The organism is Thalassoglobus sp., from assembly GCF_048270125.1.
Lineage (GTDB): Bacteria > Planctomycetota > Planctomycetia > Planctomycetales > Planctomycetaceae > Thalassoglobus.
This window is the reverse complement of record NZ_JBLWTN010000005.1, coordinates 115,344-173,014: the sequence shown is the minus strand read 5'-3', so window position 1 is coordinate 173,014 and position 57,671 is coordinate 115,344. Positions and strand designations below refer to the sequence as shown.

39 protein-coding genes and 1 tRNA gene (1 of these 40 only partly in view) are annotated in these 57,671 nt (G+C 50.9%); 27 read left to right on the top strand and 13 right to left on the bottom strand.

Going from position 1 to position 57,671, the window contains the following annotated elements; genetic code table 11:
- The 4 genes from ACN0YR_RS08415 to ACN0YR_RS08400 form a co-directional block, all read left to right on the top strand.
- Window positions 1-1,546 carry the 3' portion of a hypothetical protein gene (locus ACN0YR_RS08415; RefSeq protein WP_417848758.1) on the top strand. Its footprint begins 77 nt before the window's first position, so 1,546 of the gene's 1,623 nt are visible here — the last part of the coding sequence; its start codon lies beyond the left edge, outside the window; its stop codon occupies window positions 1,544-1,546.
- 287 nt (window positions 1,547-1,833) lie between these two features.
- Window positions 1,834-2,919 carry a DUF1559 domain-containing protein gene (locus ACN0YR_RS08410; protein WP_417848757.1) on the top strand — a complete coding sequence of 362 codons (1,086 nt, stop codon included), beginning with the start codon at window positions 1,834-1,836 and terminating at the stop codon, window positions 2,917-2,919.
- On the top strand, window positions 2,906-3,259 hold the full coding sequence (locus ACN0YR_RS08405) for a hypothetical protein (protein WP_417848756.1): 354 nt from the start codon (window positions 2,906-2,908) through the stop codon (window positions 3,257-3,259). The genes ACN0YR_RS08410 and ACN0YR_RS08405 overlap by 14 nt, the downstream gene beginning before the upstream one ends.
- A 374-nt stretch (window positions 3,260-3,633) precedes the next feature.
- Entirely contained in the window at window positions 3,634-4,302 is a 669-nt protein-coding gene (locus ACN0YR_RS08400; protein WP_417848755.1) for an MIP/aquaporin family protein, read from the top strand.
- A gap of 105 nt (window positions 4,303-4,407) precedes the next feature.
- On the opposite strand, the gene ACN0YR_RS08395 is transcribed toward ACN0YR_RS08400, so the two are convergent.
- Window positions 4,408-5,733, bottom strand: coding sequence for a DUF1501 domain-containing protein (locus tag ACN0YR_RS08395; protein WP_417848754.1), 1,326 nt, complete (start codon window positions 5,731-5,733; stop codon window positions 4,408-4,410).
- Between the two features lie 107 nt (window positions 5,734-5,840).
- The gene (locus tag ACN0YR_RS08390; protein ID WP_417848753.1) at window positions 5,841-7,529 is read right to left on the bottom strand and encodes a DUF1549 domain-containing protein; all 1,689 of its coding nucleotides are present in this window, start codon (window positions 7,527-7,529) and stop codon (window positions 5,841-5,843) included.
- Window positions 7,530-7,636: 107 nt separating this feature from the next.
- Between ACN0YR_RS08390 and ACN0YR_RS08385 the strand changes: the two genes are divergently transcribed.
- Complete coding sequence (locus ACN0YR_RS08385; protein ID WP_417848752.1) at window positions 7,637-8,938, top strand: DUF4013 domain-containing protein; 1,302 nt, start codon at window positions 7,637-7,639, stop codon at window positions 8,936-8,938.
- 271 nt (window positions 8,939-9,209) lie between these two features.
- Here ACN0YR_RS08385 and ACN0YR_RS08380 read toward each other — a convergent pair whose 3' ends face one another.
- Window positions 9,210-10,580 (bottom strand): sigma-54-dependent transcriptional regulator, encoded by a 1,371-nt coding sequence (locus ACN0YR_RS08380; protein ID WP_417848751.1) that lies wholly within the window; start codon window positions 10,578-10,580, stop codon window positions 9,210-9,212.
- A 503-nt stretch (window positions 10,581-11,083) separates the two neighbouring features.
- On the opposite strand from ACN0YR_RS08380, the gene ACN0YR_RS08375 reads away from it, so the two are divergent.
- From ACN0YR_RS08375 to ACN0YR_RS08345, 7 genes are all read left to right on the top strand, one after another.
- Window positions 11,084-11,719 carry a ComF family protein gene (locus ACN0YR_RS08375; protein ID WP_417848895.1) on the top strand — a complete coding sequence of 212 codons (636 nt, stop codon included), beginning with the start codon at window positions 11,084-11,086 and terminating at the stop codon, window positions 11,717-11,719.
- A 215-nt stretch (window positions 11,720-11,934) separates the two neighbouring features.
- Window positions 11,935-13,170, top strand: a complete 1,236-nt coding sequence (locus ACN0YR_RS08370) for a DUF502 domain-containing protein (RefSeq protein WP_417848750.1) — start codon at window positions 11,935-11,937, stop codon at window positions 13,168-13,170.
- A complete protein-coding gene (hemC, locus tag ACN0YR_RS08365; protein WP_417848749.1) occupies window positions 13,170-14,096 on the top strand; it encodes a hydroxymethylbilane synthase in 927 nt (308 codons plus the stop codon). Before ACN0YR_RS08370 ends, hemC begins: the two co-directional genes overlap by 1 nt.
- Before the next feature lie 360 nt (window positions 14,097-14,456).
- Window positions 14,457-15,428 (top strand): aspartate carbamoyltransferase catalytic subunit, encoded by a 972-nt coding sequence (locus tag ACN0YR_RS08360; RefSeq protein WP_417848748.1) that lies wholly within the window; start codon window positions 14,457-14,459, stop codon window positions 15,426-15,428.
- Complete coding sequence (locus ACN0YR_RS08355; RefSeq protein ID WP_417848747.1) at window positions 15,425-16,738, top strand: dihydroorotase; 1,314 nt, start codon at window positions 15,425-15,427, stop codon at window positions 16,736-16,738. Before ACN0YR_RS08360 ends, ACN0YR_RS08355 begins: the two co-directional genes overlap by 4 nt.
- Window positions 16,739-16,854: 116 nt before the next feature.
- Window positions 16,855-18,990 carry a sulfatase-like hydrolase/transferase gene (locus ACN0YR_RS08350; RefSeq protein WP_417848746.1) on the top strand — a complete coding sequence of 712 codons (2,136 nt, stop codon included), beginning with the start codon at window positions 16,855-16,857 and terminating at the stop codon, window positions 18,988-18,990.
- 333 nt (window positions 18,991-19,323) lie between these two features.
- Window positions 19,324-20,262: a hypothetical protein gene (locus ACN0YR_RS08345; protein WP_417848745.1), complete on the top strand. Its 939-nt coding sequence runs from the start codon at window positions 19,324-19,326 to the stop codon at window positions 20,260-20,262.
- Between the two features lie 244 nt (window positions 20,263-20,506).
- Here ACN0YR_RS08345 and polX read toward each other — a convergent pair whose 3' ends face one another.
- A complete protein-coding gene (polX, locus tag ACN0YR_RS08340; protein WP_417848744.1) occupies window positions 20,507-22,228 on the bottom strand; it encodes a DNA polymerase/3'-5' exonuclease PolX in 1,722 nt (573 codons plus the stop codon).
- Between the two features lie 394 nt (window positions 22,229-22,622).
- Here polX and ACN0YR_RS08335 point away from each other — a divergent pair, with 394 nt between their 5' ends.
- On the top strand, window positions 22,623-23,753 hold the full coding sequence (locus tag ACN0YR_RS08335; protein WP_417848743.1) for a M20 family metallopeptidase: 1,131 nt from the start codon (window positions 22,623-22,625) through the stop codon (window positions 23,751-23,753).
- A gap of 546 nt (window positions 23,754-24,299) precedes the next feature.
- Here the strand turns inward: ACN0YR_RS08335 and ACN0YR_RS08330 are convergent.
- From ACN0YR_RS08330 to ACN0YR_RS08320, 3 genes are all read right to left on the bottom strand, one after another.
- A complete protein-coding gene (locus ACN0YR_RS08330) occupies window positions 24,300-25,889 on the bottom strand; it encodes a DUF1254 domain-containing protein (RefSeq protein WP_417848894.1) in 1,590 nt (529 codons plus the stop codon).
- A 948-nt stretch (window positions 25,890-26,837) separates the two neighbouring features.
- A tRNA-Leu gene (locus ACN0YR_RS08325) sits at window positions 26,838-26,920 on the bottom strand.
- Between the two features lie 388 nt (window positions 26,921-27,308).
- Complete coding sequence (locus ACN0YR_RS08320) at window positions 27,309-27,947, bottom strand: hypothetical protein (protein WP_417848742.1); 639 nt, start codon at window positions 27,945-27,947, stop codon at window positions 27,309-27,311.
- Between the two features lie 110 nt (window positions 27,948-28,057).
- Between ACN0YR_RS08320 and carA the strand changes: the two genes are divergently transcribed.
- Window positions 28,058-29,224 carry a glutamine-hydrolyzing carbamoyl-phosphate synthase small subunit gene (gene carA, locus ACN0YR_RS08315; RefSeq protein ID WP_417848741.1) on the top strand — a complete coding sequence of 389 codons (1,167 nt, stop codon included), beginning with the start codon at window positions 28,058-28,060 and terminating at the stop codon, window positions 29,222-29,224.
- A 272-nt stretch (window positions 29,225-29,496) separates the two neighbouring features.
- Window positions 29,497-29,964 carry a nucleoside-diphosphate kinase gene (ndk, locus tag ACN0YR_RS08310; RefSeq protein ID WP_417848740.1) on the top strand — a complete coding sequence of 156 codons (468 nt, stop codon included), beginning with the start codon at window positions 29,497-29,499 and terminating at the stop codon, window positions 29,962-29,964.
- Between the two features lie 479 nt (window positions 29,965-30,443).
- Here the strand turns inward: ndk and ACN0YR_RS08305 are convergent, their stop codons facing one another.
- From ACN0YR_RS08305 to ACN0YR_RS08290, 4 genes are all read right to left on the bottom strand, one after another.
- Window positions 30,444-31,298 (bottom strand): NADP-dependent methylenetetrahydromethanopterin/methylenetetrahydrofolate dehydrogenase, encoded by an 855-nt coding sequence (locus ACN0YR_RS08305; protein WP_417848739.1) that lies wholly within the window; start codon window positions 31,296-31,298, stop codon window positions 30,444-30,446.
- Window positions 31,299-31,516: 218 nt separating this feature from the next.
- Window positions 31,517-32,017 carry a formaldehyde-activating enzyme gene (gene fae, locus ACN0YR_RS08300; protein ID WP_417848738.1) on the bottom strand — a complete coding sequence of 167 codons (501 nt, stop codon included), beginning with the start codon at window positions 32,015-32,017 and terminating at the stop codon, window positions 31,517-31,519.
- 241 nt (window positions 32,018-32,258) lie between these two features.
- Entirely contained in the window at window positions 32,259-33,152 is an 894-nt protein-coding gene (locus tag ACN0YR_RS08295) for a hypothetical protein (RefSeq protein ID WP_417848737.1), read from the bottom strand.
- Between the two features lie 136 nt (window positions 33,153-33,288).
- Window positions 33,289-35,598 carry a DNA translocase FtsK gene (locus ACN0YR_RS08290; protein WP_417848736.1) on the bottom strand — a complete coding sequence of 770 codons (2,310 nt, stop codon included), beginning with the start codon at window positions 35,596-35,598 and terminating at the stop codon, window positions 33,289-33,291.
- A 440-nt stretch (window positions 35,599-36,038) separates the two neighbouring features.
- On the opposite strand from ACN0YR_RS08290, the gene ACN0YR_RS08285 reads away from it, so the two are divergent.
- Window positions 36,039-36,485 carry a hypothetical protein gene (locus ACN0YR_RS08285; protein ID WP_417848735.1) on the top strand — a complete coding sequence of 149 codons (447 nt, stop codon included), beginning with the start codon at window positions 36,039-36,041 and terminating at the stop codon, window positions 36,483-36,485.
- A 65-nt stretch (window positions 36,486-36,550) separates the two neighbouring features.
- Here ACN0YR_RS08285 and ACN0YR_RS08280 read toward each other — a convergent pair whose 3' ends face one another.
- Entirely contained in the window at window positions 36,551-36,841 is a 291-nt protein-coding gene (locus ACN0YR_RS08280) for a hypothetical protein (protein ID WP_417848734.1), read from the bottom strand.
- 68 nt (window positions 36,842-36,909) lie between these two features.
- On the opposite strand from ACN0YR_RS08280, the gene ACN0YR_RS08275 reads away from it, so the two are divergent.
- The 7 genes from ACN0YR_RS08275 (at window position 36,910) to ACN0YR_RS08245 (ending at window position 47,715) form a co-directional block, all read left to right on the top strand.
- Complete coding sequence (locus ACN0YR_RS08275) at window positions 36,910-37,824, top strand: hypothetical protein (protein WP_417848733.1); 915 nt, start codon at window positions 36,910-36,912, stop codon at window positions 37,822-37,824.
- A 42-nt stretch (window positions 37,825-37,866) separates the two neighbouring features.
- A complete protein-coding gene (locus tag ACN0YR_RS08270; RefSeq protein WP_417848732.1) occupies window positions 37,867-38,514 on the top strand; it encodes a MotA/TolQ/ExbB proton channel family protein in 648 nt (215 codons plus the stop codon).
- Window positions 38,515-38,576: 62 nt separating this feature from the next.
- Window positions 38,577-39,017 (top strand): ExbD/TolR family protein, encoded by a 441-nt coding sequence (locus ACN0YR_RS08265; RefSeq protein WP_417848731.1) that lies wholly within the window; start codon window positions 38,577-38,579, stop codon window positions 39,015-39,017.
- A 30-nt stretch (window positions 39,018-39,047) separates the two neighbouring features.
- Window positions 39,048-39,764, top strand: a complete 717-nt coding sequence (locus ACN0YR_RS08260; RefSeq protein WP_417848730.1) for a biopolymer transporter ExbD — start codon at window positions 39,048-39,050, stop codon at window positions 39,762-39,764.
- Between the two features lie 192 nt (window positions 39,765-39,956).
- On the top strand, window positions 39,957-43,625 hold the full coding sequence (locus ACN0YR_RS08255) for a PQQ-binding-like beta-propeller repeat protein (RefSeq protein ID WP_417848729.1): 3,669 nt from the start codon (window positions 39,957-39,959) through the stop codon (window positions 43,623-43,625).
- Window positions 43,626-43,735: 110 nt separating this feature from the next.
- A complete protein-coding gene (locus ACN0YR_RS08250; RefSeq protein ID WP_417848728.1) occupies window positions 43,736-46,132 on the top strand; it encodes an ABC transporter substrate-binding protein in 2,397 nt (798 codons plus the stop codon).
- Window positions 46,129-47,715, top strand: coding sequence for a hypothetical protein (locus tag ACN0YR_RS08245; protein WP_417848727.1), 1,587 nt, complete (start codon window positions 46,129-46,131; stop codon window positions 47,713-47,715). The genes ACN0YR_RS08250 and ACN0YR_RS08245 overlap by 4 nt, the downstream gene beginning before the upstream one ends.
- Window positions 47,716-47,830: 115 nt before the next feature.
- Here ACN0YR_RS08245 and ACN0YR_RS08240 read toward each other — a convergent pair whose 3' ends face one another.
- Window positions 47,831-49,405: a serine/threonine protein kinase gene (locus ACN0YR_RS08240; RefSeq protein WP_417848726.1), complete on the bottom strand. Its 1,575-nt coding sequence runs from the start codon at window positions 49,403-49,405 to the stop codon at window positions 47,831-47,833.
- Window positions 49,406-50,453: 1,048 nt separating this feature from the next.
- On the opposite strand from ACN0YR_RS08240, the gene fusA reads away from it, so the two are divergent.
- From fusA to rpoD, 4 genes are all read left to right on the top strand, one after another.
- On the top strand, window positions 50,454-52,589 hold the full coding sequence (gene fusA, locus ACN0YR_RS08235) for an elongation factor G (RefSeq protein WP_417848725.1): 2,136 nt from the start codon (window positions 50,454-50,456) through the stop codon (window positions 52,587-52,589).
- A gap of 412 nt (window positions 52,590-53,001) precedes the next feature.
- The gene (locus ACN0YR_RS08230; RefSeq protein WP_417848724.1) at window positions 53,002-53,328 is read left to right on the top strand and encodes a hypothetical protein; all 327 of its coding nucleotides are present in this window, start codon (window positions 53,002-53,004) and stop codon (window positions 53,326-53,328) included.
- Between the two features lie 415 nt (window positions 53,329-53,743).
- Window positions 53,744-55,648: a DNA primase gene (gene dnaG, locus ACN0YR_RS08225; RefSeq protein ID WP_417848723.1), complete on the top strand. Its 1,905-nt coding sequence runs from the start codon at window positions 53,744-53,746 to the stop codon at window positions 55,646-55,648.
- A 36-nt stretch (window positions 55,649-55,684) separates the two neighbouring features.
- A complete protein-coding gene (gene rpoD / locus ACN0YR_RS08220) occupies window positions 55,685-57,406 on the top strand; it encodes an RNA polymerase sigma factor RpoD (protein ID WP_417848893.1) in 1,722 nt (573 codons plus the stop codon).
- Window positions 57,407-57,671: the final 265 nt, after the last annotated feature.

The window sequence follows — 57,671 nt, the reverse complement described above, 5'->3', positions numbered from 1 at the left end:
CGTGAATCCGGATGGAGCGTCAGGATTTATTCAATACGACATGCCCTACTACGTCGCAAACGGACGGGATATCTTCGAACGAGGAAACGGATTCGCTGGGCCAAATCCATACGATGAAAACCCCAATGCACCGACGATCTACTTCCACTGGTTCACCTGGATTCTCGGTTTCAGTGTTGTTGTACTCGGACTTGATCCGGGTTTCGTCTTTGTCAGCCTGGGACTTGTAGCAGGAATCAGCGGAAGTTGGCTTACGCTGCAAATCATTCGGCAGTTGATTCCCGACAATCGGGCAGTGACACCGGTCTTTCTGCTGTCGATGTGGGGAGGAGGCCTTTTTGTCCTCTTCAAATGCTTCCTGAACCTCGCGCAGGGTGAACCACTTTTGTCGGACGTCTTGATGTTCGATTTAGGTCGCGGTTGGTGGTTTATGAGTTGGGGAAGAAACTTCATTTTGCCAACAGAAGCTGTCTATCATGCGTTTGCTGCTGGCATCTGGCTGTGCGTTTTACGACGTCGTGAATGGTCGGCAGTGACGCTGGTCCTGGTTCTGGCTGCGACTCATCCGTTTACTGGGATTCAACAACTCCTCATTCTGGGAGCGTGGAATCTCGCGCAATTGATTGTCAATCTCTACTCCGGGAGACCTTCCTCGAGTGAACAGCCGAACGAGATGTCGACTCCAAAAGTTGACCTGAGCCCCTTATGGCGCGGATTGGTTCTCACCGCCGGACTGGCTGCTTTCCTGGGTTATTACTTCATCTTCCTGGAACAGTTCGCATCGCATCGAAACTTAAGGTCAACGTGGGCCCTTGAATGGGTGGTCCCGCCGATTGTTGTTGCACTGGCGTATGGCGTGGTCATGCTGCTGGCCTTTCAACGAATGCATGGAAACTGGAGAAATTTTGTGCCAGAGACATGGTTCTTTCTGGTCGCATTTGCGGTTTCGTTTTTGCTCATTCAACATGACTACTTCGTCAAGCCGCATCAACCGCTGCACTTCGCACGAGGGTACGTTTGGCTTCCGTTGTTTCTGATCGCTGCCCCAAGAATTTCGAGTTGGGTCATCTCAGTGAGAGACCAATCGAGTCGTGCTAGACAAACTTTGATACTCGCTCTTGTGATCCTTCTCGCTTCGCTGGACAACATTGCATTTCTGACGATAACGACGCGAGAGAACTCGAACAACATACCACTCAGTCACGACGCGAGAGACGCATTTCGCTGGATGGACGAACAGCAACTCGAAGGAGTTCTTCTGATCCCAGACGACATCCTCAGCTACCTCAGCGCAACATTCACTTCCGCGCAACCGTATCACGGGCACAAGTTCAACACGCCAGACTACCCGACCCGCAAAGAAAACGTCGACGCTTGGAAGGCTGACGGAACGCAAGGCGACTGGATGGAAACGATTGATTACGTTTTGCTCCCGGCTGAGAATAATTCACTTCAGCAAAACGTCGATCATTGGAAGAGGCTCTACGAGAACAATGGATTTATTCTCTTTGAACGCAGTCCACTCAAGTCGTCTCAGAAGAATTAACAAACTGCACGCTCTATCTCAAATTCAATGCTGCTTTTGAGATCCTGCCTCGTGGCGAACAGTTCACGAGGCGCTGGAAGTGAACTGTTCGCCACGATAAGCATTGGAAATGCGCCGAGCAGTCTCAACTTGCCGTGAAAGAACATCGGCCAGCCAGCAGTTTCGGTTCTTCGCCTCTCTCCCGACACGCAACAAGCCTCGTGCAAAGAGACTCTTGACACATCCGTAGCCACAGTTACAATCACGCCCTAATTGTAACAACAGCTACTCTGTATCAAGAGGGACGGATGAATAGACGATTTCACCAACTTCGCCACCGACACGGTTTCACGTTGATTGAACTGCTTGTGGTGATTGCAATCATTGCGATTCTCGTGTCGCTCCTTTTACCTGCCGTTCAGCAGGCGAGAGAAGCAGCCCGGCGCTCGCAATGCAGAAACAATCTCAAGCAAATTGGCATCGCTCTCCATAACTACCATGATGTCCACTCTACGTTTCCTGCTGGGTACTACTCGTATGGGACAAGCGATGGAAGCGGGCCCGGCTGGGCGAATATCGATCCGCAAACATGGGATGCCGCACCCGGATGGGGCTGGGGGACGATGCTGCTTCCGTTTCTCGATCAAGCTCCACTCTACAATAATCTGGACTTGAATCAGGCTTGCTTCTCTCCCACAAATTCGGCTCCAGTCCGGACTCGACTCTCTGTCCTTTTATGTCCGTCAGTTTCTGGATCACATGAAGAGTTCACTGTCCGGGATGCAGCGGGTAGTCCTCTGGTCATTGGAGGAAATCAAATCAATTTTGGTCGCAGCCACTACGTAGCCAGCCATGGACAGGAGTCGTGCTGGGGAGAATGTGGAGCGAGTCGAACCGGCATAATTTTCACGAACATTTATACTTCAGAAACTGCGACTGTAACGATCAACGGAAACGCCGCTGCCGTTGCGGATGGTCCTTTCTATCGCAACTCCGCAACCCGCTTTCGAGACGTCACCGATGGGACGTCGAACTCAATTTTCATGGGTGAACACTCTTCAAAATTGAGCGAGAAAACATGGGTCGGAGTCGTCCCGGGCGCGTACACTCATCCGAATTTATCCTCACCAGAGAATGGAGAAGATGCTGCTGCTACGCTCACCATCGTCCATGCAGGACCATCGGGTGGAGAACTCGACATCACCGGATTTCCGATCATTCATCCTGTGAATTTCCCAACACTTCATGTCGGGCAAATGTTCTCCGAGCATCCAGGCGGGGGACAAATCATGATGGGAGATGGCGCTGTACGATTCGTCTCCGAAAACATCGACCTCATTACTTGGGCAGAACTTTCAAGCATCAACGAAGGTGAGATCATTGGGGAATTTTAAAAATCTGCTTCATCAGCAATATGACCATATAAGAAAACTGTCAATCACGATTCCTGTCCTCCTGCTGCTCTGTGGCCTCACTGGCTGCGGATACCCGGATGTCAGCCCGAAGACCTACGAAATCTCGAAGGCGCTCTACTCAGCCTGTAATCGCAAGAGCGCAGAGCATGTCTCGAAAGTTTCTGAATTGATCGAATCCCATCTCGAAAGCGGTGACCTCTCTGAGCGGGAAGCGAATTGGCTGCGAGCCATCGTTCGCGATGCAGAAAATGGAAAATGGGAGGCTGCCACGCTTGAAGCTCGCCAACTGATGGAAGATCAAGTCCATCGGTCATCGTAGCTCAACTCACTGCTGACAAGACTCTTTTCGCTTTTGTGAAGATGGAACTTGTTTTTTTCTCACAGAGTTGCTGAACTCTGTGCACATTAGAGCATTTTTCGAATTGGTGGACAGGTTCTGCCTCGTGGCGAACAGTATTTTACTGGAGAAATGCGTTCTCCTGGGGCACACGGCAGAGCTGATTCGAATATGGAGTACGCGTTCGACTCGGGCAGACGCGTAGAGCAAATAGCTCTAGAGCATCTTTCGAATTGGTTTGCAGGATCTGCCTCGTGGCGAACAGCATTTTTATTAGAGAAATGCGTTCTTCACGGGCACACGGTAGAGCAAACTGCTCTAGAAGTGGACTTACCTCTATGGCTTGAAGTTGATTGATGAAAAAATACATTGCAGAGGTGATCGCAACATTCGCGCTGGTGTTTGCAGGAACAGGTGCCGTTGTGGTCAATCAGGTTTCAAATGGTGATGTGACTCATGTTGGTGTTGCACTCACCTTTGGGTTGGTCGTCATGGCGATGATCTATGCGGTTGGTGACGTTTCCGGAGCCCACATGAATCCGGCGGTGACCATCGCATTCTGGTTCGGGAAACGGTTCTCAGGCCGCGAAGTCGTTCCTTACATTATCGCTCAACTCCTTGGTGCCTGCGTGGCGAGTGGGTTGCTGCGGGTCCTCTTTCTGGACCAGAGCAATCTGGGGATGACGCTTCCGCGCGACACATGGTGGCAGTCGTTCATCTTCGAGTTCATCCTGACGTTTCTGCTGATGTACGTGATCCTGCACGTTTCGACAGGAGCCAAAGAAAAAGGAATTATGGCGGGGGCGGCGATTGGAGCGACCGTCGGCCTGGAAGCGATGTTCGCTGGCCCGATTTGCGGAGCCTCTATGAATCCCGCACGCTCAATCGCGCCGGCGATCTTCAGCGGAAACGTGGAGCACTTATGGCTTTATATCGTCGCGACTATCCTTGGAGCATGCCTCGCGGTTCCAGCGTTTCATTTTTCACGCGATGAAAATCGAACAGGCGAAAACCTGGCGAATTAAGAACCGCTTACAATACATCTGAGGCCGCTTTCACGACTTCAGAGACTGTGTGTCACACGGCAGATCACGGATGCAATTTCGAAGATCGCCCCACACAACTCTCACTTAAATGAGATGCTCAGGAAGCAGTTGTTCGACCGCACTTCCTTCACTCAGCATGAAGGGACGACCGATCGGGGATTGAATCTCTTCATACGGATCGAGTCCCATAACCGTCAGGATCGTGGCATACAAGTCCGGGATGCTCACCGGGTTTTTCGGCGGAGTCCGCTCGGTCACTCGTTTGTCTTCTTCTTTGGCAGCTTCGGGGTCTGTTTCGCCGATGACAACTCCCGACCGAAGCCCGCCGCCGCCAAGGACGCATGAAAAACCCATCGGCCAGTGGTCCCGGCCTTCCAGTGGATTGAGACGAGGAGTCCGTCCAAATTCGCCCATGCAAAGCACGATTGTCGAGTCGAGCAGATCACGATCTTTCAAGTCTGAAATCAAGGCTGCAAATGCGGGATCAAGGATTTGAAACTGCTTTGTCTGGCCTTTCAGATTGTTGATATGTGTATCAAATCCCTGCAGAACAACCTGCGTTGCTCGCACTCCTTGCTCCACAAGTCGACGAGCGACCAGACAACCGCGGCCGAAGCGTGAGTCTCCGTACTTTTGAATTGTTGCATTCGGTTCATCATCAAGGGAAAACGCCTCAAGCTGCTTCGATGTCATCATCGTCAAGGCTTTATTGACGAGCTCTTGATGCAGCGTCTCACTTGTCTGATAAGGGCGTTGCTGTCTGAAAGCGTTTGATACAACGTCGAGCCCTTCCAGTCGTCGCTGTTGACGTTTCTCATCAACGTTCGGCTTCATGTTGCGGACATTTCGCCCCGGGTCAAATATCCGGAAGGCATCATACTCTGCCCCAAGAAAACCTCCACGTGGGACGACGAAGCCATCTCCGCTGGCAAGCGAGATATGTTGAGGGATTTCAATGTTTGGATCAGCGAGATGCTTTGAGATAATTGCTGTCATTGCCGGATGTACGACACTCGGATCAGGCAGGTATCCGGTTTGTGCATAGTACGTTCCCCGTTCGTGATCCCCCTCTTTTGAAACCATCGAGCGGATCAGGGAGACATTCTGCATTTTCTCCGCCATCATTGGGAGCAACTCAGAGATTTCCAATCCAGGTAACTTTGTCTTGATCTTCCCGACTGTCTCACCGACCGCAGAAGCGGGATGCGGGTCCCATGAGTCGACCTGACTTGGCCCACCTGCCATCCAGAGGACAATCAATGATTTGGGACGCTCCTGCCCTCGTTTTTGTGTCGCCTGCGCACTCAACGCCGGAAGCAAGAACGAAACACCTGCCCCCAAACCCGCCTGCATGACCTGCCGACGCGTGAGTCTCTGAAACAGATTTCGAAATGAATGATGATGGATCATAATTACAGTCCGCTTGCGGCTTGAGCGCCAGAAAACACCTCTGAATCGAGCTGTGAAAATCAATCAGCTCAAAGTCATTTCAGGGCACCCATTACTGCCTGCTCACCTCAATGATTCCAGGAGAACTCTGGAGAATTAAAAAGTGTCCAGTACAAGTCTTCAACAGCATGATCGGGCTTGTCATTTTCGAATCGTTGGATGAAGTATTGTTTCTCTGCTGCCGTGGGAAGTCGCGTCAGACAGACCAGATAGATGGTTTCGATTTTTTTCTCGGGAGTGGAACCAGCAGTTGCGACTCGACCGGGTGAGCCCATTGGATTGAGAGACGTCAATTCGCGTGAGAACTCGCCGTTCATTCGGAGGAGAGCTTGCGAAATGGTTCCGGACCAGTCCTGAAGTTCGTCAACTCCCGGATCGCCAAACTCATCAACAAAGTCATTCTCTCGGAAGAATCTTAATGCTCGAACAAACAGGTGCGAGTTCTGATCAATGGTCCGGACGTTGTTGGCTTGCAGCATCGAACCGATCACTTGTTCCGGTCGCAGTCGAACTAACGGGAAGACAGCCCAGCGTTCTTTCGCCTGTTGAATCGTCGCAGCCGTTTGCAAGATGGTTCCGTCGTTCTCCTGCTCGCTGTTCGGCAAAGGGTAGATTGATGACATCCGAAAGGCGTCCGTTGCAGCGATCACTCGAATGAGACGTCGCAGGTCGTAGCCATGTTTGCGAAAATCCTCCCCAAGGAGATCGAGGGTTGCCGTCTCTGGATTGGTACCCGGATCGGGAAGATCGTCGACAGGTCGATGCGAGAGGAATGGAACACCAAACATCAGTGCCCAGACCCGATTGGCTGCTGCCCGTTCGAAACGCTGGTTCTCTGGATGCGTAATCCAGCGGGCAAGTTGCTCGCGTCTCGAACCATTCTCGCCGAGCCACTCAGGATGAAATGGAACACTGGGCGACACCGTCCGTTTTTCCAGAGTTAAACGATCTTCAACGACATAGTCCTTGCCATGCTTATCAGCGACTCCAGCAAGGCTGTTCACGACCTGACCATAATATGCCGTCAAGCCTTCAAACTCTCCCTGCTTCCAATGATCGAATGGATGGTCGTGACATTGAGCGCAATCCATCCGCTGCCCCAGAAAGGCCCGCACAGATCGAGCGGACAACTTGTTCGGATCGAATTCACCATTCGCGAACCCTGAGGTAATAAAGTTGACTTCACCCTCGCCAGTCCAGACACCGGTTCCGGAAATCATGTCCCGAACAATTTCATCGTAGGGACGTCGCGCGTGGAGTTGAGTCGCAAGCCAGTCGAGAAAACGATCACGCCGAAAGATGAGGAATTCCCCGGCTTCAACTCCCACGTAACTGCGAGCAAGCCGCTCGGCAAAGTAGTCATCAAACCGACTGTCGTTGAGCAGGTATTCAAGCCAGCGCTCGAGACGCTCAGGTTTCTGGTCAGCTTCGAACCTGCGAATTTCCTCTAACGATGGAATTGTGCCATGCAACGCCAGTGAGAGCCTTCGCCAAACTGTCAGTTCTTCTGCGGGGTTCGCCATTTCAAGGTTGGCTTCGCTGCGGAGCCGAGCCAGTTCCTGATTGACAAGAACAACGGTCTCCTTTGCGGTCGAATCAGATTTCGGCGTCGGAATTGTGATCGATGTCGGATCCACTGCAGCTGACCGAACACTGTTCGTCGTGAGCCAAACGACTCCAACGACGACAAGCACCGGCCAGATGAAGGATTTCAACACAACAACCACTTTCGCCTCCAGTTTTTCGAAAATCGCCACTCAGAGTTCACACCGACCTCTATTGGATACCTCGTTCTTTGTCACAAAGTTTCAGTCTTTCTTCGCTTCGCTGAAACATTCCTTTGGGCAATTGGGTAGTTTTGAGTATGAAACGGGAAATTCCACCGGTGATTTCAATGCAAACATCAACATTTGATCAGATGGGCGATTCGTCATTCGATTCCGAGGATGCGGCTGAAATGTCGTCCACCCAAGAACACGTTGCTTCTGAAGTCAACGAGCAAATGTGCAGGACTCATCAACCCGAAGAAGTGATTGATTCGAGACAAACTGCGTTTCCGGTCCCTTGGCGGCATCCAATCAACTTCCTTGTCCTAACAACTTACTATCTGTTTGCTTTTGTCAGCTTGATGCTGGTTCTCGCGGTACTGGCTGCAATTCCACTTGTGAACTTCTTTGTGCTGGGCTATTTCCTGAACGTTGAAGGTCGAGTCGCGAAGAGTGGACGAATTCGCGATGGATTCCCTCTCCTTGATGCCGCTCCACAATTAGTGGTGCTGGCTGGGGGAATTTGGGTGTTTCTTCTGCCGCTTCGTTTTCTCGCGAGCTTTGCCGCCGATTCACGCTTGATTGACCCCGGTTCGCAAGCTGATCTCGGATTCCACCTCGCTCTAAATGTCGCCTGGTGCGTCATCACTCTCCACTTGATTCTGGCGATTGCACGGGGCGGAACGTTTTGGTGTTTTATGCGACCATTCAAGAATTTTTTCTGGCTGACAGGTCGACTTCGCGAAGGGAATTACTTTGCACATGCGGACCGAAAGATTCAAGAGTTCGTCCAGAGATTAGAGATCCGCAGGCACTTTTGGCTGGGACTGAGAGGTTTCGGAGTTGCCTTCTTGTGGCTGTTTCTCCCCACTCTCATGTACGCCGCCATTCAGGAACCGAAGGGGGGGCAAATCCTTCTGACTGTCACCGGAGGAATTCTGCTCGCCATTGTGTTCAGCTGGGTTCCGTTTTTACAGGCCCGCTTCGCTTCTGAAAACCGCTTTCGCTCTGGTTTAGAACTTCGCGAAATTCGCTCGCTCTATTCTCATGCCCCCATTGTCTGGTCACTTTCGTTGGTCGTGCTGTATTTACTGTCGTTACCACTTTACCTGTTCAAGGCATTCCTGTTGCCTCCCGATGCAATGTGGCCGGTGACTTTAATTTTCGTTGTCAGTATTTATCCCACACGAATTTTGCTGGGATGGGCTTATCACCATGCTGTCAAAAAGCGAGAGCTCGGAAATCGCCCACACTGGACGGTCCGCTGGCTGGTTGGCGGCACGATCATCCCGGTTCTTGGCCTCTACGTGTTCATTCTTTTTTTTACGCAATTTCTGGGTGAACAAGGAAAACAGGTCCTGTTTCAACACCACTCACTGTTGCTGCCTGTCCCATTTTAAGATGAACTGAGGACAAGCCCCTCGTAGCTCGAGAGCAGAGAACGATCTCCTCGTAGCTCGGGACCATTGTCCCGAGCAAGCCATAAGGAGAATTAGAGCAGTTTGCCCTACCGTGTGCCCGTGAAATCTACTTTCATGACTTCATAGACTTCTCGCCACGAGGCAGATTCTGGACACCACTTCAAGAAATGCTATTCGTCAACTGGGCATTAAAAAAGACCGTCCAACATTTCTATTAGACGGCCTTGGGGGGGGATTTGTCGTACTGCGATCAGGCAGCACGTTGTTGTTTGCGGTTTGAACCTGGGCCGCCTCGTGGTGGGTACCCGTATTCTCTGAGTTTTCCGGAGAGCGTCCGAATTCCAATTTGCAATGCCTTGGCAGTCAGTTCACGATTTCCACCAAAGCGATTGAACGTCGCTTCGATGAGTTTGCGTTCCATTTCTTTGAGCGTCAAACCTGGAGACTCGGTCGATTCTTCGCTCTGCTCAAGCCAGGGCTGAATTTCTTCAGCAGTGATGACCGTATCGCCAGCGAGTGAGCAACAGCGGTTGATCACGTTTTCGAGTTCACGAACATTCCCCGGCCAGTTGTGGCTTTCGAGTTGTGAAAGTGCTTCATCAGAAAGGCGTCGCAAGTGTTGACCTTCACGAACGCAACATTGTTGAACAAAGTGTTCAGCAAGGGCTGGAAGATCTTCAACTCGTGAACGAAGAGACGCAACCTGAATGGTATTTCGTTCGATGAGATTCAGAAGTCGAGAATCGAATTTGGCTTCTGTGCAAAGCTGACGCAAGTTCGCGGTCGTTGTCGCGATGATTCGTGCTCGAAGTGGAATGTACGTTTCTCCACGTCGGTAAGCACTGTTTCGAATCACTTCTGCAATTTGCACTTGAAGCGGGATGGTGAGTGCTTCGATATCTTCGAAGACAAGCGTCCCATCCGCAGCTGAGGCGAAACGGCCATCTGATTCTTCGTCACCGAAAAGCTCTTTCTCAATCGCTGCTGAAGTCAACAAGCTGCAACGAATAGTGAGAAGAGGCTGTGTGGGTCCAGAGCGAGTCAGGTGAATGGCTCGGGCAGCTTCCGATTTTCCACAGCCCGCTTCACCAGTCACTAATACGGGTTGATCGTGTTCTGCAGCTGTGTGAATTTGACCACGAAGTTCACGTGTTTGCTGGCTGTTGCCAACAAGTCCATCGAACATGCGGCCTTCAAGTTTCTGCTTGAGCTCCAGGTTTTCAGAGATCAGCTGAGCACGCCCAACTGCCGAAAAGAGTGAGCGACCAATTCGTTCTGGTGTCAGTGGTGGCTCAACAACATCGCACGAAACCGAGCGAGGGACGTTGATCCGATGACCGATTGAAGGGAGCAGAATGAACTGTGTTGGTCGATCGGCTCTTCGCATTTCAGTGTCGAGCCGTTCGATATCTTCAATCGATTCCGGCTCGTCAATCACCGCGGCGGCGATATTTTCGCTCATCAAAAGAGCACGCAGCTCTTCCAGTGAGGAGACGGCAATCGATTCATAACCGTTTCGTCGAATTGCGAGCTCCAGATGCTGCTGAGCGGCAACATCTTTCGCACACGCAGCGACTCTTCCGGTCGGACGTATGGTAGCGGGGGGGATGGAAACAGACATGAGATTCCTGCCTGCGCATCTCAAAACGCTTTCCGCAGAGTGGGATGGTGTGTGAGAAGTACACCTTCTGCGTTCCGCTAATAATGAGTGCGTGGGTGAATGAGTGGGGGAAATGAAAGTGAAGTGAAGTGAGAGAGGAGAAGCGAGTAATAATTCTTTCGGCAGATTTAGGTCAATATGTGTCAAATGATTTTTCGGCAGTTTTTGCGATGATGCAATTTTTGCATTTTTCCGCCCATCACGAAGGACGACCTGAAGAAACACAAGGAGTCGCGATTCTCCCGTAATTCGACGATTCGCCCTGGTTACAATATAGTTGTCTGTATAGTTGTCTGCTCGCTTTCTGTGAGACATTTCATTTGTGGCTTGATTACAGGGATCACCAATTCGTGAGTTTGATCACGGCACCATTGAATCGCTTCTTGGAAACAGGTGCGGAATTTCTATTCCCTTCTGCCTGTTCGTTGTGTCATTCCGCAATCCCCCCAAGCTGCCCGAATAGAATGTGTGCAGAGTGTCTCGATGGGTTGGATGTGACACAAAAAAATTCGTGTGAACTCTGCTCAGCCGTCGTCGGCCCAAACTTAGCCACCGACAACGGATGCATTCATTGTCGGCACGAGGGTTACGAGTTTCGCTCGGTCGCAAGTTTGGGGAACTACACAGGCCTCCTCAAAAAAGCGGTTCTACAGGGAAAGTGCCAGTATGACGAACTCGCCTTGAGGAGTTTGGCTCAATTGCTGTCTCAAGTTGTTTGCGATAGGGCCTCGAACAGATCAATGGATCTAATTGTACCGATTCCACAGCATTGGTCAGATCGCTTTCTCTCCTTGAATCAAGCTTCAATGACAATTGCAAATCAACTGAGCCGATTGTTGAAGCTCCCGAATGACAGACATATACTCCGCAAAAGAGAACGAACTCCGAAACAACATTTATTGAGCCCAGCTGCCCGGAGAAAAAATTTACGATCAGCCTTTAAAGTGAATCGGGGAATTGATTTGACAGGTTTGTCGATCCTCCTTGTCGATGACGTCCTCACGACAGGGACGACGTGTCAACGAGCGACCAGAGTGCTGTTGCAAGCTGGCGCAGAAGAAGTCAGAGTTGCCGTCTTAGCTCGCGGCATCGGAGCATAGTGCCCGAAGAACACAGAGCGTAAATGTTCACGTCACTCAAATCACGCCACCCAGAGTATTGTGCAAGCCCATCGGCCTGCTCAGCAAACGCTGCAGAATGTCTGTGCGGCTGCAATGAACAAAAAAATTAAACTCAAATGTTGTTGAACCGAACAACATTTCATTTCCTGCGATCACATGCAACACAATTGTGATGCCCTTCACTGAAAGAATTCATGTCCGAAGACATTGAGAACAATGTGAATAGCGAGGAGCCGAACAGTGAGGCGCATTCGCCGAAGCGAGCCCTCACGCCCACGCGAATTTTCATTCGCGGGCTGGCAGTGAGCTTACCCACGATTCTCACGATCGTGATTCTCATCTGGGTCCTGAACTTCGTGAATAAGTACATCATCGTCCCTGCGACCTGGACGGTGAAGTACACAATGTCGCAGTTTGTCGATCAATCCGTCTTGAGTGAGTCGCTGATTCAACTGGAAACGGCTCCCCCACTGAAATATTGTGGGACGGGCTATCTGGTCACGAAAGAGTTACGGGAGCAGTATCGGAAATACGTGGCTCGGCAACAGGCCGCCATCGATCGCCGTATTACGGAAGATACAAATCCGAATGAGATGGACGATTACGCTGCCCGACAACAAAAGCGAATTGCCTGGCTGCAGGATGAAGCCGATAAAATCGGGACGGAAATTTACGTCCAGCTTGGGCCGAATGCCGTTCCGTACGACGTTTACGCAGAGGTCGCCCGAAATCTCCCTCCTGGGCAAGTTCCGGTTTCTGCGAGGGCGGTCTACCTGGAGTATGTGGCTCACAAGTATTTCCGAAGCCTGTTTCATCTCAGTTTATTGACAGTCGTCCTGATTATTTTTGTCCTCTACTTCACGGGGCAATTCGTCTCCGCGAGATTGGGCAGCTGGTTTGTTCGAGTTACGGAACAACAGATCCTCGGCCGGCTCCCTTTGGTGCGAAACATTTATGGATCAGCCAAGCAGGTTACCGACTTCTTTTTCACAGAAAATCAACCTGTCGAATATGGTCGCGTCGCAGCGATTCAATATCCTCGAAAGGGTGTGTGGTCCATCGGGTTCGTGACTGGAGAAAGTATGATGCAAATTTCGATTGGAGCAGGAGAACCGTGTGTGACGTTTCTTGTTCCATCGTCACCTGCACCAATGACTGGCTACACCGTCAACGTCCCTCGACGTGAAGTCCTTGACCTGGACATCACCGTGGAACAGGCAATGCAGTTCTGCATTTCATGTGGAGTTCTCTCACCTGGCCATCAAAAAATGACACCAGAGAAATTCAAAGAACTTGTCGAACAAGGGCTGATTCGAGCGAGTATTTCTCCACAACAATCGATGCAGGGAGTACCAATGCCGACGGGGCAAAAATGGATCGCTCCTGCTCATCCGCTTGAAATCAACATCGAAGACGGAGACGACGACTAATGGCAACTGAGCAGCGAATTATTCGTATTGCCACACGCGAAAGCCAACTTGCCATGTGGCAGGCGAACTACATTGCCGATCGCCTGCGAGAAACAACCTCTCTCTTCGATGTAGCACTCGTTCCAGTCTCGACCATTGGTGACCGTGACCGGACGGAACCGTTGCGCGAAATGGGAGGCCAGGGAGTTTTCACACGTGAAGTTCAGCGGGTCGTCATCGAGAACCACGCGGACATTGCCGTTCATTCACTCAAGGATTTACCGACCGGTCCAATCCCCGGTTTGTCGCTCGCTGGAATCCCGGAACGTGCCCCGCGGTTCGATGCAATGATCCTGCCAAAGGATTCACAAGTTCAATCGTTCGATGACCTGCCTGCTGGTTCCAGAATCGGAACCGGAAGTCCGCGACGGCAATCACAATTGCTCTCCTCTCGTAGGGATCTCGAGTTACTCGAAATTCGTGGAAACCTTGATACACGACTCAAGAAACTCGATGACGGCGAGTACGACGCCATCATTCTGGCTGAAGCAGGTCTTCGCCGTCTTGGACTGGAACAGAGAATCAGCTTTTTGCTCACACCACCTTTGATGCTCCCCGCTGTCGGTCAGGCTGCTCTCGGAATTGAGTGCCGGGAAGACGATCAAGAAGTGATCGAACTCTTGCATCAAATCTCGCACGCGCAAACTAAAATTGAAGTTACAGCTGAGAGATCCTGCATGTTCACTCTCCAGGCAGGCTGCCACGCTCCTGTCGGCGTGCTGTGTCAACAGGATCAGGAAGTCCTCAAACTGGATGCGGTCGCCCTCAGCCCGGATGGAGAAGTTCGCTTCGACGTTTCCGTTTCAGGTGATCCTGCATCCCCGGCAGAACTGGGAGCAGAAGTCGCTAAGCGACTGATGGAGCAGGGGGCTTCAAAGTACCTTTAGGACTGATTCTGAATACTGAATATGCTCTCTACAGGAATTCCGAACAGGCGTTCGCGACCTGCCTCGTGGTGATCAGCCTCTTGTGATCAGCAATTACGCTGGTGAAATGCGTTCTTCACGGGCACGCGTTAGAGCAAACTGTTCTTATGAGAAAAGTTCTCTCGTAATGGAATCACCAAGGGACAGCGTCGATTTCAGGGGATTCAGCTTGATAGATCAGCCCTGTCACGCAGCTCATCTCTTTCCACTGCCAGAAATGAAATTATCGAATTCTCACTTGAGTGACTCGTTTGCCGATTCGAATCGAGATGAGTAAGATGAAGCGAAATCATGCCTCTTACATGAATAACACTCTCTATAATGGCTGCCTCCCCTACAAGTTCTGTCCCGATTGGAAACTGGAAGCGACGTCATTTATTGGGCTTGGAGAAACTTGATCGAGAAGAAATCGAACTCATTCTTGATCATGCAGCTGAGTTCAAAACTCTTCAAGTCACCAGATCAAAGCTGCCCCATCTCAATGGGATTGTCGTCGCGAATCTCTTTTTCGAACCGTCGACCCGAACAAAAACCAGTTTCAGCCTGGCAGCCAAGCGTCTCAGTGCAGATACGGTCGACTTCACCGCCAGTGGCAGTAGCCTCTCTAAGGGTGAAACCTTCATCGATACCGCGTTAACGATTGAGTCAATGGGTGTTGACTTGATGGTCGTCAGGCACAGCTCTCCCGGCGCACCGGAACTCCTCTCTCGACACTTGAAATCAGGTGTCCTGAACGCGGGTGATGGAACGCACGAACACCCCACGCAGGGGCTTCTCGATATTTTCACAATGCGGGAGAAGCTCGGCACCCTTGAAGGAAAAACCGTCACACTTGTCGGCGATATCAAACACTCACGTGTTGCCCGTTCGAATATTTGGGGACTCCAGAAACTCGGCGCGAAGGTGATCGTTTGCGGTCCACCAACTTTGATCCCAGCTGAAATTGAACAATTGGGAGTGACCGTCGCACATCGATTCGATGATGTCCTGGCTGAATCGGATGTCATTAACTTGCTGAGAGTCCAGTTCGAACGTCAGCGAGGAGCATTCTTTCCATCGATCGCTGAGTATGCCCACCTGTTTGGAATGAACAAGAAACGTCTTCAAAAATCAAAAGAAGACGTTCTAATTTTAGCACCGGGGCCGATCAATCGTGGTGTGGAAATCACCCCCGATGTGGCGGACGGAAAACACTCGCAAATTCTGCATCAGGTGACAAACGGACTGTTTGTACGAATGGCCTGTTTGCATTTACTCGCTCAAACCCAAGAGCGAAAATCGGTGATTCAATGAGTAGTTTGCGGATCAAGAACGGCAGAGTGATCGATCCCTCGAATAAACTCGATGCCCAGCAAGACTTACTGATCATCGATGGCCTCGTTGTCGACGAAAAAGAGTTCGGGGCAGACTTCGCAGCTGATCGCGAAATCGACGCGACAGGGATGATTGTCTCTCCCGGACTGATCGATTGTCATGTCAGTTTTCGCGAGCCTGGTTTCGAAGAAGACGAGACGATCGAAACAGGAGCGACAGCCGCGCTCGCAGGCGGCTTCACAACCGTTGCCGACCTTCCTGATACCTTTCCTGTTGTTGACAGCCGAGCCTCAGCAGAATTCGTCGTGCGGCAATCAGACCGAGCAGCTCAATGCCGAGTCGTGCCCATTGGGGCAGTCACAAAGAATCATGCCGGCGAAGAGTTGGCAGAGATCGGCCAGTTAATCGATGGCGGTGCCGTTGCTTTCTCTGATGGGAAGCGGCCGATTTCGAATCCTGAAATCATGCGTCGCGCCTTACAATACACAAGCATGTGGAATCGCGCAATTTTCAACCACGCGCAGGTCCCGGAACTTGTGCAAGGGGGGCAGATGCACGAGGGGTTCCAGTCGACAGTCTTAGGGCTGCGTGGGATGCCGGCAGCTGCAGAAGAGATCATGGTGCGGCGCGATATCGCACTCGCAGAGACCTCCAACGGCCGTGTCCACATTATGTCGATCTCTTCGAAACGAAGTGTTGAAGAAATCCGACAGGCTATTTCGCGAGGGATTCAGGTCTCCGCCGATGTCTCTCCGCATCATCTGCTCCTCACAGACGAGTGCTTAGTCGACTACGATACAAACTACAAAGTCGATCCCCCAATCCGAACAGAAGAGCATCGCCAGGCACTCATTGAAGGTCTTGTTGACGGAACAATCAGCTGTATTTCGTCTGATCACCAACCTCTTTCCGAAGAGAAGAAGAGTCTTGAGATCGACAATGCTCCGTTTGGAATTGCGGGTCTGGAAACGCTTCTCCCGTTATGCGTGAAGACGCTCATTGAGCCGGGGCACCTCACCTGGTCGCAATTGATTTGCAAATTGACCCATGGACCTGCCACACTTCTAGGACTCGATGCTGGAACAATTCGGCCGGGGTCCGTTGCGGATGTGACTATCATCGCTCCTGATGAGACATGGTCGATTAAAACCGATCAGTTCCAATCCAAAAGCCGAAACAATCCTTTCGATGACATGGTTGTCACCGCTCGAGTAAAATACACCATTGTGGATGGTGAAGTTCGCTTCCAATGCCGTGATGCGGAATCGATTCGATCTAACAATATTTGATGAGTCATTGAACACAAATGGAATCAACACGGTTTCATTAGTTTTGTTCAAGCTTCTCAATCTTTCAGATACTGCAAGACAGGCGTTTGCAGAACATCAAAATCAGGTTCGACCTCATGAGATGGCTTTTCGTCGTAATCTTCCTATTCCAAGCTCCGTTCGCTTCTGCGTATGCAGAAAAGCGTCCGAACATTTTGATCGCCATCAGCGACGATCAATCCTGGCCGCACACATCGGCTTATGGCTCCAGGTTTGTGAAGACTCCCGCTTTTGATCGAGTCGCCAAAGAAGGCGTCCTCTTCAACAATGCCTATGCAGCCTCTCCCGGATGCAGCCCATCCCGAGCTGCGTTTCTCACTGGAAAGCATCACTGGCAAATTGAGCACGCCGGGACACATGCCAGCCTGTTTCCCAAGAAGTATCAAACATTCCCTGAAGTGCTGGGTGAGAACGGATACTTTGTCGGCCTCACCGGAAAAGGATGGGGACCAGGGGACTTCGAAACAGCTGGATGGAAACAGAATCCGGCTGGTCCATCGTTTGATCAAAAGAAAACAACTGCCCCTTTTAAGAAAATCAGCGGGAACGACTACGCTGCAAACTTCGCAGAATTTCTGAGTCAAAAACCTGAAGACCAACCATTCTGTTTCTGGTACGGAGCGCACGAACCACACCGCGCCTTTCAAAAAGGCTCTGGTCTGAAATCCGGTAAGAATCTGGAAGATGTTGAAGTCCCAGCGTTCTTGCCGGATCGCCCCGAAATTCGATCTGACTTACTCGATTACGCAGTCGAAATAGAATGGTTTGACCAGCACTTAGGAAAAATTCTCGATCAGCTTGAAGAAGCTGGTGAACTTGAAAACACACTTGTGATAGTAACCTCCGATAACGGAATGGCATTTCCGCGAGCGAAGGCAAACTGTTACGAGTACGGCGTCCATGTCCCGTTGGCAATTCGCTGGGGAAGCGAAATCGCAGCAGGTCGAACGTCGGATGATCTGGTTGGCTTTGTTGATTTGACCGCCACAATTTACGACGCGACGAAAGTCGCTCCTCCCAGCGAGGAGCCCTCTCTTCCTGGAAAGAGTTTGGTCAACATCCTGAAGTCCGAAAAAGAAGGGACTGTCGACTCCACACGCACAGCGGTCTTCTCTGGTCGGGAGCGCCATTCTTCTTCGCGATATTTAAACCTGGCGTACCCGCAACGATCGATGCGGACTAAGCAGCATCTGTACATCCGAAACTTTCGCCCGGATCGCTGGCCAGCTGGATCACCAAGAAAGCTCGATGAAAATGGAGGTCTGGGTCCGCAAGATGGTGGCTATCACGACATCGACGCCTGCCCGAGCTTGTCATATTTAATTGAAAACAAAACCGATCCAGAAATCGTCAAGTACTTTGACTGGGCGACTCAAAAGCGACCTGCCGTGGAGATTTTCGACATGGAAAAGGACCCCGCCTGCCTCAACAATCTCGCCGGGACGGAGGGCTTCGCTGAGACAGAAAAGCAGCTCACACAACAATTCGAAGATTACCTGATCAAAACCAAAGATCCGCGTATTCTTGACGGGGGAGATGTCTTTGAAACCTACCACCGGGTCAGTGGAATCCGACAGTTCCCAGCTCCGTCTCACGTTGAGTATTACGACACAGCGATGAGGAAAGAGGGGTGGATTCCACTCTTTAATCGACGCAACCTCGACGGCTGGAAGGCAAGCACTCCGAGTGACTCCTTTGAAGTCGTCAACGGCATGATCAAGGCGCAGGCGACCAGCGATCAATCGCACCTCTTCTACACCGGTGAAGTGAACGGTGCTGACTTCAAAGACTTTGAACTCCTTGTGTACGTCATGACCACCCCGGGATCGAATGGCGGGATTTACTTCCACACAGAATACCAGGAAGAAGGATTCCCCGAAGTTGGGCATGAAGTGCAGGTGAACAGCACACACAAAAATCAAAACAAAACCGGAAGCCTGTTCACCGTCAAAGATGTGACCGAAACAGACGTTACCGACAATGTGTTTTACACCGAACTCATCACCGTCAAAGGGAACCGAGTCACAATCAAAGTGAACGACAAAACCGTTGTCACATATACCGAACCGTCAAATTACAAACACCCCAAGTTCTCGGGACGGAAAATTGACCACGGAACTTTCGCACTGCAGGCACACGATCCTGAGAGCACTGTCTACTTCCGTGAAATCTGGGTTCGTCCACTCGATGAGAAGAAAACGGACGACCAGTAAAAGTCGCTACGGCTCCAGTCTCCCCCGATTTACCAGCTCAGGGAGTCTCCGCAAAAATTGCCAGAGCAGGGGACGCCTGTCGGAACCTTAAACAGAAAAAATTGGAGGATCCCGCTGAATTTTCCTCCCGAAAGCTACAGCCAACGAGGCAAATTGTCTGCACAGAGAGCCGAAAACCTGACTTGACGAGGTCGTCCTCACGGGGATTTAATTCCAGGGCGATCTCTGATCAATGTTGTCAGAATGGCCCGATCGAGTGATAATTGAGGAGAGCTGCAGCGATGTCTGCTGTCGGCACTCTTCAAGTTCGTTCATAACTCACCAGTTTTCACAATGTCGACCCGCATTCCAGTTCCTCCTCCACCAAAGAAGCGTCGCAACGACGACTTCAAGGAGGAAGATACACAGGCGACAGCGCAGCGACCGAAAGCTTTAGAAGTTCTCCCTCCCAGCAATAACTGGTGGGAAAGAGCTGTCGATCAGTTCAACGGCAACGAGGGTGCTGGCTACGCGATTTCTTTCGTTCTCCACATCATCCTGCTGGCGATGCTTTCAATACCGATTCTGCATTCGCTCGAGACGGACGACGGATTCACGACATTGATGGAGAACACAGCGAACGAGGAGCAAGTCATCTTTGACGCTCCGCTCGATACACTGATCGCGATGCCTGAAGAGAAAAGTTCGCAGGACCAGGTTCAGCAGGCGTTGCTCGATCCCATCCTGAACAGCGATTACAACTTCCTTCCTCAGCCCAAGCTGGATAATCAAACAACCGTTGAAAGCGACGGCGATGGAACCGGCTCGGGTGGAGAGGCTGGAGGCGGCCGTGTCGCTGAGCCCGAAAATGCCATCAAAGCAGGCAGCTTCTCAGTTTGGCCCTGGCCGATTTTGGCCGGAAAAGTGAATGGCCAGATACGCCATGGAGACCCGGGAGGGTTCCCAAAAGTTCGACAAGATTATTCCATCGTCATTCGCGTGAAGACTCCCAAAACGAAAAAATTCGTTCGCCTGTCTGACTTCGAAGGGACCGTCATCGGAACAGATGGTTATCGACAAATCATTCCTGATGACGCCTACTACTTCCGAGCAAATGGAGAATTAGTCAAAGCCCGACCGACTCATCGTTTGCCGGTGATCGATGGAACAGCGGAGATTCTTATTCGCGTCCCCGGAGCAAGCTTTGCAGAAGTCAAAGATACCATCAAAGTCCATTCCCGCATCATTGATGAGGAACAGGAAATCGCTCTCATCTTCCAGGCCCGCGAGTAAGTACGGATTTCGCCGGACACTGCAGCAGCGCATTTTCAATGTCTTTTAATGCTTGCCGCGCCTGCGAAGCTTACATTGATGAATTCATAGACTGCTTGCTACGAGGCAGAACCTGCAAACCAATTCGAAAGATGCTCTAGAGCAGTTTGCTCTACCGTGTGCCCGTGAAGAACGCATTTCTCTAATGAAAATGCTGTTCGCCACGAGGCAGAACCTGTAAACCTATTCGAAAGATGCTCTAAAATCACGAACTCGTTCGCAGCATTTTTTTGAATTGCTTGAAGGTCCGCGTATTCGCAACATCTTTCTTTTCCAATCCGGCTCGGCGCGCCTGATACACTCCGTACTTCATCACATCGAAGCCAGTCGTGGAGTGAGCATCGGTATTGATCACAATGGGAATTCCGTGATCTTTGGCCGCCGCGGCTTGTATGTCGTCCAAGTCAAGACGCGATGGATGCGCATTGATCTCCATGAAAACGCCGTGATCGGCAGCTGCCTTAAATAAATCGGGATAGTGAATGTCTGCTCCCGGTCGCCGACCGACAATTCTTCCCGAGGGATGTCCAATCGCACAGACGTATGGATTCTTCACCGCGTTGAGTAATCGTTTCATGATCTGCTCACCCGGTTGCTTCAGCCCATAATGCAGCACAGCGATCACCCAGTCACCTTCCGAGAGGACATCGTCCGGCAAATCCAGTTCGGCATCTTCGAGGATATCGCATTCGATTCCGCACAAAATCTCGATGTCTGAGAACTCTTCGCGTATCTTCCGAATCTCTGCCCAGTGCTTACGCAAGCGATCGGCATCGAGCCCATTCGCCATCGTGACACGCTTTGAGTGATCGGTAATCGCAATGTACTTCAACCCACGCTCGCGAGCCGCCTCAGCCATTTCACGAATACTCGCCGTCCCATCGGTTGCAGTGGTGTGCATGTGCAAATCACCTTTGATGTCCTTGAGCTCCAACAAGTTCGGCAACTGACCCTCTTCAGCCTGTTCAATTTCACCCCGATTCTCTCGCAACTCAGGCGGAATCCAGGGTAAATCGACCGCTTTGTAAATCTCTTCTTCAGTCTTCCCGGCAATGAGTTCCTCGTCCTTGAAGATTCCGTATTCGTTCAAACGCAGTCCACGTTTTTGTGCTCGTTGACGGATGACGATGTTATGTTCTTTCGAGCCAGTGAAATACTGCATTGCAGCTCCGTACGATTCATCTGGAACCACCCGCAAATCCATTTCGATCCCTGACCGCAACCGCACTCGCTGTTTGGTGTCTCCCTGTGCAAGGACTTTCTCGACCAGTTCATGCTTAGCCAGCAACTCCATCGCCTCCGCCGAATTGGATGATGTCGCCAAAAGGTCGAGATCGCCACAGGTCTCCTTTCGACGTCGCGCGCTCCCGGCGATCGATGCCTGTGTGACGGAATTCAGCTTCAACAGATCTTCAACAATCAACTCTGCGGGGACGAGTGCTTCGGAGATAAAATACCGGTTTCCCGCCTGCTCGACATGTTCGATCCCGTCCAGAATTGTCTGGGCTGTTTTCTTTCCGAACCCTTTGAGTTCAGCAACTGCGCCTGATTCGGCCGCAGCTTTCAATTCCTCCAGCGAAGTCACCTCAAGCTCTTTAAAGAGCGCTTTCACTTTCTTGGGACCGAGTCCCTGAATCCTCAGCATTTGCACTACACCGGGCGGAACTTCTTCTCGCAGTTGTTCCAGCTGAGGAGTTGTTCCGGTTTCCAGCAGGACGACAATTTTGGCAGCGATATCCTTCCCGATCCCCGGAAGTTCGACGAGGGCCTTTTCTCCTTCGGCAGCGATACTGGCAATCGGCTCCGCCAGATCCTCGATCGTTCGCGACCCGTTTCGATAAGCCCGAACTCGAAATGAATTCGCTCCCTGAATTTCCAGCAGATCCCCGATTTCTTCAAAGTGTCGAGCAACATCTGAGTTCTTCATGGCAATCAATTCCTGTCGCGACCTGCGCGAGGCGCTCTGCTGATTCAGCTGTAAGTGGTAAAGGCGTGTTCGTGAAACGTGATCTGCCAAGCCGTTTCTGACGACGATTGGACATCTCACAACGATTCTAACTCAAATGAAACCTCTGGGCACGTCCACAAAATTACACAGACGAACCGGAATCTCCCTTGGAAGTCCTTCCTCAGCCGAAAGTGGCAGTCGGTCGCTACTTCTGAGAACGAGAGAGGTCATTTCGATGACCATCAATGAGCGAAACTCCCAACCAGATTCTGATTGATTTATTGACTGGCACAATCGAAGCAGAGTCGAGAGAATAGCACGACATCAACCTGATCAACCCCAAACTCTATCAATACTGGGCAAAGGACTCACAATGCCATCTGCGCTGGAATACACACAATCAATGGTCGCTTTCGACTCTGTTTCTTCAAAATCAAATGTTGAAGTAACAAATCAGATTGAGGACTGGCTGAAACAACTCGGCTGCGAGGTGGAACGAGTTGATTACATCGACGCCAATGGTGTCAGCAAATCGAACATCCTCGGAAAAATTGGCTCCGGTGAGGGTGGCCTGGCTTACTTTGGCCATTCAGATGTCGTCCCCGCGACGACCTGGGTCTTCGATGAACATGGTCCGTTCGAACCGACGATCAAAGATGGCAAATTGTTCGGCCGAGGAACAACCGACATGAAAGGTTCCGTCGCCTGCTTTCTGGCAGCGATGGAATCGGTCAAAGACAAACAATTGACTGCACCAGTTTACTTCTGCTGCACAGCTGATGAAGAAGTCGGAATGCGCGGAGCAGAGCAAGTTGTCAAGAACTCTTCCATGTACCGTGAAATGGTCGCCGGCCAGGCGCGTGCGATTATCGGTGAACCGACCATGCTTGATGTTGTTCACGGTCACAAAGGAGGCTGCTCAATCGTAGTGACCTCCAAAGGTCGTGCCGCTCACTCAAGTACCAAGGAAGGAACCAACGCCAACTGGAAAATGATTCCGTTTCTGGCTGAGATGAAAGCTCTCAACGACGAGTTGGAATCGGACCCGAAGTGGCAAAACGAAGAATTCACGCCTCCCACGATGACAATGAACATCGGGATCAACGATCACACGGGAGCAATCAACATTACGCCGCCCCAAAGTATTTGCACGATCTACTATCGACGTATGCCGGGAATCGATGCTGAGCCAATTTTCGAACGGATTCAAAACGCTGCCGAGTCCAACGGGCTCGAATTCGATGTCCGCTTCAGAGCAAACCCATTCTACATCGACCCCAACGCTGAGTACGTTCAGGAATGTCTGGAACTCGCTGAGAACAAAACACCGCGAACCGTTTCCTACGGCACCGACGGTGCCTGGTATTACGAACTCGAACGAGCCGTGGTGATGGGCCCCGGGAACATTGCTCAAGCACACACTCACGACGAATACCTCGACCTCAAAGAGTTCGACCGGGGGACCGACATCTACACCCGTATGATCCACCGCTGGTGCCTGTAGAGCAAAAGAAGCTCAACGAGAAGTGAGGAACCTACCGAACTCAAGTAAACCGCACTCTGCATAGAACTGGTACGGATTCGCACAGCCAGTGCACATCTGATCAATGCATACGAAAAAACGCCAAACACCACTGACCGGGTGTTTGGCGTTATTCGTTGGCTACAAGCCATTTAAGAGAAGTACCGAAGGTGGGACTCGAACCCACATGAGTGTTACCTCACTGGATTTTGAATCCGGTTGTCAGTACTCGTTTGACAGCGGTCATGACGCAGTCAATCGCACACTGAAGTGTTGTCGTGGTAACGCCGGAGGTAACATGTGATTCAATGGAAACTCAACAGGAGTTCCGAAATTCCAATCTGCCCCTAGGGAACGAACTGCCATATCCACGATCTGCTCCGTCCACATTGGTCGGAGCAGATCGTGCGCGGGATTATTCGTGACAAAGGACGGTCCGACATGAGCGCGTAGTGGCGATTTCGCGCCGACCATTCTCGACGCCGTTACGCTACTTCTGAGATCATTCGAACGATTCAGAGGCAACGATCACAAAGCATCCTTCATGAGTTCGATTTCTCCCGGTCGCCAGGACTTGTCGAACCAGGGCTCAAGTGGGCCGTAAAGACGGAGCAATGTGAACCATCCCTTGCCGGGGACGGTCTGAATCCAGTTGGTCTTCTTGCCCTCGGGAGCTTCGGGACCGAAATAAAGATCAATTGAGCCATCAGCATTGGCGGTTAGATCGCTGCGTTTGCTGTTCTTGCTGGGGAATTCCTGATCGGTCTGCAGTTCGGATCGCGTCTGCGGATCGTAGACTACGACCGACCAAAAATCCTTCGCCGGAACATCGGCGGGGATAGTAAGCTTATAGGTTTTGGAACCGTCCAGATAGTCGCCTTCGGCGTCGGTGGCAGCAAGAGCGTACTGCGACCCCTTGCCGACCATCTTGAGCACCATGGCTGGCGTATTGACTGTCGCGATGTAGAAGAAGAACGTCCGGGCATCGAGATTGCGCCCGCCGTCGCCCCTGTCCTTCAACCATTCGTAGCTGCCGCCGACGAATGCCGTCTTCCAGGCGCTGTCCGGATAAATGTCGGCTCCTTCGAGACGGGGCCGGAAGGAGATCGCCCGCGCGGTGGCGTTGCCGATCGCGACGGCATCGGTGAGGATCTTCTTCTCGTGGTCGGTCGGTTCGAAAGGCTGGCCCTTCTGGATGCCAACCGAGGCGAACAAACCACGCAGCTCCGGATCAAGCAGCCCGATCGGCTCGCGCTCGATCACGGTATGCAGTTCTTCATAGAACTTAAAGTTGTTGGCATGAATCGTGTTAAATGGAACCCCTGAAGCACTCGTAAAACGCATCTCGGGTGGGTTGGTCTTGCGGGCAAGCGGGTAAACTTTCAACCCGTTCCTGAACATCTCGGCGGAGGCGTCGGGCTTGCCGTCCACAAGAAAGCCGCGGAGGATGACCCAGTTGACGAAACTGGGCGACCGTACCACGAAGTAGTCCACGCCATCGATGGTCGCTTTTTCACCACCGATCGGACCATGGAGATCCCCCTCATAGTCCGGCGGCAGTATGAGGTATTTCCCGCCCTGTCCGCGATCGGGTCCGGGAATGCCCATGTCAACGACGAAACGGAAGTAAGCATCGTTTACAGTCCCAGGACCGCAGCTCGCCGGAATCTCGACGACAGTGGCACCGTCACGTTTTAAGTTGAGAAACAAAGAACAATACACCGTGTCCGTGTTTCCCGTGAGGAACAGCCCGGCCGAGTCCATCAGTTCGTCGAAGAGCATCGCATGGTTCGATGACTCGATGCCAAGTTCGATGTGCCCCAGACGGAGACCCTCGATCGAGGTCGCAGGAATTCCGTTGAGGAAGGTCTCGACGCCCCTCATCTTGAGCAGGTGGTCGTAGAGCTTGTCGACGGTCTCCTCGGTGGGCATGCCGTCGAAGAACTCGAGCCTCCCAATCGAGGTCTCGACCTCGTCAGGCGTCATGATTTTTTGGGGGATCTTGTAGTTGTAGCCCGGCGTCGGCTTGTTTTCTTGAGCAGTCGTGACCGCACATGCGGCAGCCGCCAGCGTCGCGGCCGCAACGCAAATGAGCGTTTGAGTTGGTTTCTTCATCATCATATTCGTGACTCCGCTGATGGCCATGAGATAGATCTTGCGTGTCTGCTGCGTTTCATCCGGCGGATCAATGCAATGTTCGGAGCAAGGTCGTTGAGGCAAACATGATAATCCGGGACTGAGAAGTGATGATAATCGTTGGCGAACAGGAGATGCTATGCACTTCCTGCAATAGCTCAAGGAGCACCTGCGAATTTGTTGGACGTCTGGACATTCGATGATTATCGATGATTATCGATGAAATTGCAGTCGCCGTCCGAGACATAGATCTCGAAATTTTCGATGACATCGCGACACCGTCGTGCTTTGATCCCGCCGCAAACTGCATAACAAGGGCGCCACGTGATCGCGAAACGTTCTCTCACCAAACCGCTCCAATTCTGCACGCTGGAGCGGACTTTGCTCACTATGTTTTTCTGGTGGGAGAATCAGGCGCCTGTTTCGTGAAGATCGAAGAAGGAAGAGCACAGGACTGTTATGACTGCGTTGTTTGTTGAACTCGTGTTCGGTTGCTAACAGATCTGGCAGCTCTTTCAGATTTTTGTCGGTGTATTTCCCGATGGAACTCTTCCATTCACGCACAGCAGTTCTGGGTCATCATGACGTAACTTATTGCACACCTGACTGCTGCCGTGTCCCAGAAGTGTCTCAAACATTGCGGTCTCTGAATTATTGGGACATTTTGAGAGACACGCTCAGTGATGTCTCCACCGATTCTGACCTTCACAAACCCTGAGAATTGACGGAGTTTATCCGAGTAGAGGTAACGTTGGTGGTAACGTTTTTTAGCACGGTGTCGGGGTCCACTGGGATGAATGTAACATTCGTTCAGCATGTTTGAAGCAACATACCAGCCCCCAAGTGGCTAAAGAGAAAGCCCCGGCGACTGCTTTTTTGTTGCGGTCAGCGGGGCTTGTTGAGATTGTTTGGGGTATTCCCAAAAGTTAATACCGAAGGTGGGACTCGAACCCACATGAGTGTTACCTCACTGGATTTTGAATCCAGCGCGTCTGCCATTCCGCCACTTCGGCTGTTGCATGTATCATGCTAGTTGCATCATCAATCGAGACAAGAGAGCCCAGCGATTGGTTCTGCTACTCCAAAAGATTCTAATAGTATCAGCCGAATTAGGCAAATCTAACCGAGCAGCATCACACCCCGCCTCTTCGAATTCCATAAACCACTTGAGTTTAGCAACTTACACGCACTCACAGAACAAGACGCCAGAATTTGTTTGATTTCATGGCGACCGATTTCTGACGAAAGTGTCACAGTGGCGGGTCTCCGGGAAGTGTCACACTCAATCAAATTCGTGATCACAAATTGGATGAACCGATTCAGCAGTGGAAGAGGATTATCAAAACCGAACGGTGAACAGATCAGGTCCCCACAATCAAGAATGGACGAGGCCCGGGTGGCTCAGGAACGCATCAAAATTTTCGCAGTGATGACAGCTGCATTATTCTCGTAGCCCTGACTCGCAAGCTTTTCAACCATCCGTTTAATCTCTCTGGGCGACCAAAAGACGAAGCCCTGCGAATTCAAATGCTCTCGAACTTCTTCTTCCTGGTTGCGGCAGACATTCCCAGCCGCCAGACCAAGCTGAATCCGCGTTTCGGTATTTGCCATTCCCGATTCGATGAGTTGCTGCTTCAGTTTACGAATAACGATCTTCCGGTAACTTGAACAGGTGAATAGCTTGTATTTTCCTTGCGGGATGGCAAACTCCTCCTGCAGAGCATTAAACCGAACGCCGTAAGAATCGAAAAACGATTTGACCTCGAGGGCCAAAACTCGATTTTCCGACAAGTTGAACCCGAGCAAGTCGATCTCTGGGCGGGGAATCGAATGTTTTCCAATTTCGCGTTTGTCTTCCTTGGAGATTTCGACCTTGAAGGATTGTCGAACCCAGTAATTTTTCGATTCCAGGAGCGTACAAATAATGCTCTCGAAGTGATCCATTTTTTGTTCTCCCGAAATTTCAGACCACAATGGAGATTGCAACAACAGCCATCGATACGAGCCGACAACAGGGGCAATAATTCGGTAAACACTCATCGATCACGAAGTTTTGGGAATTACGCCATGATTCAAGGTGACGCATCCTTTTCCCCATCTCCTGAGTCTGGTAAAAACGTCATATCACGGACCCCAACAGTACCTGTACTATGAACCAGCCTGCGAACAACCCGATTTCAAATACCCAGACAGCCAAACTTGCTCTTTCGGATGGAACCGTCTTTACAGGGACTCGCTTTGGTGCCGAAGGAGAATACTTCGGTGAAGTCGTTTTCAACACGAGCTTAACGGGATATCAGGAAATCCTGACCGATCCGTCCTACAATGGGCAGATTGTCACAATGACCTACCCGCTCATCGGGAATTACGGCATCAATACTGACGATGTCGAAAGTGGTCGACTCTCCCTTCGTGGTTTCGTTTGCAAGGAACTCTGCCGTGAGCCAAGCAACTTCCGATCAACTCAATCGCTCGATGATTACCTGCGTGCAAACAATGTGATTGGAATCGAAGGAATCGACACTCGAGCACTGGTTCGGAGAATTCGAACTGAAGGTGCGATGACCGGAGTTCTCTCCACGGTCGATCTTGATGACGCCTCACTCGTCGCCAAAGCACAGCAAAGCCCGGACATCGTTGGGCAGGATCTCATCAAAGACGTGATGCCGGAATCGGATGCGGATTGGCCAACCGGGCTGCACGACATGTTGCTGGACCAGGTGACTCCCTCGATTCATCAATCCAAAGAAGGTGACAAGGCCTTCCATGTCGTCGCCATCGACTATGGTATGAAATGGAACATTCCGCGACACTTGAAACAGATGGGCTGTCAGGTGACCGTCGTCCCTGGGACAGCGACCGCTGAAGAAGTTCTCGCTCACAAGCCCGATGGTGTGTTTCTCTCCAATGGTCCCGGTGATCCGCGACCTCTCGACTACGCTGTCGGAACGATTCGCGACTTGCTCGGCAAAAAACCGATTTTCGGGATCTGCCTGGGACACCAACTTCTCGGATTGGCTTTGGGTGGTGAGATCTTCAAATTAAAATTTGGACACCGGGGAGCCAACCAGCCAGTTCTCAACAAGGAGACTGGTCGAGTTGAAATCACATCACAAAACCATGGATTTGCTCTCTCTGGCGAAACGCTGGCAGAAGGGACTGAGGTCACTCACATCAACCTGAATGACCAGACCGTCGAGGGTATCCGCCACAAAGGTTACGGAGCGTTCGGAGTTCAATACCACCCTGAAGCGTCAGCGGGACCTCATGACAGCCACTACTTGTTCAATGAGTTCCGCAAGATGATGGCGAACTAATCCACTCTCAGGAAATCTGGACAAGTGGCTGCACTCTCAGCGAACCGCAACACTTTCTCCAGCCCTGTTTTCGCTCCCAGATTGCCGGCGTTTTCAAGATCAGCGAAGTGATCAGCCAGAACGAACACATTGAATTGCATTTTTTGAATTGGTTTCACGTTCTCCCTGGTGGCGAACAGCAATTTTACTGGTAAACGCGTTCTACATGGGTAGACGAGAGAGCAAATTGCTCTAGTTTTCAAAACACAAACAGACACTTCGGACCCTTTAAGATGGCACTCGAAAAATCACTGATCCTGCTGAAGCCTGACGCCGTGCAGCGTCGCCTTTGTGGTGAGATCATCTCTCGCCTCGAAAACAAAGGACTCAAACTCATTGCAATGAAAATGTTGCAAGTGACCAAAGAGCTCGCAGCACAACATTACGAAGAGCACGTTGAAAAACCGTTCTACCCGATGCTCGAAGAGTTCATTACCTCAGGCCCAGTCGTCGCGATCGTCGTGGAAGGTCCAGAAGCGGTCAGCGTCGTCCGTGGAATGATGGGAAAAACCAACGGTCGCGAATCTGCCCCCGGGACAATCCGAGGCGACTTCGGACTCTCCCGACAGGTCAATCTCATCCACGGCAGCGATGGTCCCGAAGCCGCCCTGCGAGAAATCGGCATCTACTTCCAAGCCGAAGAAGTACTCAGCTACAAATCTTCCCTCGACGAATGGGTTTGTGCCAGCGACGAGTTATAAAAAATAAACACCCGCAGATTCACTGATAAAAACAAAAAGCCTCCAGTCGATGACCGGAGGCTTTTTTTTGTACTCAACTTTTGATTGCCTCAAAACGCTCATCCTCGTCATTGATCAAGACATCCCAACTCAAGCGTTTCCACCTCATCTTCAGTCAGGAAATCGAGCGAGAGGGCCTTCGTTCCCAACTCTTGAAGAATAAACCCCTGGCATCTTTTAATCGTGTTGCCTCAAGCTCTCTTTAACAGCAGTCTTCGAAATCCCCGGTGGGAAGTCTGCAACGAATCCCACGGCGACACGTGATCACCTAGAGCAGTTTGCTCTACCGTGTGCCCGTGAAGAACGCATTTCTCTAGTAGAAATACTGTTCGCCACGAGGCAGAACCTGAAAACCAATTCGAAAGATGTTCTATTCAATCGAAGTCGTGAACGAAGTCGTGAAAGCGATCTTCGTGAGAAAGAAGAAGCACTGAAATGCTTTAAACGCTTCCGGCGATGTTGTAAATCTCTGCCGCATTGAGAACTTGATCGTTTGAGGTGAAGAGTTTTTCGACCGCGGCTCGGTGAGTTTTCATTTTCAAGCCGCCAACACCAAAAGCACCGTAGCTGGTCGCGCCGTTAATCTCGACTGCATTATCGGTGGGACTGATGCCTTCCAGGCCGACAGGTGGGACAGCGTTGACATCGATGGCGACTTTCAACGTTTCGATCCCTTCGACTTCCTCACCCGTGAGGAACTGAACGCCTGCAGCGCCGGCTGCAATGATGAGATTGATACCGTCGACAGCGGCTGCAACTCCCTCATCTGAGAACTCGCAAGGGACCACTTTCGCCTCGGGGACAGCGTGTCGAATTTCTGCACAGGTGACTTGAGCACGCTCTTCGCTGCGAGAGGCGATGCGGACTGTTGCTCCCTGAGCTGCAAGGATTTGCGCACAGCGATGACCGACTGGACCAGTTCCACCAAGGATGAGTGCTTCAGTTGTATGGAAATCGAGGTGCTTCGACGCACATCGGACCGCGGCGGCGGCTGTCGTATTGGAACCGTTAGAATCAATCATTACCGAGACCCGCATCGGGCCGAAGAAGGTGTCTTGAATCTTTGCGAGGAGCCGTTCTCCTGCTTCAACATTACTGCCACTGATAAAGATCGCTGTGTTTCTGAGCTCTTCCGCACCGCGAGTAAAGATCGCACCATGAATGAGCGGTTCGACGTTTTCAGGAGTCACACCTCCATAGCTGAAGAGTTCATCCACACCGCTGTCGATGGCCACAACCCGATCGAACGAGGATGGAAGAGAGTCAGTGTCGAGCTGAATAAGAATCTTTTTCATCTGAGAGTGATCCGAAAAGAATTGGTCGTAATGATTTGAACTGATCCTGAAACCTGAGTTGACTCTCTCAAAGACTGAGAAGAATACCATTCCGCAAGTTTTCGGACTGGCTCTGAAGTATCCTAACGAAAACACCCCCGATCAGAAATCGGGGGTGCGAAATATCGTCTCCCGAACCAGAAAACCCCGGGAGTGAGTGATCTTTGTAATGGAGGAGATTAGCTCTTTGCAAAGAATGGATGAGCTGAAGTATCCTTCTTGGCGACCATCTCTTCGGCACTTGGCTCGTTCTTCATTGCTCTTTCGATGGAGAGCTTAGTTGCTTCGTAATTGTACTGATAAATCTTTTGATCGTCGTTCGCTTCCCAGTGAATGAAGACACCACAAATGATGCACAACTTTTCAGCCTGGTCTTTCGGAATTGTCCCTTCAGCGACGCATTCTGCGACTGCATCGGCAACTGCACGTTGAGCAGGGCCGAACATTTGGACTGCTTGCTTTGCACCTTTGATTGTCACTTTGGTGACCATCACTGTTGCTGGTTTCACAGCCAGATTTGGTTCGAGCACAGCCAGCAAGTTGCTATGACCTTGCGATTGTGTTGAAAGTGCATTGGCAAATGCGATTCCAGCAGGACCACTTTTGTCACCGATGATCAAATCGATGTGCGAAACTTCATTACCTTCGCCCACCAGGGCTTCACCAACTTGGAATGACATTGTTAATGTGCTCCTCTCGATGCAATAAAAACTTGACCTCCACCAAACAATTGATAGCAGTCTTGATTCGCGGAGTCTAACAAGTCTGAAGCGATTTCCCAACGTATTGGAGCCTGCGATTCCAGTGAGGACTTGCATTTCTTTCCAGCAGGTCGGACCTCAATCTTAGAGAAACTGGCCCTATTCTTACTAACTTCACACCTGCGAAGTTGGCGTTCCCTGCGAAAACGAGACCGTTTGTTCACCACCAGAATGTGACGCCGCCAATGAGACCTTGCAGGTTTGTGTCACCGATGTGCAAGATGTCGTAGCCAGTGAAGATCTCGACATGCTCGTAGACGAGGCCCAGTGTTGTCTTGGAATGATACAAATCTGCATCCCCGATGGTTCCTGCATCGAGAACGCTACGTATGACAAACGGTTCCGTCGGAAACCAGTCGAAGCCGTACGTAAAGTTGAAGCCAACGTCCGTTTGCCCACCGCTCAGCCAGTTGAGCCCAAGCCCCGTGTAGAACTGAGCATGTTCATTTTGAGCGAAACGAAAGACCAGATTTGCATCGCCGGTCCACAACGTATCGTGACGGCTGCCGGTCACATTTTCTTGCCAATAATTCCACTCGGTGTCCAAACCCAATCGAGAGATATTGTCCAGCTGTAAGCGTCCGCCGAAACGCTCCAGACCGGAGAAATCGGTCCCATACTCGGTCGTCAAACGAAATGAGTTCGTGTTCTGGGCAGTCTCGTCGAGGGTCACAAGTTCCAGGAAACCGTTGTGACCATTGTCGTATGGGAAATCTGAAAACTGAACGACGTCGACATAGTCATCGCCAAGCATGGCAGGAGGGACAACCCAGGGAGAAGCGACGGCATAGAAAAAGACCATCCCCGAGAAGGAGACAATGGCATCATCTTCATCGTCGCAGTAATCATTATGGCGGCGACGCTTCCGTTTCTTCTTCGGGCGATCGTCGTCGTCGCCGTCGTCATCAGTAGCAGCCGCCTTCTTCGAGTTGCTCCCTTTGGCCGACTCCCGAACGTTGTCCAAATCACCAGCGAACAGCGCATTCCCAACCAACAGTGGCATCAGGAATGCCATGAGTGTGAGCAAAATGTTCAAGCGACTTGCTCGCGACACGTTCGAGTCCTCCCGGGCGGGGAGGGTCATACTCGAAACTGTGGATGCGTCGCAAGATCGTTTTGAATGTCCGAATCGATGGTTTCAGATGCCGGAGATCGTCCTTGCAACAGAATGAAAGCATGCGCCAAGTTGGCTACATCGCCATTTCCATCGCTTCTTGACGAGCTTCCCATTCTTCGAAACTGCAAATCACTTCACGGCATTTTGAACCGTTGTAGTCACCCACAATGCCGTCTTCTGCCATGTGATCAACCATTCTTGCAGCTCGACCATAACCAACACCCAATGCACGCTGCAGTAACGAAACACTTCCGCGACCTTCACTTAAAACAACAGAAACAGCCTGTTGATACATCGCATCGCGTTCAGTCGAAACGCCTCCTCCTCCCGGTCCGGACGACATCGCAGCCTTGGTGGCTTGTTCGATTTCAGGCGAGTAACGAGGTTCGTAATCGCTGTAGAATTCGATGACTGAATTCACTTCTTCGTCGCTGATGTACGTTCCTTGCGCACGAGTCACACTACTGGTTCCCGGAGCAAGATAGAGCATATCTCCGTTTCCGAGCAGTCTCTCGGCTCCCATTTCGTCGAGAACCACGCGACTGTCCGTTCGTGAAGCAACCTGGAAAGAAATTCTCGCCGGCAGGTTGGATTTGATCAAACCGGTGATGACATCGACCGTTGGTTTCTGAGTCGCCAGGACCAAATGGATTCCGACTGCCCGCGATTTTTGGGCAAGACGAATAATGTGAGACTCGACTTCCTTGCCATTGGTCATCATCAAGTCAGCCATTTCGTCAGCGACAATGACAATATAGGGCATGCGGTCCGGAACATCGTCCGCTTCTTCATCCCCTTCTGCGATCCCCATTCGGTCGAGGACTTTTTCACGGCCAAGTTTATTGTAACTATCAAGATGGCGTACCCCGACTTTAGCGAGCAAGTCGTAGCGTTCCTCCATCTTGTCGACGGCCCAAGCCAGGACCGCTTCCGCTTTCTTCATGTCGGTGATGACAGGATTCATTAAGTGTGGGATGCGAGTGTAAGGGCTGAGCTCGACCATCTTCGGGTCGATCATCAACATCCGTACCTCGTCTGGCGTCCGCGTCATCAGTATTGAAGTAATGAGCGTATTCAGGCAAACAGATTTCCCCGTTCCCGTTCGACCAGCGATCAGTAAGTGTGGCATCTTGGTCATGTCGACAACCAACGGACGACCGCTGACGTCTTTTCCGAGGAAGATCGGAACCGCCATTTTATCTGCTTCTGCTGACATTGTTTCAGCGAGTTCTTTCAACCGCACAGTCACTTGTTTCTCATTCGGGACTTCCACACCGACGGTGTTCTTTCCAGGAATCGGAGAGACAACACGAACCGCAGGGACGCGCAAGGCGACCGCTAAATCGTCAGCCAGGTTGACGACTTTCGAAATCCTCAATCCCGGTTCGAGAGTCAGTTCAAACTGAGTGACAACCGGACCGGTATCAATCTCTGCAACTTTGACGTTCAACCCGAACTCTTCAAACGTCCGTTCAAGAACAACAGCCGCTTCCTGTGCCTTCTTCGCTAGCAACTCAAATGGAAACTCTTCCGCATCTTCGAGAATATCAAGAGAGGGCAAGTCGACTTGCTCTAAACGTTCGCGCACTTTCGGTTTGAACAAGCTGCTCATCAACCCTTGACCCGCACCTTTGACGGTGACCGGAGCGTTCACCTTAAACTCAGTTGGAACACGGGATCCTTCTACGATCTCAACGATCTCCGCTGGTTCCGGATCACCTTCAGGTTCAAGTTCTGGCTCAGCTTCCAACTCAGGCTTAAGTTTGCGGGCGGCTGTTTTTTCAACGGCGATATCACTGACAGGTGGTCGCTGTTTTTTGGTGTAGATCGAACGTATACACCACAAGAGCGGAGCAAAGAAAACACGATAAACAATTCGAAAGAAAAGCGTCTCCGTTGCCAGAATCATTCCGACACAGAAAAGCGTGGCGATAATCACAATTGAGCCTACGATGGAAAAATTCTCCATCAACAAAACCCGCCCCCACGCACCCAGGTAGCCCCCACTTCCAATCAATGGTGAGTTCGGAAGATTTGGAACGGTGAGATGCAGCAACAGGCACAACGAAATCAACATCGTCAATGCTCCGATGATGCGAACTACGGGGTCCGCAAGCTGTTTGCGGGAGAACAGACCCATATCGATGCAAAACAGGCTGACCAGAAAGAACCAGGCTCCAAGACCGAACGCGTTCACTAAGAGATGGGCGATGAAAGCCCCGGTCGGTCCGCACAAGTTGGTGACGTATGTCCGCGCAGGGTAAACCGACGTCGACGGAGGGTCCGCCGAATCGTAGCTGAACAAGGCGAGTGCCACGAACAGTGTCGCAGCGAATAAGCCCAGCGCCAGCAAATCATTTTTCAGACGTTGGTAATCAATCATGTTCGTTCAGTGTCGCAGGAGATCTCTTCTGCGCTCACCTCCCGTGAGGGGCCTTTGTGGACAGGTCCGTTCTGCCGTTCTTTTCGCGAGTCAACTCAGCGTGCTGAGAGAACTCTCTGAATCATCCCGCCTTTGCCGGTGCGGCCTGCTGAAAATGCGGGGCGTGCTGCTCGCTGCTGAATCGTTCTCTGGAAGCCGCATTCCTTGAGTGATTCACCAGAGGCAAAATTACGAATGCCGAAATCGGTGACAACACCTCAAACTTACACTCTGAAATGGACCGAGTTGAGAAAACTCACCAAGACTGTGTATTTTTTACAACAGAGTTTCAGGATCAGCAGGACCGTTACTGTTGTAGCGAGCAGAGGGTTCCCAAACGGTCTGACGCAACACGATAAAACCAACTGTAACGAATCCTCCAGCAATAACGGGCGATAGCAATGATGAATGACGAGGAAGAGCTCAAGAGTTTTAAGCGGATTCTGCTCGCCACTGTCCTGTTTCTCGTCTCGACTTACTTCGCCATCAAGGAAGTGAAGTACATCATCTTTGGAAAAACAGCGACCGCAACGGTGCAACGAGTCTTTGAAACCGAAGAACGTGGTCGACGGGGCCGCAAGCGGAAACTACTGGCAATCGAATATTCATTCATGGATGAAAGCGGGCGCTCCCACAGCGAGCGCGATGACGTGGCTGTCAGTTGGGGTGACCCCGGAAAATCGGTTGAAGTGGAGTACCTTTCAGGTGTTGAAGATTCATCAAGACTCCACGGCCATTCGAACAAGGGATCAATCTGGATCTTCTTAGGTTGCCTGAGTTGGCTGGCCTACACGGGATACAAACTTGCCAAGGAAGCAAACGAACCATTCAAACCTCAGCGAAGGTAGTTGCCCTACGGTGATTCTGAATGCGTGGTCAATCCGCCTGAACCATTTGCTCTACCGTTTGCCCATTAACAGCGGGCCCGGAAAAAACGGTGCCGATCCACAGTGCAGATCGCGAATACGATTCCGAAAGCTGCTCCATCTGGATTCTTTTGACAAGTAATTTTCAGGAGTAACACAGTCCCAGTTGTTGTGTGAATATGCGAATGAATACTTCGCATTTCCCGACGTTCTGGAGTCTCGACTGCTTCTCCAAATTCTGAGTGAGACAAGATTTCAAACGCTGCTTCAGCAACCAGAAGTACGGCAGCGAGTTGACACTGTTGATAGTAACCACGTAGCATTTTGCCTAACATCATTCTGATGTTGGGGGGTAGGTCTCTCCATTCCTCCCATCCCACGAAACTTCGTCACACTTTTTTACGCCATGTCATTTAAGCTCACATCCACTCCGATGGCGAAGCCCAGCCTTTCGGCAATGTCGAACGTGCCTGAGCCGGTCATGAAAGTGAACGCTTTCGACCGTCTCAGTGCGGGGATGATTGCGTTTGTGTTCGGGTTGATACTGGTGGTGATCGGGATTCTGCTTTGGTGGGCATCAACACGAGTAGAGAAACCGACATTCCTGGTCCCTATGGAAATGGTCGAAGTTGGCGGTGAGGAAGACGGCGCTCCTGATGAGACGCTGCAGATTGAGTCCCCCGAAGACCCAAATGAAAATCCGTCCCCCACAGAAGAAGTTCTGGAAGAAGCAGAATTGACAGATTTTGTCGAAGACGTCGTCGAACTGGCTGATGTCGCGACACAGCAGGTTAATGCAATTCCGGTCAGCCAGCCGGGAACTCCAGGGAGTGCCGTCGGAACAGGCCGAAAGCGACTTGGGAACGGACCTGGAAATTCGATCCCCAACGAAGAACGCTGGTTCATTCGCTACTCAGACAAAGCCTCCGTCGACGAGTACGCAAAACAGCTCGACTATTTTGGTATCGAAATGGGTGCTCTGATCCCGAGCGGTCAACTCATCTTGATGAGCAACATGAGCGCAGGGTCGCCCAAGAAAACCACAAAAAGTTCCGGCAAAGGCGAAACCCGTCTCTATATGACGTGGCAAGCAGGAAACCGCAAAGCTGCGGACGAAACACTGTTTAAGAAAATTAATGTCGACGTTTCAGATGCCATCCTGTTCCACTTCTATCCGAAGAAAACAGAGCAGATGTTACTGCAACTGGAGTATGACTACGCTAAGCGAAAGGCGTCCGAAATCCGTCGGACTTATTTCGTTGTTGCGAAGAAGGGTTCGGGCTATCAATTTGTGGTCACCAGACAAACCTACTTGAGATAAACTCAACGAAAAACGTGCCGTAAGGTCAAGAAGGCGTAATACATGAACCAGCTTCTCGTAGTAGCAGGACCAGTGATTTATGTTGCGATGGCACTCGCAGCACTGTACGGAGTCTTCTGTGCCGTTCTCCTGTTTCGAAAAATTTCACAGAAACGATTTTCAAGTGCGTCCCAATCGGGAGAGTTTTTAGATGAGGTTCGAGACAAGCTCTACCACCGCGATTTTGACGGGATCGTAGAACTTTGTGATTCTCCTCCTTACTGGAGCAAAGCACTTGCTCAGATGATTTTAGTCGCCCTGGCTCATCGAGACCGCGGACTCTCAAAGTTACGTATCTTGCTGGCAGAGAAGTACGAACGTGATGTCCTCGCCGATCTGGAGTATCGCTTCTCGTGGATCGGAACGATCGTCAAAACGGCTCCCATGCTCGGGCTGCTCGGAACCGTCTCGGGGATGATCCTCGCGTTTGGAAAAATCGCAGGTTCCGGGGAATCGGGTGTTAACCCGGCAGACCTGGCTGACGACATCAGCTTTGCACTCCTCACCACCGCCTGCGGTTTGATGATTGCCATTCCACTGACCATGCTGGGGGCAGCCGTGCAGGTCAAGAAAGGGAAGATGACCGACGCAGTTCAAGAAGACTTGAGTGAGTTTCTGCACGACCTGGAAAAAGTGATGGCGGAAGGCTGATAGAAAAGTACAACAACCAAGCGAGTTGACAGCGAAAATCTGAAGCCGAGCAGGATGACAACGTGGCCTCGACATTTGGGAAATCGAAGCGAATTCAAACAGACGACGAAGATCTGGACATTACGCCCATGATCGATGTGACGTTTCTGTTGCTGATTTTTTTCATGGTCACTTCCAACATGAAACAGTCAGCGACTGTCAACATTCCCCGGGCCAAACATGGTGAAAGTGTTCCGACTTCACAGGCTGTCATCCTGACAATCTTCAAGACCGACGGTGACCCAGAAGTTTATCTCTCGGACGGGACGAAAGATAACGGACCAGTCGGCATGGAAGAGGTGACCGCATACGTTTCGGCGGGTGTAGCTGAGGGGAAAAAATATATCATTATCAAAGCAGATAAGGATCTCCCTTCCGGGTTTGTGGAAGAAGTTGCACGGGCCGCGAATGAAGTGGATGACGCCGAACTAACCTTTTACATCGGCATCATAGACAAGAAGTAGAGTCGAACCGGCCCGAAGTGACCAATACCAATGCCAATCATTTTCCGTTGTTCCAACTGTGGGCAAAAGCTCAGCGTCACTCGCAAGAAAGCGGGCAAGGCGGTGACATGCCCAGAGTGCGTACAACGAATTACGGTTCCCGCTCCCAAAGAACTCTTGGAAAATCAAGAACCGGAAGATGCGGATGCTTCAGGAAAATTAGAATTAGAGCTTGTTCGCAACGAACAGGCTCAGCTTTCTGAGTCAGAGATCCAGACGGAATGGTCGAACAAACGGAATCCCTGGATCGAAACTGATGAAGAGGAAGACGACGACTTCAACTTGGGATCGGCCGACCTGGAAGAATCAGGTTTGGACATGACCCCCATGGTGGATGTCACGTTTCTACTACTGATCTTCTTTATGATCACCGCGTCGTTCAGCATGCAGAAATCGCAGCCAGCAACTCCACCAGAGCCAGACGAAGAAGGAGTTTCTCAATCGGTCACGATGGAAGACCTTGAAGAAGAATCCGTAGTTGTCGAGCTTGATGAAGAAAACACAATTCGGGTGGACGACGTCCCCGTTTCGGGTATCGGAGAATTGACCGATGTCCTCGCAGCAAAGATCGGAAACGAAGGGAAAACAGAAATGCTCATCGAAGCGCACCCGAACGCGAAACATGGCCTTGTCGTCGCTGTCACCGATGCCGGGATCGAAGTGCAAATGCAGCGAATCCGTCGTGCAGTGAAGAAGAATGATGACTAGTTTTCGAGCCACAAAATGATCGGTAGGAACAGATTCTATCGAAGGAAATAACAAGTCGAACATCCACAGCTGATTTCCCCCACTGAGCCTTGAATCTTTGTACAAAGCCCTGTGTGGTGAAATACCCTGTCGTAAAAATTGAAGAGACTCAAACACAGACCGATCAGTCCCATGGTCGAAGCAGGTTGAAGAATGGCGTTTCTGGAAATAGTTCACATCTCGGGTGAAGTCGATCAGATGAAGCTGTCCAAGCAGCAACCTCTGACGATCGGAAGCCATTCGTCGACTGACATCACCATCGATGAAGACAATGTCGAAATCATGCATTGTCGTATCAGTTGGGGAAAAGGTGGTTATGAAGCAGTCGCCGCAGGGACGGAACCGATTGAAGTCAACGGAAATCTGGTCCAGCGAGCTGTGCTGAAAGCGGGAGACACCCTCCGTTTCGGTTCGGTGGATATCCGTTATCGCGACAGCAAGGAAGATGGTCACACTGCCGTCGAAGATGAACACCAAGCAGAACGCGGTTTGAAGCCGTTGTCGGAAGAAATCCCTGCTCCGAGAACTCCTTCTCAAAAGGCCTCACCTGAAGTGGATGAAATTAACGAAGACGACCTGATCGAAGACGATTTAGAAATTCTCGACGACGACGCTGATGACGATGATGCATCGCCAGGAGGAGTTGATATCGCTGCTGGGTTGGCCGCTCTCGCTGCTGCCGAAAGCCAGGGGAGTGGGAAATCGTCACGGAAGAAAAAACAAAAATCAAAGCCGAAGCAAAAACCGAAGGCAGAAGCCCAGCCAAAGCAACCAGCGAGCAAGCCTTCAGCGACCGTTGCACCGAAAGAGAAAGCTACCCCCGAAAGTCCTGAACCGAGCAGCGCTCCCAAGCCTGCGGTAATTCCACGGGACGATGACCAACTCTCTCCACGTCTTCGTGAGGCGATGCGGAACCGGCAGCGACGCCCCGGAGAAGAAGATCCTTTTCGCTCCCCGTTAGTCCTTGCACTGACTGGTGGTGCGGCAGCCCTCATGCTCACCGGAGCCATCTTCTTCTTTATTGCTTCGCGACAAACTGCCCAACAGCAATTTGATCAGGCCAACGCCCTTTATGAAGAAAGCAAGTTTCAACCAGCGATTGAAGAGTTTCAAAAATTTGCTGCCGCATACCCTCGCCTCGACCTAACGGTCAAAGCCAAAACACTCGCCGGACTGGCACGAGTCCGGAAGGAGATTGACGTCGCAGCTCCCAAGTTTGAAGAAGGCCTGACACAGCTTCGGGTCTTCATTCGAGAAAATTCAGATCGTGATGATGAGTTCGAGGCGTTGCATCCAGAGATTGTCACACACGCCCGAACGATCTCTCTTGAAGCCGCTCAGGCAGCGGGGAAACAGCACAATGCCGATTTCTTAAAAATCTCGCGCGAAGCACGGACCATCCTGAACACCTATGCTCCGAAGGACAATCCTCCCAAGGAGACTCTCGATCAAATTGAAACCGCATTACGTGTCTCCGAAGCAGAGATCCTGAAAAACGATGTCTACAAAGATCACGTTGATCGCATGTCGAAAGCATTGGCTAACGAAGACCCAGCGAAAACCCAACCGCTGGAAGCACTGAAAATTCGTCGTGATCTACTGGTTCGCTACCCACAAAACTCTCCAACTGACCGAGGTGGTTTCGCCAGAGACAAAAAGGTCGTCGAGCTCTTTAACAAAGCTCTGACGCTTGAGCAGAAGAAAGTTGTCGAATCGAAAAACGACATCGAAGCCGTTGTTGAAGACGATGAAACGACAGCAATTCCGTTAACGCTGGCATTCCATGGGCGAACTCGTACCGACGAAGTCTCTGTTGGAAAGTCGGTCATCGCGATTGCTAAAGATTGCTGTTATGGCGTTGATTTCGTCACTGGCGAACCAATTTGGCGACGTGTCGTCGGATTCGATACGCCCTTCTTTCCAATTCAAGAGTCGCAACTCCCCAGCGTCATCCTGTTCGACACCAACAAGCTTGAACTCGTCCGTTTGAATCAAACAACTGGTCAACTCATCTGGAAACAGCCGCTCAACGATTTCGTGACTGGTCGCCCATTATTAGTCGACAACACGATTTATGTTTCGACCGAATCGGGACGATTTCTGGCCGTCGATTTAGCAACCGGACTGATCGCTGGTCAGCTCAATTTTTCTCAACCGATTTCAAGTTGTGTTGAACTGGAAGATGAACAGCATCTGTTTCTCGCGGGGAATGAAGAGGTCTGCTACACGATTAGTAAACGCCCCTTGGCATGCGTGAAGGTGTCGTATCTCGGACAACAGCCCGCATCTGTCGACTCTCCGCTTCTGGAGATGGGACCGTATGTCCTGATGATCGAAAACAAAACCAACTCCGCCAGATTGCGGTTGATGAACGTGGCGAAGGCTGATGAACCTGCCACGGAAGTTGCTTCTGCCGTGATTGGCTCTCGTGTGATTGACGATCCTGTGATCCGCGGACGAAACCTGTTCGTCCCAGCGACTGGTGAATTGATTTACGCATTTTCCGTTTCAGACGACCCCGGACAGCCACCGCTGACAAAAGGGCCAATCTTTGATGGACAAGGGAGCAAAGGAGACAGTATCAACCTTTTGACTGGCCCTAATGGTCAAGTCTGGATGGCAACTGATGCACTGAATCGGCTGCAACTCTCGACTGACTCCTTACAACCTGACGGCAGCCCAGCTGCTCCGGGAGTCGCCACGCAGCCGTTGCAAATGGTCTCAGGATACCTGCTGAACGCTCGACGTCGCGCCTATACCGACGCAGTGACTTTCACCCGTACGAACCGGGACGACATGACCAGCGACTGGCAGGTTGTCCTCGGTGGAGAACTGCTGGCAATCACGGGGAGTACGGGCGATTCCATTAACATCGCTGCCATCAACGAAGCGGGCCAAGCATTCAAAATCGGGAGTCGACAACTTTCCGGAGGGAAGTTTGTGACAGACGCTTCAGTTCGGCTTCCACTACATCAAGACTTGGAAACCCCTTTAGTTGGCGCAAAAATCTCGGGGAACCGCATCGCGGTTGCCTGTGGAAATCCAGAGCCGAGGCTTTGGATCATCAACGCTGCCGGGCAAATCGAAGGCTCTCCACGAATTCCTGAACCTGTCCAGACTGCTCCAGCATCACTTGGAGACAGAGTGGTTTTGCCGCTGAACGGACGATTGCATGTCGTCCGACTCTCCGGGCAAGCAGCTGTGCAGGACTACCTGTTGCCGACTGGCGAAGAACATGAATGGAAGTCGTTAGCTGCCGTTGGGGAAGATCAATTGGTGGCAGTTACAAAGAAGGGACTTGCCATCCTGCTGAAGATCCAACCGACACCACGCCCCCATTTAGCAGAGGTCGCGAAACTGGAATTAGGGGCAGCCGTCCTCACCGACGTCGCAGCGACTGAGAGCATGATCGCAATCGCAGATGCATCGAAAAAATTAACACTGTTCGACACAGTTCGGCTTGACCCGATCGCTTCTCGAACATTTTCGCAACCGATTACTTCAACACCGCAACTGGTCGACAATGTCGTTTACGCAGAAGCGGGAAGTCAGCAATTTCATGCCATGAAGCCGGACGATCTCTCAGATCTGTTCACATCTCCACTGAAGTCTGTTTCGGTTACTGGAATCGCTAAAAGTGGCTCGAAGCTGATCGTTGCGCAGCAGAATGGAATCGTGAGTGAGATGAATTCCGAAACAGGTGAAGTGACGAAAGAACACAATTTGAAGTCTGTTTTGAGTGCTGGGCCACTTCACATTGGTGACGAACTGTTTGTCATCACAATCGACGGCACAATGTTTCGTCTCGATATCACCAAATAAACGAAACTGATTCCAAACATCGCAATTGAAACGCCTGAAATCGCTGTGATCCAGTGCAATGACAATGACCTTTTCAGGCTTTGTCAGAGCGAATGAGAGCTAAGCCATCAATGAAAGTTCTTCAGTTTTCAACCTGTTTATTCATCCTGCTGGCAGCGGCTGTACATGCGCAACCGCCAGTGGAAGAAGAGCTTCCGACTATCGATGAGATGGTGCTTCCCACAGTCCAGCAACTCCTCAACGATACAGAAGTCGATTGGGTCGAACTGAACACAGGCGGAGTCCTGACCGTAGAATCGGTTGTCCCTCGCCCGAACACCCTCGAACTTCGTCAAACAGAGATTGAAGAGCTGGAGAAAGTCCGGAACAAAACCCCTGCCAACCAACGAGATGAGATCGCGAAGAAACTCGACGAGATGCGGCACTTGTACGTCTCTTTACCAGACGTTCAAGGGAACCCCGAATTCAGGGTCCCACTGAAACGAGTCGTGAAGATCATTCACCATGAAGACTTGATGTTGCGGCGAATTCATAAGCTGCTTGAAGAAAATAAAATTGACCCCGCACTCGAACTGATGAATCGACTCCGTCGCAACTGGGACGTCTGGCCCGGCATGGACGAAACACATCTGCGAATCATTTTTGTCGATGCAAAATATCGGATTGGTCAAGGGGATGCTGCAACGAGCCTGATGTTGCTGGACGAGGTTTATCAGGCGGACAAAAATTACCCTGGACTGCGCACTCAGTCCGGATACGCTGTTCAACAACTCGTCGAGAAAGCACTTGCGGATTCTGATTACACTCGCGCCCAGTTCTATCTGAACTGGCTTCGACAACGGTTCTCCGACCACGACGTTTACAACACCTTCAGTGCTCAGCTCATTGGAAAAACGGACGAACTGGTCGAGCAAGCCAACAGCGCAAGTTCGAGCGGGGATTTCAAGAAAGCATCCGAACTGATTTCATCAGCTGCGGAAATCTGGCCGCTCGCCCCCAGTCTTAAAGGATCGCACCGGACTCACACGGAACGATTTCAACAACTGAAAGTCGGTGTTGTCGACCTACCAGGAAAGTCTGACGCCTACTTCGCCCTCTCCCCGGCGGATCTGCGCAAGCAACGACTCACTCGGCTCAATCTTTTCGAACTTGAGCGATTGCGAGACGGAACAGCTTACTATCGAACTCGATTTTTTGATGAATGGGAACCGACAGACCTCGGACGCGAAATGCGATTCACGCTTAAGCAATTTCGTCAGCCGTACGAAATGCAAGCTGTCGTCACCACAGCGGATATTGTCCCGCTCCTCATCAATCGATTAACGCCCAGTCACCCTGCGTATGATGAACGACTCAGCTCGTATGTTGAATCGATTGAGGTCCACTCGCCAACCGAATTCTCTCTGAGTTTCCGCCGGGTTCCTCCACGAATCGAACCCCTGCTGGCAAACATTTCCGTCTCTGCAACGGACGAAACGACCTTGTCTGAGGATCTCAGCGATCCCGGTGGATTCCAGGTCTTCAAGCAAGACGATGGGACAATTTCCTACAACAGGAAGATTGAACAGCCGGACGGACTTCCGAAATATCACATCGCTGAGTTGATCGAAATACGATACGACTCTTATGAAAAAGCGGCACAAGCTCTCACCCGTGGTGAGATTTCGATGATTCCTGATTTGCCCGACTGGATCATCCGCAGGATGCAAAGCGACGAAGAATTCATGAAGAAATTCTTCATCTTGCCGTATCAGCTTCCCGAGACACATCTTCTTCAGTTCAACCCCGCCAGCCAGCCAGTCCGTAACCGAGAACTGCGAACCGCTCTGGCCTATGCGGTTGACCGGGAGAGGCTGCTCCGGGAAGTCGTTCTTCGCGATCCCAGAGCACTCAATGGTAAGGTGGTCACGACTCCGTTTCTATCCTCCAATCCGGGTCGAAATATCCTGGTCGAACCTCGCCGATACGACCTTTCAGCCGCACTGGCGATGCTGCTTGCCTCAAGAAAGCAGCTCAAAGATGGAATCCCTCCACTCACAATGATTGTCGCCCCTGGGCCGACATCCGAGCAAACAGCTCAGGAGATTGCAGCTGTCTGGAAGAAAATCGGAATCGATATCAAACTCGTGTATGCACACGAGCCCCGTCCGGAAAAATGGGACATCATTTACCGCTCGGTGCAAATGGTCGAACCGCTTGTCGACATCTGGCCCTTTCTGACCATTGAAGAGCGCGCCCGGCTCGACGACTTACGCGACTATCCTGACTGGCTGAAACAAGAGCTCATTCAACTTGATCGCACCAGCGAGCAAAGCCGAGCCATTGCCGCGCTACAGGTCTTGCATCGTCATCTTTGGAGTGACACAGCCGTCTTCCCGCTCTGGGAGCTTCAGAGATATGCGGTCATTCGCAAAAACATACAAGGTTATCCCAAAACGCTCATGCACTGTTACGATCAAATCGACCGTTGGTCCGTTGATTCCTGGTACCAGACGGAGTTGCCATGATTCACGTTTCCAGAAGTGTCAAACTGTTTCTTTCGCCTCTGTTCGCAATCTTCCTGATTGCGAATGGTTTCTCACCAGTGGCTGCGCAGGAAAATTCACCTGCCGAGGAAAAGGCGAAGGCTGCTGCTGCCCCTAAAACTGAAGCAACCACTAAGGATGCCAGGCCTGCTGCGGGAAAGACGGACAAAAAAGATGAGAAACAGGAAGTTGTTATCCCTCCACCTCCGACTCCGCAAATCCTGCAGCCATACCGCGTGCGGGTGATCGTTTCGTTCGAAGCCGACCCAATGCTTCCAGCAACGATGCATTCGAGAACATTGAGCTCCCTGAAAGATCATTTGCAGGCTCAGTACCATCAAATGTGGGAATTAGACGTCAAGCAGGGACAAGAAACGTCCTGGATTTCGGATGTTCAACTCAAAGCATTCCCACACAACTGGGCGCCCGAGGACTTTCTGGAATCGGAGTACGACAAAATCTTTCTGGTCACCCTGTCGTATCAAGAAAAACATTACACAGCTCTCGTGAGGGAATGGGACGCAAGCTCACGAACCTTAGGAAGTTTACACTCAGCTACAATTTCAGATCGAAGAGAATTTGTCGCCACACTGGGTGAGGGCATCTCAGAAGCGTTTCGACCACTCGCTGAACTGGAAGTGGTGAACGACGAGAAAATCGAATTCCTCGTCCGAGGTGGTGAATTTCTTCCACGAAATCAGGACATGCAGCAGTTCCAGGTCGGAGATTATCTCGTCCCCTACCTGCGGTATCTCAATCGAAAACGTGAAGTCCAGAAGATTCAGGAACTCCCCTGGACCTACATGAAAGTCGAATCCGTAGAGCGGAGCCGGATCAGCCTTTCTGTCACTTCTGCGTTTGGAAATCCGATCGCAGGCAAACGTCGGCGTGTGGAAATCATGGCGATGCGAATTCGCCCCCATCTTGATGCGACTGAAATCATGATCTACCCACGAGGTGAAAAGCAGAATCCTCTTGTGGGGTATCGTTGTGAAGTGATGGACCGCTTCCCCTCAAAAGATGACCCTGTCGATGACCGATTAAAACTCGAAACGGACCGACGAGGAATCGTCACTGTCCCGGTCGTGGAGAAATCTCCGTTACAATTTTTGTACGTCCACAGTGGACAGGCTCTACTCGCAAAAGTCCCCTTCATTCCGGGGTATTCTCCATTGCTCGAAGTCGAAGTTCCCGACGACACCGCGCGGCTCAGCGTTGAGGGAGAAGTCGCACTGCTGCAAAGTGAACTCATCGACATTATCGCAACTCGTGAAGTTCTGATGGCGAGAACGCGTGTCGCTGCGAAAGCAAAACGATGGGATGATGTCGGAAAATTTTTGGCGCAGCTTCAAGCTCTGCCGACTCAGGAACAATTCGTCGGAAGAATCGATTCCTTACAGGTCCGTGCCGTTCAGAAAGCGAAGATTGCTCGCGATCGTGTCGCTGAAATTCGTGTCAAACGCCTCTGTGATGGAATCTCCGACGCTGCAACAAAACATCTGGACCCCTTCCGCATCGCAGAATTCCGTCGAGAAATGAACGAAGACCGCCAGAACAGCAAGTGATGGCAATCAGCTTCTACAGCAGCTTTCGAATTGGAGTTCGGGCTCTGCCTCGTGGTGTGCAGTTTGTGAAGTGATAAAAGAGAGCGACACGTGCACAACAATGATTGAAAGAGCTTTACCTGTCTTTCAAGATGACTTTGATAGGGGTTCGTTTTCCCGGAGCGACACGGAACCTCGATGAGTACAGAACTTGTCCATCTCGGAGAAGTTCCAGCTTGTGAGTCTTTTCATCCGAGGGTACTTCGAGACGTGTCTCTCCTGCTGAGCTGACTTTCGAGACTTCAACTCCGTCGATCACAATTTGAGTTCCGACCGCCTGAAACTCCGAAATAGAAAGCGACAGGATCGCCTTCTCCACTGAGTCATTTCCCCGTGGAAGGAAGAGAAACAGGCAGAGTATCAATACAACTCCTGCGACACTCCAGGAGGTCCATTGATTCAATTTTGGGTCGAGCTTGAATTTCGTAAGTAACGATCTCGATCGAGTGTATGAATCCGAGTCTGTATTTTGACTGGCAATCGAGACGGTATCGCCCGTGAAACCGCTTGGCTGAAGAGCATCGATTGATATAGCAGATTCAGATTGCTGAGTCCGCAAGAAAGTCAGAAAGGCTTCGTTTTCAATTCGAATCTCAGAAGGTGTGGTCTTCCCCGACAGACATGCTTCCAGATCTTCAATCAACTCGGCTGCCGACTGATGCCGATCTTCGGGCTTCTTGGCGACCAGTTTTTCGAAGATCGCTTTCAACGCTGGCGGCAGCCCGTCAACATCCTGAGAGAGATCAGGAATCGGCTGGTCTCGATGTGCAAAGATCTTCTCGACCGGTGTCTCGCCGCGATACATCGGTTTTGCAGTCAGCAAGTAATAGAGCGTACAGCCCAATGAATAGAGATCGCTTCTCGCATCTGCATTTTTCGTGTTGCGAGCCTGCTCGGGAGACATGAAGTCCACACTCCCCATGACAATCCCGCTGGCGGTCAGCCCCGCCTGCTTCTCATCGGAATCCTGCTCAATACTTGCCAGCCCCATGTCAAGAATTTTCACGACCCCGTCTGTATCAAGCAGGAGGTTATGTGGTTTTACGTCTCGATGAATCACTCCCTGTTCATGAGCATACGCAAGTCCGCGGGCGGCTTGCAAAATGCATTTCACTGCTTTTTGAACACCCATCGGACCGGTGGAGCGGATGAAGAGCGAAAGATCTTTGCCCTCAACATACTCCATCACCAGAAAGTGATAGCCTTGCGCCTCGTCAGCATCGAAGGCAGTGACAATGTTCACATGCGACAACCGCGCAGCTGCCTCAACTTCCTGTTGAAACCTCTGGAGTGCCTTCTTATCTCGAATGAGCTTTGCAGCGAGAATTTTCAGCGCGACCTTCCGCTTCATGAGCCGGTGCTCTGCCAAAAACACATCACCCATGCCGCCAGATCCGATTTTCCTCACTAAGAGATAATTGCCCAACGCAAGCTTGTGGGCTCGGCCAAGAGAGATGACTGTGGCCTGAAATTTCGTAATGTGTCCAGTAGCGATCAACGCTCTGGCAAATTCTTCAAGATTGCCACATTGAGGAAGAATTGACCTTCGAATGTTATCGATCTCGGGATTTGCGATCAGCCCACATTTTTCAATGGCCTCTAAAAATTGATCCGCGTCCACGAGACGACTTGCCCTTGCCCGCTGAGCCACGTCGATTTTCTCCGTTGATTCCGACTTACAATTAAACCAGTAAGTCCTTTCCCTATATGAAGATATAGATTCTTCGCAGTTGCTATCTTCGCGAAAAAACCAAAAAGAGGCACCTCTTCCGGATGCATGTGGCCCAGTGCTACAATTCAAGAAGTGACCCTCTGTCAATGAAAGTATCGTATTTTCAGCTGCGGATAAAGAAAAAACATCGAAAACCCTTACCGAATTCCATGTTTTCCTCTTTTCTCCAGACTGAAACACCGATATCATCCGCGCACTCAATTTGGGGTCAACAGATAAAAACTTGTCGATTACTTGAATCTTTGTGAATCATTGAACTCGCTGAGTCCTTCGCTCACAATCAGTTCTGTTTCACTTTTCAGGATTTGTGCAAGCGAACAGATTTCGTTTCTATCTGATCAACTTCAAATCGAATTTGACTTTTGAGTTCGCTAGACGAAATATCAATACATAATATCGTTTCGAATCTCACTGTCGCTCTCTCGGGCGATCGAGACTTCCTGGAACGCGTGACATCACTCTTGAAATCGTTGACTCTTGACCAGAGCGACAAAAGTTCGTTCAGAGTTTGTTAGCGTTAGTTAAATGGTACTGGCTTCTTAAAAGGTCGTGGGCGACCTTTTCATACGACGGAGTTTGTCATTATGCAAAACCCCATTCGAGCAGTTCGAGGATAACTCAGGGCAGCTTTCAAAGCAGATTCTCAGATTGAGAATGTCGACTTTGTGAAAGCTGAACCGGAGGGGATGCATGATTTGACGTGACGGTTCTCCATCTCGCTCAGATTCTATTCCAAACCACAGTCCGACTCTCCGCTTAGAGATTTCGTGACCATTGCTCACCGAGAAAATTTTCTCGAACAACGACGACAACCTCGGAACCGGTCTCCAAACAGAATCATCCTGGAAATCTGGTCTCTGAATACAATCACATTTCGGAGTTGGTCTCCGAAAATTAGCTGTTGGAGGAAATTCCTCCTCAAGACACAAACGTTCTCCACTTAGTTTCCTCTTACCATGGTGTGACCATGAATCTCAAAAAAGTACGTAACATCGGTATCTCTGCCCACATCGACTCTGGAAAGACGACGCTCACTGAGCGGATTCTTTACTACTCAGGTCGTATCCACAAAATTGAAGAAGTCCGGGGTGGTGGCGATGGAGCGACAATGGACCACATGGAACTTGAAAAAGAGCGGGGAATCACCATCACCTCCGCTGCCACTCAAGTTCAGTGGAAAGACCATATCGTCAACGTGATTGATACACCGGGACACGTCGACTTCACTGTGGAAGTGGAACGCTCACTTCGCGTTCTCGACGGTGCTGTACTCGTACTTTGTTCTGTTGGGGGTGTGCAAAGTCAATCGCTGACTGTTGACCGCCAGATGAAACGCTACAAAGTTCCGCGAATTGCATTCGTCAACAAAATGGATCGCGTCGGTGCAGACTTCTACAGCGTCGTGAATCAAGTTACCGACAAGCTGAAAGTGACCGCAGTCCCGATTCAAATTCCAATCGGAGGAGGCGTCGACTTCGAAGGGATGATTGATCTTGTCGACATGGAAGCGATTACGTTTTCTGGCGACCAGGGTGACGAAATCCACATCAGCGAAGTCCCCGCCGATTACAAAGAGAAAGCAGAACAGTATCGCCATGAGATGCTTGAATCGCTCTCAATGTTTGACGACGAACTGATGGAAGCACTTCTCGAAGAGAAAGAGATCTCTCCCGAGAAAATTCGCAAAGTCATTCGGACTGCAACCCTGAGTCAGGACATCACTCCCGTCATGTGCGGAAGTGCGTTCAAGAACAAAGGTGTTCAGGAACTTCTTGATGCCGTCACCGAGTACCTGCCTTGTCCAACTGATGTGGAAAACACAGCAGTTGATGTTGATGCCACTGAAAAGGCCATCGCAGCGGGTGAAATTCAAGAGAACGAAGCCAAGCGAATTGTCCTGACCGACTCCGCTGACGATCCTCTTGTTTGCATGGCATTCAAGACAGTCATGGAACAGTTTGGTCAGTTGACGTACGTACGGATCTACCAAGGCAAAGTTATCAAAGGTGAAAGCTATACCAACATCCGAACCGGACAAAAGGTGCGGTTTGGCCGACTGGTACGCATGCACTCCAATGACCGTGAAGATATTGATAGTGCCGAAGCAGGTGACATTTTCGCTGTCGTCGGAATTGACTGTGCCTCAGGGGATACGTTCTGTGGGGAAGGAGCGAATCTTTCTCTGGAGAACATTTACGTTCCAGAGCCTGTGATTCGTCTTTCCATCGAGCCAACAGACCGGACAGGAGCCGACCGACTTGGAAAAGCTCTTGAGCGATTCCGTCGGGAAGATCCAACGTTCCATGTCAGCACTGATGCAGAAACCAACGAAACGATTATTGCGGGGATGGGTCAGCTTCACCTTGAAGTTTACATCGAACGCATTAAACGTGAATATCGTTGCGAAGTCACCATTGGTGAGCCCAAAGTCGCATACAAAGAAATGCCGACCAAGGATTACGAATTCAACTACAAACACAAAAAGCAAACCGGTGGTTCCGGTCAGTACGCTCACGTGGTTGGTAAGTTGAAAGCACTTCCAGAGGGCTCCGAAGAAGAGCACGTCTTCAACAACAACATTAGCCAGGGACGTATTCCATCTCAGTACATCCCAGCTGCTATCGCCGGTTTCAAACGTGCCCTTGTTAAGGGACCACTGATTGAAGCGGAAGTGGTTTACGCTGAAGTCGATCTCGACGACGGAAGCTACCACGATGTGGACTCCTCGGAGAAAGCATTCGAAACATGTGGCTGGCAAGCAGTCCGCGATGCATTGACGAAAGCAAACGTCGCGTTGCTCGAGCCGATCATGCTGCTCGAAGTGGAAATCCCAGATGAGTATCAAGGTTCAGTCACAGGCCACGTTTCAAGTAAACGTGGAGTTGTGAACTCCGCCACGACTCGCGAAGGAACCTGTTACATCGTCGCGGAAGTTCCGCTGGCAAACATGTTCGACTACGCCAACGAACTGCGCTCGATGACGCAAGGAAAAGGGGGCTTCAGCATGGAATTCGCCCGTTACAGCCAAGTCCCACGAAATATCCAAACGGAAATCGTGGAACGACGTCGTAAAGAAAAAGAAGAACGCCTGGCGAAGAAGTAATTCTTCACCAGCTTAGAGATTTTTCGCAAGAAGCCCGAGAGCCACCTCTCGGGCTTCTTCGCGTTCACCCCTTGAACATTTACCACGTCCTGCACAGAATGCTTGGCAGCTCACGGCTATGGCAAATCCGACATTGGCCTTTTCGTTCTGTCTGGGGGCGAACAGACTACAAAGTCATGAAAATGAACTTCACAAGACGACAAGCATTGAAACTGATCTGACACCACAGTTGTCGCTCTATGCTTCAAGGGAGGTGTCATTAGAGGTTGAAGATTCGTTTCTTCGCTGTTCCTGGGATACACTGTTGCAAATTGTTGTGAATAAAAATCGAACCTGAACTTTGGCGTTCAAGACTGGAAATCCATTAGCGGCTACCTGTCGATGACAAGACTTCCGTAGTCGCAACAAACGATTGCCAAGCGGCCCACCCCTAAAGGCGTGGGAAACAATCACGTCACTCTCACGAGTGGAGAAGGCAAACACCTTAACTGCACTCGGCAAGATCGGGGCAAAACCTGCTTCTGGAGCAGGTGGGACTTGGACAATCGGGCAGGTCGCCTCAACTGTCAAGGTTGAGGATGTCACTTCCATTGCTAGTGCTCTCGCCACTGATGGAAGTGTCCGCAAGTGCAAACCTGCCTCAAAGCGGAAGGGGCCGGCATTGGCGCCAGTGATTGGCAGCAGCAATCACGGCGGCCGGTATCGCTCTCCGCTGCGAACAATTTTAAAAAGAGACTGATTGAAACCCATCTTGCGGCACGACCACCAGTCTCTGGCAACGGCCCCGATTTCACATTTACTAAGTGTCTAGTTCGTGTGGGGGGAGGCTTTGTGTTGGGTGTTATTGGAGGATATCGGGAGGTGTGCGGGTTGGGTTGTCGGGTTCGGGGAGGAGGTTCTGGCTGGCTGCAGGGACTCTGAAGTCTTTCCGGAGTAAAGGGTTGCGGTCTTCTATTCTCGCACGGTCAGGCGAATCAAAATTTGACTCAAGAGAATTGGCGTGTAGAGTTGACTCATGTGCGCCGCTCTTGTGACTCGATAGAAGTGTGAACGACTGTCTACTTGTCAAACCGGCGACAAAATGAAACAACTACACGGTTTGAGACGGTTGTAACACTCAATGCGTCCACATATTTGCAGCCCCTGAGTCGTCGGTGCCAAACCTGTCCAACAATCAATCTAGTCTGGATTTCAAAGAAGAGGTCCGCTCTCACACCGATATTGTCGGTTTGATCAGCGAATCGGTCGCCTTACAGCCTCGTTCCGGCGGCCGGGAATATGTCGGGTTGTGTCCGTTTCACGATGATCACAACCCATCAATGCGAGTCTATCCGGAACGTCAAACGTTTCGCTGCTGGTCGTGCAGTACAGGGGGGGATGTCTTCACCTTTGTCACTGAGCGGGAGTCGGTGACGTTTCCCGAAGCGGTTGAAATTCTGGCTCGACGGGCCAATCTCGAGATCCCCAAGTTCGTGAGTGGTCGCTCACCACAGCAGGAATCGTCTCGCGCCCGTCAGTTTGAAGTGCTGCAATGGGCAGAGAGTTTGTTTCAACGAACGTTGCTCAACTCTCCTGAGGCTGAGCCTGCACGTAAGTATCTGCATGGTCGCGGGATTGATGAAGAGACCATGCGGAAGTTTCGACTCGGTTACCATCCTTCCGGTTGGGACTGGTTGATTAAGCAGTCACAGGGCAAGTATCCGCTGCAACTTCTGGAAGATGTTTGTCTGATCGCAAAGAAAGACAACGGGGGATATTACGACTTTTTTGGTCATCGGATCATTTTTCCGATCCACAACGAACGGGGACAAGCTGTTTCATTTAGTGGGCGCCTGTTACCGGGCGATGAACGTCCTTCGAAATACAAAAATGGGTCAGCGACACCTGTCTTCAACAAAAGTCGGTTGCTGTATGCCCTCGACCTGGCGCGCGACGAAATACGGAATCAGGATCAGGCGATCGTTGTAGAGGGTTACACCGATTGCATCGCCCTGCATCAACACGGGATTCAGAATGCAGTCGTGACGATGGGGACTGCTCTAACGGATGAACAGGTAACAGTGCTGAAGCGATTCGCTCGGCGAGTCGTTTTATGCTTCGATGGAGATGATGCCGGTCAGGATGCAGCGTCCCGATCGGTCGAGCGGTTCCTGGCTCAGGATGTAGACCTGCGGATTTTAACACCTCCGAACAAACTTGATCCGGCAGATTTTCTGGAATCACAAGGTGCTGATGCGTTCCGTGAATTGTCAAAGAACGCTCCGCAGGCGTGGGATTTTCGCTTCCAAATGGCGAAGCGAAAGCATGGAACAGACACAATTGATGGTCGTGAGCGCGTGTTGACGGAAATGCTCAATGTGCTCGCGCAGGTTCCAAAGTTGTCAACTTCGGTAAGAGAATCGATCTTAATTGCAGATCTTGCACATCGGACATCGGTTCCGGAAGAGACTGTGCGAGGGTTGCTGAAAGAAGTTCGTTCGACTGGTCCGAAACGGATTCATGTGGAGAATCATGCGGTCACAACAGGCTCATTCACTGAAGAGGTGCAGCGAATTACTCGTGGCCAACTCTCTTCAAGAGAGCGAGTGGAATGCGACTTGCTACAAATTGTACTGGCGGCCCCGGAAGCGATCCCGATTATTGAGGATGCAGTTTCCGCAGCCCCCATGCGGAATCGCATCCTGAAGGGGATTCTGCGCAAGTGTACGCAGGATGCGTGGGCAAACGGCGAGTTCACTCTGTCCGGATTACTCGACCACATGCCCGACAAAGATTTGAAAAGCCTTGTCGTCTGGTTAGACGAGCAAGCATCCGCGAAAGGTCTCGCAAACAAGATACGTGAAAGCGGCGTTGATGAAGAGGGGTGTCCCCAACTGTTGAGGCAATCGATTGAAGCCCTGCAGAAAGAGGAGGCACGTCACTCCAGCGACTACCTGAGCATTCAGCTTTCACAGTCCACGGACGGGCAAACCCGATCTGATGTCGCAACTGAAGATGAGTTGCTGCTTCAGGCTGCTGAGTTTCACCGAAAACGTGCGACAAAGAAAAGCAGTTTCTAAATATAGAAGCTGCAATGACAATACGGAGAAAAAATGATGTATCGACTGGATGAGAGCCTTCGCAAACTGACAGAATTGGGCCAACTGCAAGGGTATCTGACCTTTTCACAGGTCAACGATTACCTTCCCAATAATGAAATCAGTCCGGAAAAAATTGATGCACTGCTGCTGTCGCTGGAAGACCTCGGCTTGTCGATCGTCGATGAGTCCAAGGTGAAGCCTGCGCCGAAATCGGCCGTCCAGAACGAGGCTTCAAAGGCACAACAGAAGAAGTCGAAGAAAGCTGCGCCTAAAAAGAAAGCTGCGAAGAAAAAACAGACGATCAACATGAACGGCCTGGTCGAAGAGACCGGCGGAGGCCGCAGAATCGATGACCCCGTGCGAATGTACCTTTCGCAAATGGGTGAAATTCCGTTACTGACGCGATCGGAAGAGATTGATCTTGCCAAGAAAATCGAATTTTCCCGCAAGCGATTTCGTCGTTCGCTGCTGGAATGCCACTATGTCACTCAAGAGGCTTACGATGTTCTGCTGAAAGTTCAGGCGGGTGAATTGCCGTTCGATCGGACAATTAAAATTTCGCTGACTGAATGCACCCAGAAAGATCAGGTACTCGGGCGATTGCCTCACAATCTGAAAACGATTCAACGGCTGATGAGTCAGAACAGGGAATTCTTCAAAGAGTTCCAGGACGAAACGAAATCACAAATCGAACGGGACGAAAAATTCAGCCGGCTCGACCAAAGCCGACGAAAAATTGCGACCTTGCTGGAAGAGGTCAGCCTGCGAACACAGCGACTGCAACCGCTCGTCAAACGGCTCGAGCAAATTGCTGTTCGGATGATGAAATTGCAGGCAGACGTGAACGAACTTTCTGGAGATCGCCTCCGGAAAGAGCAACGTGCCAATTCCTTGCAGGAACTTAATGATCTGATGCAACTCACTCTGGAGACACCAGAGTCGTTAACTGAACGAGTCAACGAGATCAAAGCCCGCTTCGCTGACTATGATCAGGCGATGCGAGACTTGTCAGCAGGAAACCTGCGACTGGTCGTTTCAATCGCCAAGAGATATCGCAATCGCGGCATGAGTTTCCTTGATTTAATCCAAGAGGGGAACACCGGCCTGATGCGGGCTGTCGACAAGTACGAATACCGCCGTGGCTACAAATTTTCGACTTACGCCACCTGGTGGATTCGTCAGGCCATTACTCGGGCGATTTCGGATCAGGCACGGACGATTCGCATCCCTGTTCACATGATCGAAACAATGTCGCGGCTGCGTCGCATCAGTAAGCGGCTCGTACAGGAACTGGGACGGGAGCCAACCGTTGAAGAACTCGCCAAAGCTTCCGACGTGACTCCCGAGGAAGCGAAACGAGTCCTGCTCATGGCTCGAACACCCATGAGTCTCGACAAGCCCGTCGGTGAGACGGAAGATGCGTTTTTGAGCGACTACATTGAAGCCCCGAATAACCATAGCCCAGTCACGGTTGCGGCTCAGGAAATGTTGAAGGACCAGATCACTCAGGTTTTGAAAACGTTGACTTACCGTGAACGAGAGATCATCAAGCTTCGCTACGGTCTGGGAGACGGGTACACCTACACCCTCGAAGAAGTTGGACGTATCTTCAAAGTGACCCGGGAACGAGTTCGACAAATTGAAGCAAAAGCGGTCCGAAAGCTGCAACATCCCGCCCGTTCGAAGCAATTGCAAGGTTTCCTGGAACGACTCGCCATGGCCAACGGTGGCAATTGATGCAGTCTATTCAGGCTGAGACAAAAGCGGAGCTCAAATGAAGTCGATGGGGTAGGGCACTCAAATTTCCTGTGTCTCGAAGTTTTGCTTTGCGATGTTTGTGGACTTCAAACAGAAGTCATCTTCAAAGACCTGTTTCGAATGCTCAACTTTCGGAACAGGTCTTTTCACTTTGTGATCTGCTTCAAGGTTTCATAAAATCTCTGACAAAACAACTTCACTGAGAACGTATTCGTGACTGTGAAGATCGGTTTTAAGATTTCAG

Excerpts from the sequence above, each read along its gene's own strand:
- ACN0YR_RS08410 (WP_417848757.1), top strand. The coding sequence starts at position 1,834 with ATGAATAGACGATTTCACCAACTTCGCCACCGACACGGTTTCACGTTG.
- ACN0YR_RS08400 (WP_417848755.1), top strand. The coding sequence starts at position 3,634 with ATGAAAAAATACATTGCAGAGGTGATCGCAACATTCGCGCTGGTGTTT.
- ACN0YR_RS08395 (WP_417848754.1), bottom strand. The coding sequence starts at position 5,733 with ATGATCCATCATCATTCATTTCGAAATCTGTTTCAGAGACTCACGCGT.
- ACN0YR_RS08385 (WP_417848752.1), top strand. The coding sequence starts at position 7,637 with ATGAAACGGGAAATTCCACCGGTGATTTCAATGCAAACATCAACATTT.
- ACN0YR_RS08380 (WP_417848751.1), bottom strand. The coding sequence starts at position 10,580 with ATGTCTGTTTCCATCCCCCCCGCTACCATACGTCCGACCGGAAGAGTC.
- ACN0YR_RS08375 (WP_417848895.1), top strand. The coding sequence starts at position 11,084 with ATGTGTGCAGAGTGTCTCGATGGGTTGGATGTGACACAAAAAAATTCG.
- ACN0YR_RS08370 (WP_417848750.1), top strand. The coding sequence starts at position 11,935 with ATGTCCGAAGACATTGAGAACAATGTGAATAGCGAGGAGCCGAACAGT.
- hemC (WP_417848749.1), top strand. The coding sequence starts at position 13,170 with ATGGCAACTGAGCAGCGAATTATTCGTATTGCCACACGCGAAAGCCAA.
- ACN0YR_RS08360 (WP_417848748.1), top strand. The coding sequence starts at position 14,457 with ATGGCTGCCTCCCCTACAAGTTCTGTCCCGATTGGAAACTGGAAGCGA.
- ACN0YR_RS08355 (WP_417848747.1), top strand. The coding sequence starts at position 15,425 with ATGAGTAGTTTGCGGATCAAGAACGGCAGAGTGATCGATCCCTCGAAT.
- ACN0YR_RS08350 (WP_417848746.1), top strand. The coding sequence starts at position 16,855 with ATGAGATGGCTTTTCGTCGTAATCTTCCTATTCCAAGCTCCGTTCGCT.
- ACN0YR_RS08345 (WP_417848745.1), top strand. The coding sequence starts at position 19,324 with ATGTCGACCCGCATTCCAGTTCCTCCTCCACCAAAGAAGCGTCGCAAC.
- polX (WP_417848744.1), bottom strand. The coding sequence starts at position 22,228 with ATGAAGAACTCAGATGTTGCTCGACACTTTGAAGAAATCGGGGATCTG.
- ACN0YR_RS08335 (WP_417848743.1), top strand. The coding sequence starts at position 22,623 with ATGCCATCTGCGCTGGAATACACACAATCAATGGTCGCTTTCGACTCT.
- ACN0YR_RS08330 (WP_417848894.1), bottom strand. The coding sequence starts at position 25,889 with ATGATGAAGAAACCAACTCAAACGCTCATTTGCGTTGCGGCCGCGACG.
- ACN0YR_RS08320 (WP_417848742.1), bottom strand. The coding sequence starts at position 27,947 with ATGAGTGTTTACCGAATTATTGCCCCTGTTGTCGGCTCGTATCGATGG.
- carA (WP_417848741.1), top strand. The coding sequence starts at position 28,058 with ATGAACCAGCCTGCGAACAACCCGATTTCAAATACCCAGACAGCCAAA.
- ndk (WP_417848740.1), top strand. The coding sequence starts at position 29,497 with ATGGCACTCGAAAAATCACTGATCCTGCTGAAGCCTGACGCCGTGCAG.
- ACN0YR_RS08305 (WP_417848739.1), bottom strand. The coding sequence starts at position 31,298 with ATGAAAAAGATTCTTATTCAGCTCGACACTGACTCTCTTCCATCCTCG.
- fae (WP_417848738.1), bottom strand. The coding sequence starts at position 32,017 with ATGTCATTCCAAGTTGGTGAAGCCCTGGTGGGCGAAGGTAATGAAGTT.
- ACN0YR_RS08290 (WP_417848736.1), bottom strand. The coding sequence starts at position 35,598 with ATGATTGATTACCAACGTCTGAAAAATGATTTGCTGGCGCTGGGCTTA.
- ACN0YR_RS08285 (WP_417848735.1), top strand. The coding sequence starts at position 36,039 with ATGATGAATGACGAGGAAGAGCTCAAGAGTTTTAAGCGGATTCTGCTC.
- ACN0YR_RS08280 (WP_417848734.1), bottom strand. The coding sequence starts at position 36,841 with ATGATGTTAGGCAAAATGCTACGTGGTTACTATCAACAGTGTCAACTC.
- ACN0YR_RS08275 (WP_417848733.1), top strand. The coding sequence starts at position 36,910 with ATGTCATTTAAGCTCACATCCACTCCGATGGCGAAGCCCAGCCTTTCG.
- ACN0YR_RS08270 (WP_417848732.1), top strand. The coding sequence starts at position 37,867 with ATGAACCAGCTTCTCGTAGTAGCAGGACCAGTGATTTATGTTGCGATG.
- ACN0YR_RS08260 (WP_417848730.1), top strand. The coding sequence starts at position 39,048 with ATGCCAATCATTTTCCGTTGTTCCAACTGTGGGCAAAAGCTCAGCGTC.
- ACN0YR_RS08255 (WP_417848729.1), top strand. The coding sequence starts at position 39,957 with ATGGCGTTTCTGGAAATAGTTCACATCTCGGGTGAAGTCGATCAGATG.
- ACN0YR_RS08250 (WP_417848728.1), top strand. The coding sequence starts at position 43,736 with ATGAAAGTTCTTCAGTTTTCAACCTGTTTATTCATCCTGCTGGCAGCG.
- ACN0YR_RS08245 (WP_417848727.1), top strand. The coding sequence starts at position 46,129 with ATGATTCACGTTTCCAGAAGTGTCAAACTGTTTCTTTCGCCTCTGTTC.
- fusA (WP_417848725.1), top strand. The coding sequence starts at position 50,454 with ATGAATCTCAAAAAAGTACGTAACATCGGTATCTCTGCCCACATCGAC.
- rpoD (WP_417848893.1), top strand. The coding sequence starts at position 55,685 with ATGTATCGACTGGATGAGAGCCTTCGCAAACTGACAGAATTGGGCCAA.